At 43.2% G+C, this 57,671-nt stretch carries 64 protein-coding genes (2 of these 64 cut by a window edge); 51 read left to right on the top strand and 13 right to left on the bottom strand.

Annotated features, from left to right (window positions below):
• A protein-coding gene (locus tag L1028_RS06315) for a patatin-like phospholipase family protein (protein WP_234532372.1) crosses the window boundary here: on the top strand, positions 1-142 show its final stretch. The gene continues 788 nt to the left of window position 1, outside the view; 142 of the gene's 930 nt are visible here — the last part of the coding sequence; the start codon falls outside the window, past its left edge; it ends in the stop codon at positions 140-142.
• 78 nt (positions 143-220) lie between these two features.
• Here the strand turns inward: L1028_RS06315 and L1028_RS06310 are convergent, their stop codons facing one another.
• Positions 221-562, bottom strand: a complete 342-nt coding sequence (locus L1028_RS06310) for a hypothetical protein (RefSeq protein ID WP_234532371.1) — start codon at positions 560-562, stop codon at positions 221-223.
• Positions 563-569: 7 nt separating this feature from the next.
• Positions 570-1,517, bottom strand: a complete 948-nt coding sequence (locus L1028_RS06305) for a DUF1385 domain-containing protein (protein ID WP_373455847.1) — start codon at positions 1,515-1,517, stop codon at positions 570-572.
• Between the two features lie 207 nt (positions 1,518-1,724).
• Here L1028_RS06305 and L1028_RS06300 point away from each other — a divergent pair, with 207 nt between their 5' ends.
• The 4 genes from L1028_RS06300 (at position 1,725) to L1028_RS06285 (ending at position 5,513) form a co-directional block, all read left to right on the top strand.
• The gene (locus tag L1028_RS06300) at positions 1,725-2,216 is read left to right on the top strand and encodes a YqhR family membrane protein (RefSeq protein ID WP_234532370.1); all 492 of its coding nucleotides are present in this window, start codon (positions 1,725-1,727) and stop codon (positions 2,214-2,216) included.
• A gap of 74 nt (positions 2,217-2,290) precedes the next feature.
• Positions 2,291-3,361: a M24 family metallopeptidase gene (locus L1028_RS06295; RefSeq protein ID WP_234532369.1), complete on the top strand. Its 1,071-nt coding sequence runs from the start codon at positions 2,291-2,293 to the stop codon at positions 3,359-3,361.
• 44 nt (positions 3,362-3,405) lie between these two features.
• Positions 3,406-3,963: an elongation factor P gene (gene efp, locus L1028_RS06290; RefSeq protein ID WP_042129835.1), complete on the top strand. Its 558-nt coding sequence runs from the start codon at positions 3,406-3,408 to the stop codon at positions 3,961-3,963.
• Positions 3,964-4,259: 296 nt separating this feature from the next.
• On the top strand, positions 4,260-5,513 hold the full coding sequence (locus L1028_RS06285; RefSeq protein ID WP_234532368.1) for an aspartate kinase: 1,254 nt from the start codon (positions 4,260-4,262) through the stop codon (positions 5,511-5,513).
• 97 nt (positions 5,514-5,610) lie between these two features.
• Here L1028_RS06285 and L1028_RS06280 read toward each other — a convergent pair whose 3' ends face one another.
• Positions 5,611-6,477: a YitT family protein gene (locus L1028_RS06280; protein WP_234532367.1), complete on the bottom strand. Its 867-nt coding sequence runs from the start codon at positions 6,475-6,477 to the stop codon at positions 5,611-5,613.
• Positions 6,478-6,778: 301 nt separating this feature from the next.
• On the opposite strand from L1028_RS06280, the gene L1028_RS06275 reads away from it, so the two are divergent.
• The 32 genes from L1028_RS06275 (at position 6,779) to L1028_RS06120 (ending at position 33,478) form a co-directional block, all read left to right on the top strand.
• A complete protein-coding gene (locus L1028_RS06275) occupies positions 6,779-7,042 on the top strand; it encodes a YqhV family protein (protein WP_423803020.1) in 264 nt (87 codons plus the stop codon).
• An 82-nt stretch (positions 7,043-7,124) separates the two neighbouring features.
• On the top strand, positions 7,125-8,126 hold the full coding sequence (spoIIIAA, locus tag L1028_RS06270; RefSeq protein ID WP_234532366.1) for a stage III sporulation protein AA: 1,002 nt from the start codon (positions 7,125-7,127) through the stop codon (positions 8,124-8,126).
• Entirely contained in the window at positions 8,119-8,637 is a 519-nt protein-coding gene (gene spoIIIAB, locus L1028_RS06265) for a stage III sporulation protein SpoIIIAB (RefSeq protein WP_234532365.1), read from the top strand. Before spoIIIAA ends, spoIIIAB begins: the two co-directional genes overlap by 8 nt.
• A gap of 13 nt (positions 8,638-8,650) precedes the next feature.
• Positions 8,651-8,854 carry a stage III sporulation protein AC gene (gene spoIIIAC, locus L1028_RS06260; RefSeq protein WP_036682849.1) on the top strand — a complete coding sequence of 68 codons (204 nt, stop codon included), beginning with the start codon at positions 8,651-8,653 and terminating at the stop codon, positions 8,852-8,854.
• 7 nt (positions 8,855-8,861) lie between these two features.
• Entirely contained in the window at positions 8,862-9,251 is a 390-nt protein-coding gene (gene spoIIIAD / locus L1028_RS06255) for a stage III sporulation protein AD (protein ID WP_234532364.1), read from the top strand.
• A 42-nt stretch (positions 9,252-9,293) separates the two neighbouring features.
• Positions 9,294-10,529 carry a stage III sporulation protein AE gene (gene spoIIIAE / locus L1028_RS06250; protein ID WP_234532362.1) on the top strand — a complete coding sequence of 412 codons (1,236 nt, stop codon included), beginning with the start codon at positions 9,294-9,296 and terminating at the stop codon, positions 10,527-10,529.
• A gap of 104 nt (positions 10,530-10,633) precedes the next feature.
• Positions 10,634-11,395, top strand: coding sequence for a stage III sporulation protein AF (gene spoIIIAF, locus L1028_RS06245; RefSeq protein WP_234532360.1), 762 nt, complete (start codon positions 10,634-10,636; stop codon positions 11,393-11,395).
• A 40-nt stretch (positions 11,396-11,435) separates the two neighbouring features.
• Positions 11,436-12,077, top strand: coding sequence for a stage III sporulation protein AG (spoIIIAG, locus tag L1028_RS06240; RefSeq protein ID WP_234532358.1), 642 nt, complete (start codon positions 11,436-11,438; stop codon positions 12,075-12,077).
• 67 nt (positions 12,078-12,144) lie between these two features.
• Entirely contained in the window at positions 12,145-13,074 is a 930-nt protein-coding gene (locus tag L1028_RS06235) for a SpoIIIAH-like family protein (protein WP_234532356.1), read from the top strand.
• Between the two features lie 147 nt (positions 13,075-13,221).
• Positions 13,222-13,731: an acetyl-CoA carboxylase biotin carboxyl carrier protein gene (gene accB / locus L1028_RS06230; RefSeq protein WP_042190457.1), complete on the top strand. Its 510-nt coding sequence runs from the start codon at positions 13,222-13,224 to the stop codon at positions 13,729-13,731.
• A 54-nt stretch (positions 13,732-13,785) separates the two neighbouring features.
• Entirely contained in the window at positions 13,786-15,129 is a 1,344-nt protein-coding gene (gene accC / locus L1028_RS06225) for an acetyl-CoA carboxylase biotin carboxylase subunit (RefSeq protein ID WP_234532355.1), read from the top strand.
• Between the two features lie 114 nt (positions 15,130-15,243).
• Positions 15,244-15,660 (top strand): Asp23/Gls24 family envelope stress response protein, encoded by a 417-nt coding sequence (locus tag L1028_RS06220; RefSeq protein ID WP_042132343.1) that lies wholly within the window; start codon positions 15,244-15,246, stop codon positions 15,658-15,660.
• Between the two features lie 74 nt (positions 15,661-15,734).
• Positions 15,735-16,274 (top strand): alkaline shock response membrane anchor protein AmaP, encoded by a 540-nt coding sequence (gene amaP / locus L1028_RS06215; RefSeq protein WP_234532354.1) that lies wholly within the window; start codon positions 15,735-15,737, stop codon positions 16,272-16,274.
• A 15-nt stretch (positions 16,275-16,289) separates the two neighbouring features.
• The gene (locus L1028_RS06210; RefSeq protein WP_042190453.1) at positions 16,290-16,523 is read left to right on the top strand and encodes a DUF2273 domain-containing protein; all 234 of its coding nucleotides are present in this window, start codon (positions 16,290-16,292) and stop codon (positions 16,521-16,523) included.
• 299 nt (positions 16,524-16,822) lie between these two features.
• Positions 16,823-17,275 (top strand): transcription antitermination factor NusB, encoded by a 453-nt coding sequence (gene nusB / locus L1028_RS06205; RefSeq protein ID WP_042190451.1) that lies wholly within the window; start codon positions 16,823-16,825, stop codon positions 17,273-17,275.
• Between the two features lie 36 nt (positions 17,276-17,311).
• Entirely contained in the window at positions 17,312-18,169 is an 858-nt protein-coding gene (folD, locus tag L1028_RS06200; protein WP_234532353.1) for a bifunctional methylenetetrahydrofolate dehydrogenase/methenyltetrahydrofolate cyclohydrolase FolD, read from the top strand.
• Between the two features lie 12 nt (positions 18,170-18,181).
• Positions 18,182-19,561 (top strand): exodeoxyribonuclease VII large subunit, encoded by a 1,380-nt coding sequence (gene xseA, locus L1028_RS06195; protein ID WP_234532352.1) that lies wholly within the window; start codon positions 18,182-18,184, stop codon positions 19,559-19,561.
• On the top strand, positions 19,539-19,796 hold the full coding sequence (gene xseB, locus L1028_RS06190) for an exodeoxyribonuclease VII small subunit (protein WP_042129807.1): 258 nt from the start codon (positions 19,539-19,541) through the stop codon (positions 19,794-19,796). Before xseA ends, xseB begins: the two co-directional genes overlap by 23 nt.
• Positions 19,783-20,730, top strand: coding sequence for a polyprenyl synthetase family protein (locus L1028_RS06185; protein WP_234532351.1), 948 nt, complete (start codon positions 19,783-19,785; stop codon positions 20,728-20,730). The genes xseB and L1028_RS06185 overlap by 14 nt, the downstream gene beginning before the upstream one ends.
• Positions 20,731-20,829: 99 nt before the next feature.
• On the top strand, positions 20,830-22,734 hold the full coding sequence (gene dxs, locus L1028_RS06180) for a 1-deoxy-D-xylulose-5-phosphate synthase (RefSeq protein WP_234532350.1): 1,905 nt from the start codon (positions 20,830-20,832) through the stop codon (positions 22,732-22,734).
• A 46-nt stretch (positions 22,735-22,780) separates the two neighbouring features.
• A complete protein-coding gene (locus tag L1028_RS06175; RefSeq protein WP_234532348.1) occupies positions 22,781-23,683 on the top strand; it encodes a TlyA family RNA methyltransferase in 903 nt (300 codons plus the stop codon).
• Between the two features lie 227 nt (positions 23,684-23,910).
• Positions 23,911-24,276: a hypothetical protein gene (locus L1028_RS06170; protein WP_234532347.1), complete on the top strand. Its 366-nt coding sequence runs from the start codon at positions 23,911-23,913 to the stop codon at positions 24,274-24,276.
• Between the two features lie 88 nt (positions 24,277-24,364).
• Entirely contained in the window at positions 24,365-24,814 is a 450-nt protein-coding gene (gene ahrC, locus L1028_RS06165) for a transcriptional regulator AhrC/ArgR (protein ID WP_042190440.1), read from the top strand.
• 64 nt (positions 24,815-24,878) lie between these two features.
• Positions 24,879-26,606 carry a DNA repair protein RecN gene (gene recN / locus L1028_RS06160; protein ID WP_234532345.1) on the top strand — a complete coding sequence of 576 codons (1,728 nt, stop codon included), beginning with the start codon at positions 24,879-24,881 and terminating at the stop codon, positions 26,604-26,606.
• Positions 26,607-26,744: 138 nt separating this feature from the next.
• Entirely contained in the window at positions 26,745-27,857 is a 1,113-nt protein-coding gene (gene spoIVB, locus L1028_RS06155; protein WP_081382880.1) for a SpoIVB peptidase, read from the top strand.
• A gap of 199 nt (positions 27,858-28,056) precedes the next feature.
• On the top strand, positions 28,057-28,872 hold the full coding sequence (gene spo0A, locus L1028_RS06150) for a sporulation transcription factor Spo0A (protein WP_042129795.1): 816 nt from the start codon (positions 28,057-28,059) through the stop codon (positions 28,870-28,872).
• Between the two features lie 390 nt (positions 28,873-29,262).
• The gene (locus L1028_RS06145) at positions 29,263-29,409 is read left to right on the top strand and encodes a hypothetical protein (protein WP_234532344.1); all 147 of its coding nucleotides are present in this window, start codon (positions 29,263-29,265) and stop codon (positions 29,407-29,409) included.
• 46 nt (positions 29,410-29,455) lie between these two features.
• Positions 29,456-29,644, top strand: a complete 189-nt coding sequence (locus L1028_RS06140) for a hypothetical protein (protein WP_234532343.1) — start codon at positions 29,456-29,458, stop codon at positions 29,642-29,644.
• Between the two features lie 98 nt (positions 29,645-29,742).
• Positions 29,743-30,354: a hypothetical protein gene (locus tag L1028_RS06135; RefSeq protein ID WP_234532342.1), complete on the top strand. Its 612-nt coding sequence runs from the start codon at positions 29,743-29,745 to the stop codon at positions 30,352-30,354.
• Between the two features lie 292 nt (positions 30,355-30,646).
• On the top strand, positions 30,647-31,180 hold the full coding sequence (locus L1028_RS06130) for a hypothetical protein (RefSeq protein WP_234532341.1): 534 nt from the start codon (positions 30,647-30,649) through the stop codon (positions 31,178-31,180).
• 1,147 nt (positions 31,181-32,327) lie between these two features.
• Positions 32,328-32,726 (top strand): helix-turn-helix domain-containing protein, encoded by a 399-nt coding sequence (locus L1028_RS06125; protein ID WP_234532340.1) that lies wholly within the window; start codon positions 32,328-32,330, stop codon positions 32,724-32,726.
• Positions 32,642-33,478 carry an IS3 family transposase gene (locus L1028_RS06120; RefSeq protein ID WP_234532568.1) on the top strand — a complete coding sequence of 279 codons (837 nt, stop codon included), beginning with the start codon at positions 32,642-32,644 and terminating at the stop codon, positions 33,476-33,478. The genes L1028_RS06125 and L1028_RS06120 overlap by 85 nt, the downstream gene beginning before the upstream one ends.
• An 89-nt stretch (positions 33,479-33,567) precedes the next feature.
• Here L1028_RS06120 and L1028_RS06115 read toward each other — a convergent pair whose 3' ends face one another.
• The gene (locus tag L1028_RS06115) at positions 33,568-33,786 is read right to left on the bottom strand and encodes a helix-turn-helix domain-containing protein (RefSeq protein WP_234532339.1); all 219 of its coding nucleotides are present in this window, start codon (positions 33,784-33,786) and stop codon (positions 33,568-33,570) included.
• A 224-nt stretch (positions 33,787-34,010) separates the two neighbouring features.
• On the opposite strand from L1028_RS06115, the gene L1028_RS06110 reads away from it, so the two are divergent.
• Genes L1028_RS06110 through L1028_RS06105 form a run of 3 tightly spaced genes read left to right on the top strand, consistent with a single transcriptional unit; the run spans position 34,011 to position 35,049 of the window.
• Positions 34,011-34,382 (top strand): hypothetical protein, encoded by a 372-nt coding sequence (locus tag L1028_RS06110; protein ID WP_234532338.1) that lies wholly within the window; start codon positions 34,011-34,013, stop codon positions 34,380-34,382.
• A complete protein-coding gene (locus tag L1028_RS31635; protein WP_423803019.1) occupies positions 34,315-34,545 on the top strand; it encodes a YrpD family protein in 231 nt (76 codons plus the stop codon). The genes L1028_RS06110 and L1028_RS31635 overlap by 68 nt, the downstream gene beginning before the upstream one ends.
• Positions 34,546-34,605: 60 nt before the next feature.
• The gene (locus L1028_RS06105; RefSeq protein WP_234532337.1) at positions 34,606-35,049 is read left to right on the top strand and encodes a stalk domain-containing protein; all 444 of its coding nucleotides are present in this window, start codon (positions 34,606-34,608) and stop codon (positions 35,047-35,049) included.
• Between the two features lie 716 nt (positions 35,050-35,765).
• Here L1028_RS06105 and L1028_RS06100 read toward each other — a convergent pair.
• A complete protein-coding gene (locus tag L1028_RS06100) occupies positions 35,766-37,508 on the bottom strand; it encodes an ABC-F family ATP-binding cassette domain-containing protein (protein WP_234532335.1) in 1,743 nt (580 codons plus the stop codon).
• Positions 37,509-37,819: 311 nt separating this feature from the next.
• Here L1028_RS06100 and L1028_RS06095 point away from each other — a divergent pair, with 311 nt between their 5' ends.
• A complete protein-coding gene (locus tag L1028_RS06095) occupies positions 37,820-38,308 on the top strand; it encodes a hypothetical protein (RefSeq protein ID WP_234532334.1) in 489 nt (162 codons plus the stop codon).
• Positions 38,309-38,639: 331 nt separating this feature from the next.
• Positions 38,640-38,930, top strand: coding sequence for a MazG nucleotide pyrophosphohydrolase domain-containing protein (locus L1028_RS06090; protein WP_234532332.1), 291 nt, complete (start codon positions 38,640-38,642; stop codon positions 38,928-38,930).
• Positions 38,931-38,989: 59 nt separating this feature from the next.
• Here the strand turns inward: L1028_RS06090 and L1028_RS06085 are convergent, their stop codons facing one another.
• A complete protein-coding gene (locus tag L1028_RS06085) occupies positions 38,990-39,739 on the bottom strand; it encodes an SDR family NAD(P)-dependent oxidoreductase (protein WP_042190424.1) in 750 nt (249 codons plus the stop codon).
• A 163-nt stretch (positions 39,740-39,902) separates the two neighbouring features.
• Between L1028_RS06085 and L1028_RS06080 the strand changes: the two genes are divergently transcribed.
• From L1028_RS06080 to L1028_RS06065, 4 genes are all read left to right on the top strand, one after another.
• Positions 39,903-40,814, top strand: a complete 912-nt coding sequence (locus L1028_RS06080; protein WP_234532331.1) for a LysR family transcriptional regulator — start codon at positions 39,903-39,905, stop codon at positions 40,812-40,814.
• 117 nt (positions 40,815-40,931) lie between these two features.
• Positions 40,932-47,405 (top strand): phosphodiester glycosidase family protein, encoded by a 6,474-nt coding sequence (locus tag L1028_RS06075; RefSeq protein ID WP_234532330.1) that lies wholly within the window; start codon positions 40,932-40,934, stop codon positions 47,403-47,405.
• A 404-nt stretch (positions 47,406-47,809) separates the two neighbouring features.
• Positions 47,810-48,469 (top strand): helix-turn-helix domain-containing protein, encoded by a 660-nt coding sequence (locus tag L1028_RS06070; RefSeq protein WP_042190416.1) that lies wholly within the window; start codon positions 47,810-47,812, stop codon positions 48,467-48,469.
• Between the two features lie 119 nt (positions 48,470-48,588).
• Entirely contained in the window at positions 48,589-48,897 is a 309-nt protein-coding gene (locus L1028_RS06065; protein WP_042190413.1) for a hypothetical protein, read from the top strand.
• Positions 48,898-49,073: 176 nt separating this feature from the next.
• On the opposite strand, the gene sda is transcribed toward L1028_RS06065, so the two are convergent.
• From sda to L1028_RS06040, 5 genes are all read right to left on the bottom strand, one after another.
• The gene (gene sda / locus L1028_RS06060) at positions 49,074-49,247 is read right to left on the bottom strand and encodes a sporulation histidine kinase inhibitor Sda (protein ID WP_081382883.1); all 174 of its coding nucleotides are present in this window, start codon (positions 49,245-49,247) and stop codon (positions 49,074-49,076) included.
• A gap of 217 nt (positions 49,248-49,464) precedes the next feature.
• Positions 49,465-49,797 (bottom strand): LytTR family DNA-binding domain-containing protein, encoded by a 333-nt coding sequence (locus L1028_RS06055; protein WP_094873620.1) that lies wholly within the window; start codon positions 49,795-49,797, stop codon positions 49,465-49,467.
• 21 nt (positions 49,798-49,818) lie between these two features.
• On the bottom strand, positions 49,819-49,938 hold the full coding sequence (locus tag L1028_RS06050; RefSeq protein ID WP_234532329.1) for a cyclic lactone autoinducer peptide: 120 nt from the start codon (positions 49,936-49,938) through the stop codon (positions 49,819-49,821).
• Positions 49,935-50,387 (bottom strand): accessory gene regulator B family protein, encoded by a 453-nt coding sequence (locus tag L1028_RS31630; protein ID WP_423803024.1) that lies wholly within the window; start codon positions 50,385-50,387, stop codon positions 49,935-49,937. Before L1028_RS31630 ends, L1028_RS06050 begins: the two co-directional genes overlap by 4 nt.
• Before the next feature lie 55 nt (positions 50,388-50,442).
• Complete coding sequence (locus L1028_RS06040) at positions 50,443-51,108, bottom strand: hypothetical protein (RefSeq protein WP_234532327.1); 666 nt, start codon at positions 51,106-51,108, stop codon at positions 50,443-50,445.
• A gap of 136 nt (positions 51,109-51,244) precedes the next feature.
• On the opposite strand from L1028_RS06040, the gene L1028_RS06035 reads away from it, so the two are divergent.
• Positions 51,245-51,760, top strand: a complete 516-nt coding sequence (locus tag L1028_RS06035) for a DinB family protein (RefSeq protein ID WP_234532326.1) — start codon at positions 51,245-51,247, stop codon at positions 51,758-51,760.
• A 139-nt stretch (positions 51,761-51,899) separates the two neighbouring features.
• Here L1028_RS06035 and L1028_RS06030 read toward each other — a convergent pair whose 3' ends face one another.
• A complete protein-coding gene (locus tag L1028_RS06030; protein ID WP_042129772.1) occupies positions 51,900-52,469 on the bottom strand; it encodes a thymidine kinase in 570 nt (189 codons plus the stop codon).
• Between the two features lie 158 nt (positions 52,470-52,627).
• On the opposite strand from L1028_RS06030, the gene L1028_RS06025 reads away from it, so the two are divergent.
• The 3 genes from L1028_RS06025 to L1028_RS06015 are packed head-to-tail and all read left to right on the top strand — an operon-like array spanning position 52,628 to position 56,428.
• The gene (locus L1028_RS06025; protein ID WP_234532325.1) at positions 52,628-52,837 is read left to right on the top strand and encodes a hypothetical protein; all 210 of its coding nucleotides are present in this window, start codon (positions 52,628-52,630) and stop codon (positions 52,835-52,837) included.
• A 17-nt stretch (positions 52,838-52,854) separates the two neighbouring features.
• Positions 52,855-54,588 carry an ABC transporter ATP-binding protein gene (locus tag L1028_RS06020; protein WP_234532323.1) on the top strand — a complete coding sequence of 578 codons (1,734 nt, stop codon included), beginning with the start codon at positions 52,855-52,857 and terminating at the stop codon, positions 54,586-54,588.
• Complete coding sequence (locus L1028_RS06015; RefSeq protein WP_234532322.1) at positions 54,569-56,428, top strand: ABC transporter ATP-binding protein; 1,860 nt, start codon at positions 54,569-54,571, stop codon at positions 56,426-56,428. The genes L1028_RS06020 and L1028_RS06015 overlap by 20 nt, the downstream gene beginning before the upstream one ends.
• 171 nt (positions 56,429-56,599) lie before the next feature.
• Here L1028_RS06015 and L1028_RS06010 read toward each other — a convergent pair whose 3' ends face one another.
• Positions 56,600-56,905, bottom strand: a complete 306-nt coding sequence (locus tag L1028_RS06010) for a DUF2627 domain-containing protein (protein WP_234532321.1) — start codon at positions 56,903-56,905, stop codon at positions 56,600-56,602.
• Between the two features lie 167 nt (positions 56,906-57,072).
• Here L1028_RS06010 and lpdA point away from each other — a divergent pair, with 167 nt between their 5' ends.
• Positions 57,073-57,671, top strand: partial view of a dihydrolipoyl dehydrogenase gene (gene lpdA / locus L1028_RS06005; protein ID WP_234532320.1) — the beginning only. 823 nt of this gene lie beyond the right edge of the window; only the first 599 of its 1,422 coding nucleotides appear in the window; the start codon lies at positions 57,073-57,075; its stop codon lies off the right edge, out of view.

Raw genomic sequence — 57,671 nt, 5'->3', positions numbered from 1 at the left:
TAAATTTGTTCGCACGGTAAAAATTCCTACGCTTGGGATTGGAACGACTCAGTTTGAAATTACAAAAGCGCAAAGCGATGAATTGTATGGTGCTGGACTTAAAGCAGGAGAAGATTTTTTTAAGGAGTGGCGACCAAGATAACGGGCGGGGTATCCAAATGAGAAAAGCATCCCGCACGTTACTTAAAACGTGGAGATGCTTTTTGGAGTTTTTATGAAGTTAGTGATACTTTGGAAGCTGATCGTCATTTTTCCCTTTACTTCCTTCGATCACTTGGAAAGGATAGCTTTTGCGTTTGCCTGGTGCAGCTTGAGTCTTGCGAATTCCTGCTACCTTTGACATGGTCTTCTGGGAAGGCTTTACTTTAACCTTAGACCCATTGCTGCTACGAGCATATTTGCCTGGCCCCATTTTTTTGTAAGCATAATAAATGATTGCTAACAGTACTAAGGGGAGAATCAGCTTCGACAGCGTAAAGAAGGGCTCAGTTAAGACTCCAATCACAAAACCGAATATCGCAAGCGTAACCGTAATCCAAAAAATTAAAGCATGCCTGATCATAGATCACTCATCCTTTCGCAGGATCCAAAATGCCGCCTGAGACACTTGCCTCCGAATATCCTCTTGCTTCAATCGCAGCATCAAGCTCACGCATACGGTTAAAAGAGGCAATAGATACTTCTACCTGATCGTCTTTTGGCTCTTTGGTTGTAAGAAGTTGCAGCCACAATCCAGGGTAACCCAGATATTTAAGGCCTGGTACTTCCCTTACCGCATTGGTTCCCTTTAGAACTTCGAACGATACACCAATTACGACTGGCAACAAGATAATCCGCTGAATCACTCGTTCCCAAAGATTATCCCATGGGACTACGGAGTAAATGATCACACCGAGGATAATCGTCAGCATCATAAAGCTACTTCCACAGCGGTAATGCAGACGGCTGTATTTCTGAACGTTCTGAACAGTCAGTTCTTCACCTGCTTCAAATGCGCTGATGACTTTATGTTCGGCGCCGTGATACTGGAACAGTCGCTTGATCACAGGAGTTTGAGAAATCGCCCATAAATAGACCAGCAAGAGAATCATTTTGATGCCGCCTTCTATGAGGTTGTGCAGTACGTAGTTATCAAATACATTTTTAAATAAAAAATCCTCTACAAATACCGGAACAAGCGTAAAAATGAGCTTTCCGAACAAGAAGGAGAGAATACCCATTACAGCAACGCCAAAAATCATTCCAAGGCTCCAGCCCTCATCCTTTTTCTTTGGCTTCGCTTTTTCCTTCTCAAGATCTTCCGGTTCCAATTCATCTTCAGCGTAGGATTCGGCTGAATAGTTCAAGTGCTTAGAGCCTTTAGCGCTGGCATCTATAATACTGACAAGGCCGCGAAGCAGCGGAATCTTGCGCAGTTTCGTGACCCAGCTCTTATCGCTTTTGGGTACTTCTAAAAATGTGATCTCCTGATTCTTGCGTCGTACGGCTGTTACATTGATATGCTTACCGCCGAACATGACACCTTCAATGACGGCTTGGCCGCCGTAACTGGGAGTTTCCTGGGACAACCAATTCACCTTCTCGTATTTAATATGATTTATATAATACATTGTAACTAATTTTTGAAGACATTACTAGTTGGATCGCCTTTTGCTGTACATACTATCTTATAGAGAGAGCGAGAGAAAAATCGGCATTGAAAATAAAGAAAGCGAGGCAATTTCATGAGTAAATCTCATCAACAAAAATCGGGACTTACAAATATTTGGCTTTTTGCACTTGAGTTAGGTTTTTTTTCAGGATTGATTTGGGGAGGGCTTCATTGGCTTGCCTATTGGTTCCGTTTTACCAAAGTCAGCCCTGGCTTTATCGCAGAGCCTTTTTTCAGACATGAGTTTTTGACAACTGCGTTCGGACATTTCGTGGGTTATATGATGTTTATTGTGTTTTCGGTGATCGCCTCCATACTGTATGTATTGCTTCTGCGCAAGCTGAAGGGACCTTGGCCAGGGCTGGTATACGGCGTTTTATGGTGGTCGGTTATATTTATTCCTGGTTCTCAGATGTTTCTTATGCAGCCCCCATTCAAGCTGCCGTGGAACACGGTCATTAGTGAGTTCTGTATTTTTTTACTATGGGGAATGTTCATTGGATATACAGCAGCGATCGAGTATACGGACGAACGGAAGCGTGAGCAAAGTACAGCGCTTGCCTAACGGCGCGAAAAAACTTCTCAAGGGGATATCCCTATGTTAAAATACAATGTGGCTATTTCGAGAGGAGAATGAAAATGGGTAACAAGCGTGTCTCCAAGCTGCGTAAGGTTTTGCAGGATCAAGGATTGGATGCAATGTTGATAACTAGCGGTTATAACCGCCGCTATTTAAGTGGATTTACCGGATCGTCCGGTTATGTACTGGTGACAAGTGATGATTGTTATCTGCTGACTGACTTCAGGTATATGACACAGGCCGCGAACCAAGCAATGGGGGTTAATGTTGTAGAACATGCAACTAAGTTCATTGATACAGTTCGCGAGCTTCTGCCTTCTGGTAAAGAGGTACGAATCGGTTTCGAACAGGATGATGTTTCATTCAGCGCGTACACCTCATATGCAGAAGCACTTAAGCCGGCAGTGTTAGTTCCAATTTCCAAAGCTGTGGAAGACCTTCGTATGTTCAAGGATGAGGAAGAGCTTGCCGTAATGCAACGTGCAGCAGATCTGGCCGATGCTACATTCAGTCATATTCTGAACGTGATCAAGCCGGGCATGACTGAGCGCGATGTTGATTTGGAAATGGAATTTTATATGCGTACCCATGGTGCAACTTCTTCATCGTTTGATACGATTGTTGCTTCAGGCGAACGTTCGTCCATGCCACACGGCGTAGCAAGCAGCCGTGTAATTCTAGGCAATGAATTCATTACCCTTGATTTCGGTGCATTACTTGATGGCTATTGCTCAGATGTGACAAGAACCATCGCACTCGGAGCACCGGATCCGAAGCTGAAAGAGATCTATGATATTGTGCTGGAAGCTCAGCTACATACTTTAGCACATATCAAGCCGGGTATGACGGGACGGGAATGTGATGCCTTGGCACGTGATATCATTGCTAGCTACGGATATGGTGAACAATTTGGACACAGCACAGGCCATGGACTTGGAATGGAAGTTCATGAGTGGCCGCGTTTGTCCAAACTTAGTGACGATATTATGCAGCCGGGGATGGTCGTAACTGTGGAGCCGGGTATCTATTTGCCGGGAATTGGCGGAGTACGTATTGAAGACGACATTGTGATCACGGAGAGCGGAATATCGTTGCTGACCCATTCGTCTAAAGAATATACAGTACTGTAAGTAAGCGGGATTATTAGAGTAATTATAAATTTGGAGGGATTTTAGTGATTTCAGTAAATGATTTTAAAACAGGTTTGACCGTAGAGGTAGAAGGAGATATTTTTACCGTTATTGATTTCCAACACGTTAAGCCAGGTAAAGGCGCAGCATTTGTTCGTTCCAAGCTTAAGAACTTGCGTAATGGTAATACAGTAGAGCGTACATTCCGTGCAGGTGAAACGATTGGCCGTGCTATTATCGAAAACCGTGGTGTACAATATCTGTATGCAAGCGGATCGGACCATGTATTCATGGATAACGAAACTTATGACCAATTCGAATTGTCCGAGAAGCAATTGGAATGGGAATTGAATTTCCTTAAAGAGAACATGACTGTAAACATCGTTAGTTACAAAGGGGAGATTCTTGGGATCAACCTTCCTACCAGCGTAGAGTTGAAGGTTGTTGAAACTGAGCCTGGCGTTAAAGGAAACACGGCTCAAGGTGCTACGAAATCGGCCAAGCTTGAAACCGGGCATAGTGTTCAGGTTCCATTGTTCATCAACGAAGAAGACATCTTGCTCATTGATACTCGTGAAGGTAAATATATCTCCCGCGCGTAGGAAACAATAACCTGGATATTACCAGAACAGCCTCCCCGTTTATACGGTGGAGGTTTTTTTATGAACAGTAACGGATAAAGATGTTATGGAAACCCACATTAAAATACTGGAAGTTGAGTAAAATAAGCACAGTTGAAGGGTAGATGCTGACCTTATCTTTATTTTTACAGCGGGGAAATTTAATGATTTTTTTATGAAACCATTAACGCAAGGCACTGTTTTCGTATTATACTGATTTAAAGCGGGAAACCGATTAGAAGCAACTACATAGACCGATATGGGGAGTGAATGGAACTTTGTCACTTTATGTTATGAAATTCGGAGGCAGCTCCGTCGGCGACACTGAACGAATGAAACGCGTCGCGGGGCGCATCGCAGACAAGCAAGATGAGGGACATCGCTGCGTTGTGGTTGTATCTGCAATGGGGGATACAACAGATGATTTGATCGATACGGCGAAGCAACTAAACGGGCAGCCGCCCGCACGTGAAATGGATATGTTGATGACGACTGGAGAACAAATCTCTGTCGCTCTATTGTCCATTGCCCTGCATGGGATCGGGCGGAATGCAGTTTCTTATACAGGATGGCAGGCTGGATTCCGAACGGACGAAACTCACGGCAGAGCCCGTATCAATGAAATTGACCCGCGTCGTGTATTAGCGTCTTTGGAGCGTGAACAGATCGTGATCGTTGCAGGCTTTCAGGGAATGACTGTGGATGGTGAGATCACCACATTAGGTCGCGGTGGTTCGGACACTACAGCCGTAGCATTGGCTGCTGCTATTCAAGCAGACGTATGTGAGATCTATACCGATGTAGATGGTATCTACTCCACAGACCCGCGTATCGTGAAGACGGCACGTAAATTGAAGGAAATCTCTTACGATGAAATGCTAGAGCTTGCCAATCTGGGAGCAGCTGTATTACATCCACGTGCAGTGGAGTACGCTAAGCGTCATCAAGTTAAGCTGGTCGTTAGATCGAGCTTTAATCATAATGAAGGTACTGTTGTGAAGGAGGAGACAAGCATGGAGCAGGGAATCGTAGTTAGTGGTATTGCATTTGATAAGAATGTAGCACGTGTCAGTATTCTTGGAGTTCCTGATGTACCAGGTGTACTCGCTCAGGTCTTCGGCAAGCTCGCTGAAGAAGGCGTTAACGTAGATATCATCGTACAAAGCGGTGTACAGAATGAGCAGGCTGACTTCTCATTTACTGTTTCTCTTGATGAGCTGGATCGGGCGAAGGAAGTGATTAAAGAAATTCATAAAACTTTGCCTTACCGTGAAGTTACCTCCGAGGATAACCTGGTGAAGGTATCCATCGTTGGTGCTGGTATGGTCAGCCATCCAGGGGTAGCGGCTCAAATGTTTGATGTACTCTCCAAAGAGGGTGTAAGCATCAAGATGGTCAGCACTTCTGAGATCAAAGTATCTTGCGTCATTGAATCAGGCAATTTGCCATCCATCATACAGGCGCTTCATACCGCCTACAATCTCGATACAACAGAGCAGGCTTTCGTCGGAGGTCCTAAAGATCGCCGATAAGAGTTGCTGAGTAAACAAAGAGGGATGCCTTACAGCCAAGTGGCTGAGGGGCATCCCTCTTTGTTTATATAACTGCATGGGAGGTAAGTCTCTGAATTTATCCTAATCGTTTGAACCGGCCCTGAATCTCTACAGTCTCCACAACATTGACGAAGGAGCTGGGGTCTGCCTCAAGAATAGTTCTCCGCAGATTTGCAAGTTCATATCGAGTCGTTACCGTCATTAGCATGGTATTTCCCTCATGACTGTATCCACCCTCTGCATTGACGACAGTGATGCCATGAGGTAACTCTCTGAGACGGGTTAGCATCATCTCCCGTTCTTTGGTAACGATAAAGCAGGTCAGCTTCACATGGCGAATATGGATCATATCGACTACTCTACTCTTTACAAAAATACAGAGCATAGCGTATAAGGCGGAATCCCAGCTTTTAAAGAAGCCTAAACTCAGAATAACTAATCCATCCATTAAGAACATGATATTCCCCATGGGAATATCCCGTTTACGTGAAATAATCGAGCCTAATATATCAAATCCCCCAGAAGAGCCCCCAGTACGGAGAGAAAAACCAACGCCGCCAGCAATAATTACTCCGCCGAAAATACTTGCAAGAATGGGGTCCTTGGTCAATTGCACCTCAGGAATAATGGTTATGAACCAGGTGGTAGCCACGACGGAAAGCAAGCTTAGTAAGATGTATTTTTTGCCCAATGCAATAAATCCCCAGACAATTAAAGGAAGGTTTATTACAAAATAAAGCTTAGAAATGTACTTCGGATCCGTTAAATATCCGACGACCGAAGCCACCCCTGCTACCCCACCGCTCAGAAGCTGATGAGGAATTAGAAACAATCGCATCCCACTTGCAATTAAAAAGGCTGAAAAAATAATGATAGCTGCTTCCTTGAGTGGTCTGACTACGGTCCGCATGTTTTGCGGTAAACCGTAACTTCGAACTTGCATGACACAAATCCCCTCTTTTTCTTATGTCTTTATAGTCTGCTCTTTTTGAAAATATAAACCCACTATATTTCCAATTAACAAGGATACCACAGATGGAAGTGTTCGTAAAAAATAATTTTATCGTACTGATTATATTTATTTATATAGGTGTGTACTATGAACTCTTTCACAGTTGGACTTGCAATTCTGTCATTTCTCCTTGTCTAAAGTGAGTAATGATCGCATATCCATGGATAAGAGAAGGACAAACAAGCCCTGAATATCATTCTGTGGAAATAGTAAAAGTTAGGAGTGGAGTGGATTGGACAAGTATGTAAGCTGGATGGCGACTCTTCGGCTGTTCTCGGGTAGTGCGGAGATTATAGCTGCACTGATTATGCTGCGGTTGAATCAGGTAGACAAGGCGCTCGCAGTCAATTCTGGACTAGCTTTGGTAGGCCCGACGATCTTGTTATTGACGACAGCGATCGGACTTACAGGGATGGCTCAGCAGTTGTCCTGGAGCAAACTGGGCTGGGTCGGCTGCGGTGTAGCCTTTCTCTTAATCGGGATTCTAAAAAAATGATAGATGATAGGCATATTGAGCGCGTACAAGCATAAATATGGAATAAAGCAATTAGATAGAGGACAACTTGGGGGTACTTTGTATGGCAGATGATTGGTTGCAATTGTTTCCTGAAAAAGTAAGAGCACTATTAAAGTGCCTTCCCCTTCCACTGCTTGGAATGGTGGAAGAAATTCGGGTCCGTGAAGGTCGTCCGCTGGAGATTAACTATTCAGGTAAATATCACTTTCTTAGAGCAAATGGCAGTGTAACGCAAAGGCCGGAAGAAGCCTATAGGCCGGATCGGGAGGACACTCATAGACTGCTAGATCTGATCAGCAACCATTCACTATATACGATGGAAGAAGAGCTGAGAAAGGGATTTATTACGATTCCTGGCGGCCATCGAATAGGACTTGCTGGTCGGACGGTGCTGAGTGGTGGTGGTGTGGAGCATCTACGGGACATTACAAGCTTCAATGTTCGCATAGCCCGTGAGGTTCCCGGAGTCGCGGATAAAGTGCTACCTTATCTGCTGGACAAGGGGAGGCAGCGAATGATGCACACCTTGATCCTCTCGCCTCCACAGCACGGGAAGACAACACTTCTTCGCGATATCGCAAGACAAATCTCCTTAGGAGATTTGGGGAAGCGTGAAGGCGGAAGACCCGGTTTGAAGGTGGGGATAGTCGATGAACGTTCTGAGATTGCCGGAAGCAGACGCGGGATTCCCGCCTTTGATGTTGGTCCGCGCACAGATATCCTCGACGGCTGTCCCAAAGCTGAAGGCATGATGATGATGATTCGTTCCTTATCACCAGATGTATTGATCGCTGATGAGATTGGTCGTCCTGAAGACGCTGAAGCAGTCACCGAAGCGCTGCATGCTGGAATATCAGTCATTGCTTCGGCTCACGGTAAAGAAGTAATAGAACTGGCTCGTAGGCCCGGGCTAGGCGGGCTATTGGAACAAAAGATGTTCGAAAGATACGTCATTCTGCATCGCTCAGAAGCAGGACTCTCCTTTCGTGTTCTGGATGGACAGAAACGCGGATTGCTTCTTATCTCACCCGGAGATCGATTAGGTGGTGATTTACATGCTTAAGCTATTCGGTGCCGTTCTGATTGTGCTGGCCGGTACGCTAGCAGGGCTCCAATTTGCAAAACAATATGCAGACAGGCCAAGACATATCAGAGGCTTAATAGCAGCGCTACAGCGGCTGGAAACAGAAATTATGTACGGCTTTACCCCATTGCCTGAAGCTATGCGGCGTATTGGGATCCAGTCTAAGGAACCGCTCAAAACGTTGTTTATTAAAACAGCTGAGGAGATGAGCCCACCCCATGACCGAAGCGCCCAGGATGCCATTCAGAGGGCTATGGAGTCGCATTGGAAGTCTACCGCATTGAAGGGGACAGAAAAAGAGATTCTCCGCCAGCTCAGTTGCACTCTCGGTACAAGCGATAGGTCCAATCAGAGCACTCATATCGCGTTAGCATTGCAGCAATTGAAGCAGGAGGAGTCGGTGGCCAGAGAGGATCAAGGCAAATATGAAAAATTGAGTAAAAGCCTGGGTCTGCTGCTTGGAGCATTGATCGTCATTTTGATCTTTTAGCGAGGTGCCAGGAATGAATATTGAAGTCAATGCGATTTTTCAAATTGCCGGCATTGGCATAATTATCGCCATGATACACACGGTGCTTAAACAAATGGGAAAAGAAGATTTCGCACATTGGGTTACCGTGATCGGGTTCGTCGTCGTCCTTTTTATGGTTATTCGAATGCTGGACGGACTGTTACAGGAAATAAAAACGATCTTTCTTTTTCAATAGGCGTGCTATGGAGATCATTCAAGTTGTTGGAATAGGGCTGATATCGACCATATTGATTCTCGTGCTGAAGGAACAAAAACCGATGTTTGCCTTTCTCCTCGCTACTGCCACAGGGATTCTGATCTTCCTGTTTCTAATCGGCAAGATTGGAATGATACTTTCCACACTGGAGCGGGTGGCAGAGTCATCGGGGATGGAAATGATCTATTTGAAGACCGTGTTCAAAATCATCGGAATTTCATATATCGCTGAATTTGGAGCACAGATCGTACGTGATGCAGGGCAGGAATCGATTGCTTCCAAAATAGAGCTCGCCGGAAAAGTACTCATTATGGTACTAGCTGTACCCATTATCACCATCATTATTGAAACGGTCATGAAGCTGCTGCCTGCTTAAAGCAATTGAAGGAAGCTAAGCAACGATTAGGGAGGAGAAGTTATGCAAGAGTCCAGTGTTTTTCGTCCTCCAAAATTAAAAATAATACTGTTGCTGCTCCCATGCTTCTTCATTCTATGGTTTGCAGGTACAGCTCAGGTGGCCATAGCTTCTCCAGCGTCAGGATCGGGTGGTAATGCCTCCCCAGTAGACCAGTGGGTCAAGGGTCAGGTGAACAATCTGCCAACAGATAAGGTGGAGTCGTACTGGGATCAACTGATGAAGGATTACGGAGGTTTTTTTCCAGACGGGGCAACACCATCACTTATGGACATGCTGCTTCCTGGGGATAAGGGACTCAGCTTGCAAGGTGTATTATCTGGGCTTCTTGGTTTTATGTGGCATGAGGTGCTGTACAACGGAAGGCTGCTGGTCACGATTGTCATGGTCAGTGTGCTCAGCATGATACTGGAGACGCTACAAACCGCTTTTGAGCGAAAAACGGTCAGCAAGGTGGCTTATACGCTCTGTTATATGGTAGTGCTCGTTATTGCCGTGAACAGCTTCAATATCGCTATAGGTTATGCGAAGGATGCTATCGACCGGATGATTGATTTTATGATGGCCATGATTCCGCTATTGTTCGCGTTACTAGCTTCCATGGGGAACATTTTTACCGTCTCGGTCACACATCCGCTAATTGTTTTTATGATTCATACAGTTGGCACACTGATCCACACCGTTGTCTTTCCACTATTATTTTTCTCGGCGGTGCTACATCTCGTAAGTGCATTGTCGGAGAAATACAAGCTGACCCAGTTGGCGAATCTGCTAAGAAATATCGGGGCTGGATTACTAGGCGTACTGCTCACTGTGTTCCTCGGTGTGATTTCAGTCAGGGGGATTACGAGTTCAGTGACAGATGGTGTTACGATCCGGGCCGCTAAATATATTACAGGCAACTTTGTTCCAGTCATCGGAAAAATGTTCGCAGATGCAACAGACACAGTGATCTCAGCTTCACTCTTGGTGAAGAACGCTATTGGGCTATCCGGAGTAATCATCATTTTGTTCCTTTGCGCTTTTCCAGCAATCAAAATTCTGGTGCTTGCTCTGATCTACAATGTAGCTGCTGCTGTAATGCAGCCATTAGGAGAGACGCCGATTGTGGTCTGCCTCCAGACGATCGGAAAAAGCATGGTGTACGTATTCGCTGCTTTGGCAGCTGTATCGTTAATGTTTTTTATGGCCGTCACGATCATGCTAACCGCGGGCAATTTAACCGTCATGATGAGGTAAACTTGATGGCTATGCTAACAAAACTTAGCGGGTGCTTACGAAGCTAGTTTTGTACGAAGAAATTCTCTGAAGGCTATGCTAACAAAACTTTTAGGAGGGAAACGATGAGCTGGTTGGGCGATTGGCTACGAGAGATCATACTTGTCGTGCTGCTAGCATCATTCGTTGAATTACTGCTCCCAAGCAAATCCATGGAGCGTTATGCAAGGCTGGTGCTGAGCCTCCTGATCTTACTTACCATGCTTAGCCCAATCGTTTCTCTCCTTAAAGGTGATGCAATAACCGAGCTGAGTATAGCCATGGGTCGGCAGGAGAAAGAGGGGGGCTTGTTCACAGAAGGGGGAAGTGGAGATCCCTCTTTGGAAAAGATTCTGGCAGATGGTCAAAAGCTTGCACAAGGGCGCCAGGATCAAATCCTAAAGGTGGCTGCAGAAGAGGTTGCTGAGCAAATGAGGGAGCAGATCATCAGCGAGACCGGCAAACGCGGGGTGAATGTCACTGTAACGCTCGGCATGGGGAAATCCGGCGGCTCTGGTAATGAAGATATTCCTGTCATTTCCGCAGTGAAGGTCTCAATGTCCCCAGCAACAGCTAATTCCATAGGGGCTTCCGGTACTTCCAGCGCAGCGGCTGCTCCGCCGATTGCAATCGCTCCTGTAGAGCCTGTAGAAGTAAAGATCGGTGCGAATCCAGAGAATGGATCAGCATCTGCAGATGAGCCCAAAGCAGTAAACGGAAATGTAACAGAAGACAACACATCTTCAAATGAAACGGAGTCCATCGTAAAGCTGTTGGAACAAAAATGGGATTTGGATCCCAAAGTAATCCAAGTGGATGGCGGCGTTGTGAATAACGTCAAGCTATGAGTCTGTAGCTTCTAAACTATCAATGTTAGGAGGGATAGGAGTGGGCAATTGGCTGAAAAAGCTGGAGCAATGGGCTGGGGGTGGGGCTGGCAGTCCGAAGAGAAGGCATACCTTTCGCTGGCTAATCATTCTGGGTCTGCTGGGTGCAGCGATTATGCTGTTTAATTCCTTCGTCAATGTGAAGAAGATTGATAACGAGAATACGGGGCGTGAGCCGCCGCTGAATCAGTCCTCCCAAACGGCGCTGGTACAGAGTGATCAAGCAACAAGCAATTCATTCGAGGGCATTGAACTGGCGATGGAGAACCGAATGAAGGAGATTTTGGAGAAAATCGTTGGCGTCGGTACCGTCGATATTATGGTTACCGTGGAGTCAACAGAAGAAATTGTCGTGGTGCGCAATATGAACGACTCCCAGCAGCTTAGTGAAGAGACGGATGCCAGTGGTGGTAAACGTCACACGACGCAATATACAAGGGATGGCGAAATCGTAACTTACTCGCAATCGGGCGATGAGACACCTATTGTGACGAAGCGGATTAAGCCACAGGTTCGTGGTGTACTGGTAGTTGCCAAAGGGGCAGAGAACAAAGTTGTCCGTGGACTCATAGAGCAGGCTATCGAAAAAGGCTTGTATGTTCCGATTCAGCGCATTTCAGTAGTACCACGCAAACAAGAGTAGCAGGAGAAAGTCAAGAAGTGAGTGCTTCCGAAGCAGCCACTAGATTAAATTTTAGGAGGAATAAGGAATGAACGGCAAAAGACAAACAATATGGTTGGTTTCTATGCTCAGTTTGATGGTTGTACTCTCGGCATACTATTTATTTACTGAAGATTCAGGTGCATCGGTTCCAAAAGACACAGCAGGAACTATGCAGGTAGACTCCTTGAAAAAAGATACAGCAAACGCAAAATTACCAACGGTTGGCGACAAAGGTATTGTTGTAAACGAAGTGGTCAATCAAGGAGATGTTGTTGCTGATGGAGGCGTTGTAGATAACGCTAGCGGCAATACTACCACTGACGATAGTGCAGCTACTGCAACTACTGATGACAGTGCAACTACAGCGGTTAAGGATGATAGCTGGAAAGCTGCAGCAGACAGCGGTAACTCTGAGAAAGCTTCGACAGACACTGCTGCAAAAGGCTCGAGTAAAACTTCTGAAACAGCAGCTAAGGATACGGCAGTTAAGGATACGGCAGTTAAGGATACAGCAGTTAAGGATACAGCGGCTAAAGATACTGCAGCTACTACAACATCAAAAACCCCTGCTAAGAATGATAAAGAAATCTTGGATGAAGTAGCTTCACAAAGTGTATCGGCGAGCAGCATGTTCACTAACTACCTGTATGAACGTGAGCAAAAGAATCTAAAGAGCCAACAAGACTTACTCGCTTTGATTAACGACATGGAGAAGACGCCTGCTGATAACGCAGTTGCTCAAGAACAGCTCCTTAACCTTGAAGAAAAAGAATCTAAAATTACGGGCATCGAAGAACAGCTTCAACAAAAATATGGGGAAGCCATCGTGAAGGAAGAAGCTGGGGACAGCTATAAAGTAGTCGTACTGAGTGATAAGCTGGATGTAAAACAAGCAGTTAGTATTGTTGATCTCGTAATGAAAGAACTGAGTGTGTCTCAGGATAAAATTAGTGTTCAATACGTTTCCGAGAAATAATAAGACGTGAAATTATAGGGAAAATGACGAAAGAGCTCGGGTTCTCCCGGGCTCTTTCCATTTCTAGCGTTTATGATATAATACATAAAGTTATCTTGTCCGCTTAAGAAGTGGCTTCGAGAGAAAGCTGAAGGAGTGAACTAATGTATGTTCAAGTTGAGCGAAATTAAGGAATTAATTAAATTGCTGGACCAGACCTCCTCTGTACATGAGTTGGAGATCGAAAGCGAAGGAATGAAGCTTGCAATTCGCAAACCGGATCGCCCTGAAGCTGATGGAACAGCAGTACAGGCGACTCCTTATAATGCCTATCCCTTTACGCCTGCCCCGCAGCCGCAGAGCGTGCAGCAAGTGTCCTATCCAGTAATCAGTGAAGTTCCTCCAGCGCAGCAGCCACAAGCCGTTGCAGAAGGTAAACTACATAAAATTGTATCTCCAATGGTGGGAACATTTTATAGTGCCGCTTCTCCGGAAATGCCATCGTTCGTTAATGTTGGAGACCGTGTTGGTGAGAAAACAACGGTATGCATTATCGAAGCGATGAAGCTGATGAATGAGCTGGAAGCGGAGATTAAAGGTGAAATCGTGTCCGTACTGGCCGAGAATGGTCAGCTTGTAGAATACGGTCAACCACTATTCCTGGTTAAACCGGAATAAATACCGCAGATTACTTATGGAGCGGAAGCTTCGCAAAACTTTGGGAGGAAACGCATGAACATTCAAAAAGTGTTGATTGCCAACCGCGGCGAAATCGCGGTCCGCATTATTAGGGCCTGCCGAGAACTGGGCATTTCCACCGTCGCGGTCTATTCGGAACCCGACCGGGATTCACTGCATGTCCGGTTGGCTGATGAAGCTTACTGCATCGGTCCGATGCCGTCCAAGGACAGCTATCTGAACTTTACAAATATTATGAGTGTAGCCACCTTAACAGAATGTGATGCCATCCATCCTGGTTATGGATTTTTAGCTGAGAATGCAGATTTTGCAGAGATTTGTGAATCTTGCAATATAATCTTCATTGGGCCATCTCCAGATGCAATCAACCGTATGGGTGATAAAGCTGTGGCGAAGGAAACCATGAAGCTGGCTGGAGTTCCGATCATCCCGGGCTCAGATGGCCTTGTAGGTGATGTTGAGGAAGCCATCATGCTGGGTCGTGATATCGGATACCCGATTATCGTTAAGGCTACCGCAGGTGGCGGGGGAAAGGGCATTCGGATTGCTGAGGACGAGGAATCATTGGTGAAGCAGATCACTGCTGCACAACAGGAAGCGCAGAAGGCGTTCGGTAACGCTGGTGTATATTTGGAAAAGTACCTTACAGGTATGAAACACGTAGAAATTCAAATTATTGCAGATAAGCATGGGAATGTAGTGCATTTAGGTGAACGCGACTGTTCCGTACAGCGTCGTCGCCAAAAGCTGATTGAAGAGGCACCTTGTTCTGTACTTACACCGGATATCCGTGAAGCGATGGGTAATGCAGCAGTTCGTGCAGCACTCGCTGTGAATTATTCGGGAGCGGGAACGCTTGAATTCTTGCTTGGACCGGATGGACAGTTCTACTTCATGGAAATGAATACTCGTATTCAGGTAGAGCATCCGGTAACTGAAATGGTTACGGGCGTGGATTTGATCAAAGAAATGATTTCGGTTGCAGAAGGAAATTCTTTGTCATTTACACAGGAAGATATCGTGATTAATGGCTGGTCGATTGAATGCCGTATCAATGCGGAAGATCCAGAGCGTAATTTTATGCCTTCACCAGGTAAAATCGGCTTTTATTTGCCGCCTGGAGGTCTCGGTGTTCGTGTAGACAGCGCGGCGTATCCTGGTTATACGATTTCCCCTTTCTATGATTCTATGATTGCAAAGCTGATTGTATGGGCACCCACACGTCAGGAAGCGATTGCAAAGATGAAGCGCGCCTTGGCTGAATTTGCCGTGGAGGGAATTCATACTACGATCCCTTTCCATCAGAAACTGCTGGAGCATCCTGTATTTCTGGATGGCAATTTTGACATCAAGTTTCTGGAAGAGTATGAAATTTAGGACGACTTCGCTTTGTTTGTCATAAAGTTCGTCAAATGATATAGTATGTTTAATAAGAGACGTGCTTTACGCTTGAATTTATGAGAATCTTTGTTGAAAGGTGTGAAGTCTAAAATGAGTACATTGCCGACAGAATACGAACGGACAGAAATCGGTGAGATCCAGATTGCTCCTGAAGTGATCGAGGTGATCGCAGGTTTAGCGACCGTTGAGGTTAAAGGTGTAGCTGGCATGAGCGGTGGTTTCGCCGGTGGTATTGTTGAGCTTCTCGGACGTAAGAACTTGTCCAAAGGAGTTAAAGTAGAGGTTGGACAACGCGAAGCTGCAGTGGATGTTTCTGTAATCATTGAATATGGTAACCGTCTTCCTGAAGTGGCTGCTGAAATTCAGCGTAATGTTAAGCGTTCCATCGAGACTATGACTGGTCTGACTGTTGTGGAAGTGAATGTGCATATTCATGATGTACAATTCAAGAACAACAACACAGTAGACAAGAACGAGGAAGCTGAAACGGTTCTTCGCGTGAAATAACAGTCGTCGTTCTTCCATAAACCCCCGACAGCAAAGTCGAGGGTTTACTCTAATTTAAGGAGGTTATGAGACTCGTGGCAAAAATTTTGGACAGACTTTTGCTGTTTGTCTACAGCTTAAGTATCGGAATATTATCTGTTATTGCCATCCTCCTCTTGAGCGGTGCTATTCCTAAAACTTTAGAGATTGAGAATGTACCAGCAGCTTATATTACTGCAATTGTAGTAGCAGTTGTCTTGTTCCTTCTGAGCATCCGATTTTTCTACATCTCTTTGCGTCGTGATCGCGCTTCTTTACCTTCTGTTGATCAGCGTACAGAGTATGGGGATATCCAGATTTCAGTGGAGACCATTGAGAATCTGAGTCTGAAGGCTGCCGGTAAAGTGAAGGGAATCAGAGATCTCAAATCGCGTATTCGCGTTTCTCAGGCGGGCCTTGAAATTACAATTCGCGCAGTGGTGGATGGTGAACATTCATTGCCGCTACTAACCACAGAAGTGCAACGTCAGGTGCATGATTTTGTGCAGGAGACAACCGGTATTCCGGTTGCGGATGTGTCTGTATATATTGCTAATCTTACGCAGTCTCCAAGCTTCAAAAGTCGAGTGGAATAGAGGTGAATTTCCCTTATGTCTTGGAAAGAAGTATGGGAAAGTCACGGGGGTAGAATCGCCGGAGTGACTTTCGGCATTGGTCTAGGTTTGATATATTTAATTTGCGGTTTTTGGGATATGTTGTTCTTTGCACTGGTAGTGTTCATCGGATATACGTTCGGCAAAAGAAAGGATAACGCAGAGGCTCCCCTGTTTCAGTGGCAGGAGCTGATTACGCGTCTATCCGGACGCTGGCGTCCCTTCAAGTGAACCGCGATAGTCTTTTTCCCGGAGCAGGAAGCCGTAAGTTTGTGTTGTCCAATGCCCCTGGAAGAAAGGCTTTGCGGTTTTTTTTAATTGCGAAAGTTATCTTTAACGGACATCGGACAATAATCCTTTAGGGATTAGGGATAGAATTCGAAGGATTTGGGCTTAAAATAATTATAGGCGATGCAATTAAAGTCTGAATTATTATCACACTAGAGGTATGAAGTTATATTTATGGTTGCCCGACGTTATAGAAGTTTGAGTAAAGATGTTAATGCGATATAAGATTTTAGGAGGAACACATGAAGAGACGTATAGCGAGAGAGATTATTGTCCAAAGCCTGTATCAGATGGAAATGAACGATGTTGAAAGCGCGGAAGCCGTAGAAATGCTGCTGGAGGAAGCTTCAGAGGAGAATGAAACCGAACGTGTAATTACGGACGAGATTCAGCTCAAGCACTATGTGGTGGAGCATGTAAACGGTGTGTGGGAGCACAAGGTAGCAATTGACGATATGCTTGAGCATTACTTGAAGGGCTGGCAAATGAGCCGTCTGTCACGTGTGGATCGTCAGATTTTACGTCTTGCGGCGTATGAAATGGTGTTCGCGAATGATGTTCCGGCTAAGGTTGCTGTGAATGAGGCTATAGATTTGGCCAAGCATTTTGGAACGGATGATTCCGGTAAGTTTGTAAACGGTGTGCTTGGTAAGATGATCCAGGAGATAGATACAATTAAAGCTGACCATTCTTAATTTTTTATACAAGTTTATAAAAGGGGAGAGGCTATCATGACAGCAGCAATCATCAGTGGTAAACAAGTATCTGAGGAAATTCGTATTGGTATTGCACAGGAGGTTGCTGAACTGGCGAAACGTGGCGTGAAGCCCGGTCTGGCAGTAATTCTAGTAGGTGAAGATCCAGGATCACAAGTTTATGTTCGCAACAAGGAAAAATCTTGTATCAGCCTTGGTTTCCATTCGGAAGTGCATAAACTGGATGAGTCTACTACTCAAGAAGAATTGCTGGCTCTCGTAGCGCAGCTTAATGTACGCGATGATATTGACGGGATTCTAGTTCAACTTCCATTGCCTAAGCATATTGAGGAAAAAGCTGTTATTGATGCGATCTCCGTGGAGAAAGACGTTGACGGCTTCCACCCTGTAAATGTAGGTAACCTAGTGATTGGTGCTGACAGTCTGCTTCCTTGTACACCTGCAGGTGTAATTGAACTAATCAAACGTACAGGAACAGGAATGGCTGGTAAACATGCTGTGGTCATTGGCCGCAGTAATATTGTAGGTAAGCCAGTATCTTTGTTATTACAACGTGAGAATGCTACTGTGACGATGTGCCATTCCCGTACAGCTAATATGCAAGAAATTAGCCGTCAAGCAGATATTCTAGTTGTTGCGATCGGACGCGCGAATTTCATTGACGCTTCGTACGTGAAACCGGGTGCTGTTGTCATTGATGTGGGTATGAACCGTTTGGATAACGGTAAGCTTGCGGGTGACGTTGATTATGATAGTGCAAAAGAAGTTGCCGGATACATCACACCTGTTCCGGGTGGGGTTGGACCGATGACGATTACAATGCTGATGAGCAACACGCTGATTGCGGCTAAACGCCGTCACGGCTTGGAATAGGGGTAGGAATTCATGGCGGCAGAGCGGCAGGTCTATTCGATAAAAGAACTCAACCGTTACATCCGCATGAAGCTGGACTCGGATAATTTACTTTCGGATGTATGGATTCGCGGAGAGATTTCCAACTTTACGCATCATGGTAGCGGTCATATGTATTTCACGCTAAAGGATGAGAGCAGTCGGATCAAGGCGATTATGTTTGCTTCTCATAACCAGCGCCTACCCTTTATTCCGAAGGAAGGTGCTCGGGTAATTGCTAGAGGTAATGTGACCGTATATGAACGGGATGGGCAGTACCAGTTCTATGCCACACACATGCAGCCTGATGGAATTGGTAGTCTTTATTTAGCCTATGAGCAGCTGAAGAGCAAGCTTGAGCAAGAGGGGCTGTTTGCTGAAGCGCGTAAACGCCCTTTGCCTCGCTTTCCAAAGTGTATCTGCGTGATTACTTCGCCAACGGGGGCAGCTGTGCGGGATATCGTGATTACACTCCAGCGGCGGTTTCCGCAGGTGGCTATTGTAATCTATCCCGTACTGGTGCAAGGCAAAGGCGCCGCGCCTTCGATCGTGAAGGCGATTGGAGCGCTGAACCGCATGGGTGAGGCCGACGTGCTTATCGTCGGCCGCGGCGGGGGTTCGCTCGAGGAGCTGTGGGCGTTCAACGAGGAGGAAGTCGCGCGAGCGATATCGGCATCAAGGATTCCGGTCATCTCGGCCGTTGGCCACGAGACCGATTTCACGATTGCCGATTTCGCCGCCGACCTCCGCGCGGCTACGCCCACAGCGGCCGCGGAGCTGGCCGTGCCACACGCCGGCGAGCTAGCTGCGCAGCTTCGCCAGCAACAGCAGCGGCTGCGCCAAGCGCTGCAAAGACGCGCCCAGCGCGGACGCGAGCGTCACGCGGGGCTGGAACGCTCGCTGGCGCTGGCAGGCCCGCGCCGCTCGCTGATGCAGCACACGCAGCGGCTGGACCAGCTGCGTGAGCGGCTCCAGCGCTCAGCGGCTGCACGGCTTAGCCGTTCCCGCGAGCGCACAGCTGTGCTGCATCATAGTCTGCAGCGGTTCCATCCGCACGGCAGTGTTGCCGCTGCGCGTCAGCGCACCGAAAGCATACGCCGTGAGCTAATGGGTGCTATGCAGGCCCGCCTGCAGGAGAAGCGAGCTCGCTATGTAGCGGAGATTCGTCATCTGGATGCACTGAGCCCTCTTAAAGTTATGTCGAGAGGCTACAGCTTAGTCTATGACGAAGCAGAAGAACATTTAATCAAATCGCTGACCGAAGTACAGCTTGGCGATCTTGTAGTGATAAAGATGAATGACGGACAGCTGAACTGCCAGGTATGGGGAATGAAGGAGGATGGCAAAGACGATGACGAAGGAAGCGGAACTTGATTTTGAAGGCGCCATGGACCGGCTGGAGGAAATCGTACGTGAGCTTGAACACGGCGACGTTCCCCTGGAGAAGGCCATCGATTTATTTCAGCAAGGTATGAAGTTATCTCAGCTTTGCGGCAGCAAGCTTGAGCAGGTAGAGCGTAAGATCGAAATGATTACCCTAGAGGACGGAGAACTGCGTAAAAAGCCGTTTGGTGCACGTCTGGAAGGGGACGCCGATGACTCGCTTTGAGCATGAGCTTGAGAGAAACTCTGAAGGAGAAACACTGCGTCAGCCGCTGGAGGATTACATCAAGTCCTTAGGCGATCTAGTCTCACATGAACTAGAGGTTATTCTCCCCACGCAATGGATGGTTCCAGAGAATTTGCAGCAAGCCATGAAGTATTCACTTATGGCTGGGGGCAAACGCCTCCGGCCACTGCTGGTGATTATCGCATGTGAAGCACTGGGAGGAAGTCGAGAGGCTGCCCTGCCTGTCGCTGCTGCTATAGAGATGGTACATACCTACTCGTTAATTCATGATGATTTGCCTGCCATGGATAATGATGATTATCGGCGCGGGAAGCTGACGAATCATAAAGTCTTTGGGGAAGCGACCGCTATTCTTGCTGGTGATGCCCTTCTGACCCATGCTTTCTACAGTGTGGTACAAGCCTCGCGTAAATTTGGCATCCCTGCGGAGAGTGTACTATCCATCGTGGAGGATTTGGCGGAAATGGCAGGTCCCCGTGGTATGGTTGGCGGTCAGATTGCAGATATGGAAGGCGAGCAGGGTTTAACCGATCTTGCCCAGCTAAAGTACATTCATCTGCATAAGACAGGAGATTTGATTATCTTTTCGCTACTAGCTGGCGGTCGTATTGCAGGTGCTAACGAGCAGCAGCTTGAGGCTTTGCATAAATTTGGAACAGCCATTGGACTCGCTTTTCAAATCCAGGATGACATTCTAGATTTGGTTGGAGACGAAGGTAAACTTGGCAAAAAAACAGGCAGTGATGTTAAGCAGCAAAAAGTAACCTATCCTTATTTTATTGGCCTTGAAGCATCGCGAGAAGAAGTGAAGCAGCTTACAGAAACAGCCCGTAATGCTGTTCTGAACGGTGGCTTTCATGACAGCCAGCGCCTGCTGGAAATCGCAGATTACTTAATGGCACGTGATCACTAATTATGAACTTTCGAAACGGCTGTATTTCGACAGCCGTTTCGTTTGTGTTATAATGGGTTTTATATAATTTACAACATCTAGGAAAGCGGGGAACTATACGTGCTGCTTCCACAAATAAATGATCCTGAGCAACTAAAATCATTGTCAGTCGATGAATTAACTACCCTAGCGGAGGAAATTCGTCGATTTCTGATTGAGAAGCTTACAGCAACTGGGGGGCACCTCGGATCCAATCTAGGAGTCGTAGAGCTCACTTTGGCTTTGCATTATTGTTATAACAGCCCTCGTGACAAAATGATTTACGACGTTGGGCACCAGGCTTATGTCCACAAGATACTAACCGGTCGTCAAGACCGCTTCGATACCCTGCGTAAACATCAGGGCTTGTGCGGCTTCGTTAAGCGCTCCGAAAGCGAGCATGATGTGTGGGAAGCTGGACATAGCAGTACCTCATTATCGGCAGCAATGGGGATGGCGATGGCTCGCGATCTCAAGGGTGAAGACAATAAGGTTATTGCCGTGATTGGTGACGGTGCGCTTACTGGTGGAATGGCGTTTGAAGCACTTAATCATATTGGCCATGAGAAGCGTAAGCTGATGGTTATTTTGAACGATAATGAAATGTCAATTGCTCCTAATGTAGGGGCGATGCACAATTATCTAAGTAAAATACGTTCAGATCGCCACTATTTGCGTGCCAAAGACGAGGTTGAAGGGCTGCTTAAGAAGATTCCGGCCATCGGAGGACGATTAGCGAAGACTGCTGAACAGTTAAAGAATAGTCTCAAATATATGATGGTACCTGGAGTATTGTTTGAAGAGCTCGGCTTTACGTATCTCGGTCCGGTAGATGGACATGATCTGGAGAAGATGATTGATACCTTCCACCAAGCAGATAACGTGGCTGGACCTGTGTTGGTACATGTACTAACAACTAAAGGTAAGGGCTACAAACCGGCTGAGACCGATTTCTATAAATCACATGCCATTTCACCATACAAAATTGAGTCGGGTCAGGCGCTTAAAGCTGTGGGACCTCCAATGTACACGGAAGTATTTGGCGAGACGCTGATCGAACTGGGTCGGGAAGATTCCCGTCTGATTGCTGTTACACCTGCGATGCCAGGAGGCTCGGGTTTATTTCCTTTTGCTAAGGAATTTCCCGATCGTATGATTGATGTCGGGATTGCCGAGCAACATGCGGCTACGCTTTGTGCAGCTTTGGCTATGGAAGGGATGAAGCCGGTATATGCGGTGTATTCTACCTTCATGCAGCGTGCCTATGATCAGATCGTCCATGATATTTGCCGACATAACGCGAATGTTATGTTCGCCATTGACCGCGCGGGGTTTGTAGGTGCGGATGGTGAGACTCATCAGGGTGTGTACGATGTTGCTTTTATGCGCCATATTCCGAATATGGTGATGATGATGCCAAAAGACGAAAATGAGCTGCGTCATATGATGAAGACGGCGCTTGAATATAATGACGGTCCGATTGCTTATCGCTATCCGCGTATTAACGGTACAGGTGTAGCAATGGATCCTGAGCTGCGTACTATTCCAATCGGATCATGGGAACGACTGCGTACAGGCGAAGGTTATGCTGTTGTAGCCTGCGGACCTATGGTTCAAGTGGCTGAAGAAGCCGCTGATTTACTGAAGCGGGAAGGGATTCAGGTAGGCGTCGTAAATGCGCGGTTCCTGAAGCCACTCGATAACTCCATGCTGCTTGATTTGGCTCACGCTGGAACCAACATGGTTGTTATTGAAGAGGCTTGCCAAGCGGGAAGTCTCGGCAGCTCGGTATTAGAATTCTACGCAGAGAATGAAATTTATGACGCTCGTGTACATCTGATGGGTGTACCTGACATCTTTGTGGAGCACGGCTCTATTAAAGAACAGCGCCAGGAAACAGGTCTTACTGTAGAAGCGCTATGTGCACGTATCAAGTCCATGATGGCTTTGAGTGCTTATAACTACAAAACAACTTCGTCTTCCTAAATGGAAGCCGGAAATTAGCAACCCTTTGAACGATCGGGAGATGACCATGGAACACCGTAAAGAACGGATAGATGTACTACTTGTTGAGCAAGGTTTTTATGAAAGCCGTGAGAAGGCTAAAGCAGCCATTATGGCAGGACTGGTGCTCGCGGATGAAGAACGCATTGAAAAGGCTGGTATGAAGGTGTCACGAGAGGCTACCCTTAAGGTTAAAGGCTCTGTGCATCCATATGTAAGTCGTGGGGGCCTAAAGCTGGAGAAGGCTCTACGCCAATTTAATATTGATCTTACGGGACGGACCATGCTGGACATTGGTGCTTCTACTGGAGGCTTTACGGATTGTGCACTTCAGAATGGGGTAAGCCATGTGTACGCGATTGATGTCGGCTATAATCAGCTGGATTGGTCGCTGCGTAATGATGAACGCGTTAGTGTGATGGAACGAACGAATTTCCGATATATGACGCCTCCAGATTTGGTGGGTCCGATTCCAGATTTTGCGAGTATTGATGTTTCATTTATCTCCTTAAAAATAATTCTTCCACCTCTCAAAGCTTTGCTTAAACGCCCGGCGGATATTGCTGCGCTGATCAAACCACAGTTTGAGGCAGGACGGGAGAAGGTTGGTAAATCAGGTGTAATTCGTGATTCTGCTGTTCATAAAGAGGTATTAATTAATGTACTGACTATGGCGGCAGAGCTAGGTTACCAGCTGCAGGGATTAACTTTTTCGCCGATTACAGGCGGGGAAGGCAATATTGAGTTTCTTGCTCACTGGAGACTAACGCCTGAATTGGCGGAAGCTGAAGAAGGTTTATTACAGCCTTCAGATGCTTTATCATCAGTCATCCCAGTGGAGGATTTCCCATCCCTAGCGGATGAAGTGATTAAGCAGGCTACGGGTACTTTTAATGTAAATTCGACTCATGGAAACTCATCGCGCCGGTGAGTTTCTTTTTCCGTATGGGCAAATTAATAAGATCAATTATTCGGAAAGCTTCTAAAAAGGAAGCTTAGAAGAAGGAATTGGCATGGCTTCACGCGAATAAATCACCGAGGTGATTGATAGTGGCGGGTAGCTCTGACAAGGTCGTCATGGCGTTTATTGGAGTAGCATTATCGATTTTTATAATTTATCGGATATATATATGGCTGCAAAGTTCTCCGCGTTCTTTCATGAAGGATCAGATCCCGTTTAATAAAGTGATTATTCCTCACCCATCTATAGACATACTAGAGGATGAAGGTTACGAGGTCGTTGGAGGGAAACTCAAAATCCCGTTGTCCTTCAACGTAAACGGGGCGCAGATGTATAGCCGGTTATTTATAGATTATGTGGCGACTAAAGAGGAAGGATCAATATATTTGGTTATCCTTTCTAGACCACGCAAACCTTTGGATTTCACAGGCAGTGGCTTACGAGATACTTTGCTTCCGTACTTACTGATTTATCCGGAATGTAACGGAGTATTGTATGTTAATGTTGCTACGGGATCTATTCAAGTGATTAAGCTCGGCAGGGATGACGGAGAATCAAACTGAGTCCATATTTAACTAGGTGTATGCTTCCGAAGTAGTTTTGCCGAAGCATTTCAGGAAGCATTGCTTACAAAAATTTTAGGAGGCAACAATGAAGGGACAACGACATATTAAGATACGCGAGATTATTACGCAGAAGGATATCGAGACACAGGACGAGCTGGTGGAAGCCTTGCGAGAATCTGGTTTCCAGGTTACTCAAGCTACAGTATCTCGAGATATTAAAGAGCTATTACTCATTAAGGTTCCTATGGATGATGGAAGATACAAATATTCGCTTCCAACGGATCAACGGTACAATCCAATACAGAAGCTAAAGCGCGTTTTGGTGGATAATTTTGTGCAAATCGATTCATCGGCTAATCTTGTGGTGATGAAATGCTTACCGGGGACGGCTAACTCAGTCGCTGCTTTGATTGATAATATTGACTGGCCACAAATTATGGGGACCATCTCAGGAGATGATACCATTCTTATTATTTGCCGCCAGCCTGAGGACAGTAAGACTGTAATTTCACAAATCATGGGTTACATTTCTTAAATTATAAGAAAGTATTAATTTCATTCTATCAAATTCTTATCATCTTCTCGGAGGTGCTCTATTAGTGTTAGAAACCTTGTCTATCCGCAATCTAGCCGTCGTTGAGGCGGTAGATGTGCATTTTTATCCTGGCTTCCATGTACTCACAGGGGAGACCGGAGCAGGTAAATCCATTATTATTGATGCGCTTGGACTGATTGCCGGAGGTCGCGGCTCCGCGGATTCTATTCGTTACGGTTGTGAAAAAGCAGAGATGGAAGCGCTTTTCAGCCTCCCAAGCGGTCATCCCGTCTGGGATACTTTAGAGCGTCTTGGCATTGAGGCTCAGCGTGAGGAGCATCTTATAATACGCCGTGAGCTCACCTCTCAGGGTAAAAGTACATCACGTGTAAACGGACAGATGGTCAATCTTACTATGCTACGTGAAATTGGCGAGCAGCTGGTTAATATTCATGGACAGCATGAACACCAAAACTTATTGAAGGCCGAACGACATTTGGGACTGTTAGATACATACGGAGAACCCATTATCGGGCCGCTAAAAGCGGTATATCAGGAAAAGTATTCAGCCTTTGCGAAAGTGGAGAAAGAGCTCCGAGAGCTGCAGGAATCCAGCCAAAAAGCTTATCAAATGCTTGATTTATACCGTTTTCAGTTAGAAGAAATTTCATCTGCCGCATTAAAACCGGGAGAAGATGAATTACTTGCTGAAGAACGGGTCAAACTATCCCACAGTGAGAAAATGATGGATTCCGTATCCGGTGCATATGAACTCCTTTACGATAGACAAGGCTTAGAATCCATAGGTAATGTCATTTCCAGACTCGAGGATGCGGTTCGTTATGATGAAAAGGGTCTTAAATCCGTGCTTGAGCAGCTGCAATCTTCTTATTATCAACTAGAGGATGCTGCATTTCAGCTTCGTGATTACCGAGAAGAGATCGAATTCAACCCACAGCGACTCGAGGAAATCGAGAATCGTCTGGATTTAATTACCGGACTCCGCCGTAAATACGGAGATAGTGTAGAACAGATTCTGGCTTATTATGAACAAATCCATCGGGAAACCGATCTGCTTGAGAATAAAGATGAATATCTGGAGAAGCTAACGACCAAACGCGATGCATTGCTTTCTGTATTGATGGAAGCAGCTGCTGAATTAAGTGAAGCACGGAAGCTTTGTGCGTCTGATTTGGCCACGCAAGTGGAAAGTGAGCTTAAAGATCTTCAGATGGAAAGAACCTCGCTACAGGTTAAATTAGATACGCTGGAGGACCCACGTGGCGTTGAATATAAGGGTCGGCGTATTCGTCTTACAAGACAAGGGATCGACAGTGCGGAATTTATGATTTCCCCTAACCCTGGCGAGCCGCTAAGACCTCTTGGCAAAATTGCCTCGGGTGGTGAGTTGTCGCGAATTATGTTGGCAATGAAGAGTATTTTTGCGCGTCATGATGCGATTCCAGTTCTGATTTTTGATGAGGTAGATACCGGTGTGAGTGGACGGGCTGCTCAATCGATCGCAGATAAACTGTATAAGCTATCCTCCACTTGTCAGGTGTTCTCCATTACGCACTTACCGCAGGTGGCTTGTATGGCTGATCATCAGTACTTAATCCGCAAAAAGGTTGAGGACGGAAGAACCATGACAGAAGTGGAATCACTCTCGAATGATGGACGTGTAATGGAGCTGGCCCGAATGCTGGGTGGAGTGGAAATTACCGAAAAAACATTGCACCACTCGCAGGAAATGCTTAATTTGGCCGAGGCAAGTAAGGCTGCAACAAGCTAAGCGGGACAATGATTGACAGTAATAAAAGCCTGGGGGCAAGGTTATCTTATAGGTACGCAATTGGCGACCACCTTTTTCGTCAAGCGAAAGAAGCAAAAGGGAGCGTGACAGCCATTGAAGCCTAACCTCAGGAAGTTAATGCCAGGCCTTTTATTTGCCTTCTTTCTTAGTTTATCGGGCATAACGGGAACCCACCAAAGTTTTGCCGCACCACTGAACAGTGAACCTGCCAAGGTGACTGCGCATGGAATGAAACCGGAACTGAAGGTGATCCCGGGAGGTCAAACGATCGGAGTAAAGGTGAAATCAGCAGGTGTTCTGGTTGTTGGACATCATCTGATTGAAGTATCCGAGAAATCCAAGCTTTCCCCAGGTGAGGTCAGCGGTTTGGTGCCAGGTGATTTGATGATCTCCATTGATGGAGAGAAGTTGGACGAGTTATCTAAGGTGGCCAAGCTTGTAGATCGTGCTGGAAAAGCGAATAATTCTCTGACGATTGTCTTTAAACGCGCTGGGAAAGAGCATACAGCCAAGCTGAAACCCGCGTATGATATTAATGACAAAGTCTGGAGGTTAGGCCTGTACATTCGAGATTCTGCAGCGGGTGTCGGCACGTTAACTTTTTATGCCCCGAAACAGGGGGTTTATGGAGCTTTAGGACATGTGATTACGGACATGAATACAGGAACACCAATTGTTGTTGGCAGCGGTCATATTGTTCAGTCCAGTGTAACTTCGATTTCTAAAAGCCAGGATGGCGACCCGGGTGAGAAACGAGCCCATTTCTTGAAAGAAAGCCAAGTACTTGGTAATGTGGAGAGTAACACAGATTTTGGCATCTTCGGTAAAATGAGTCGTAATCCCGAGCATAGTCTTTATAAAGAACCTATTCCTGTGGCAATGAGCAATCAAGTCAAGGAAGGTCCAGCTGAAATTCTTACCGTTGTAGATGGGCAGCAGGTGGAGCGATTTAAGGTTGAGATCATTCATGTGGCACATCAGCAGACGCCGGCGACAAAGGGTATGGTCATTCGTATCACAGATCCGCGACTGATCGATAAGACAGGTGGTATCGTTCAAGGGATGAGCGGAAGTCCAATCGTTCAAAATGGAAGGCTCATAGGTGCTGTAACTCATGTGTTTGTAAATGATCCTAAGTCCGGCTACGGTTGCTTCATCGAATGGATGCTTAAGGATTCTGGTGTAACCCTACAGGAGAATAGGTATCCATTAAATCTTAAGGCGGTTTAGCCTTAAGATTTTTTTGTCGAAGGATTACGAAGATCATCGAACTTTGAAATAAAATATTTAATTATAATCCATGCCAGAAAAAAAATAAAGAAAAATAATTTTCGACAGAAGGGAATTCAATCTCCATGTCGAAAATGTTAAGAGACAAGAAAAAAATGTTATTTTCGAATAGCAGATATAATTAAGTAGGAAGCAGCCAGTGCAGAATATTGAAGTGTTGTTGGCCGATGATAACAGGGAGTTTACGAATTTGCTTTCCGAATACATTTCTGAACAAGAAGATATGACGGTAACGGGTATCGCCTACAATGGTGAAGAAGTGCTTCAAATGCTAAGCGAAGCACGCAAAGTTCCCGATGTCCTTATTCTTGATATCATCATGCCACATTTAGACGGTCTGGGTGTCTTGGAACGTCTGCGTGATATGGATCTGAATCCTCAACCGAAGATCATCATGCTGACCGCTTTTGGTCAGGAGAACATCACTCAAAGAGCTGTACAGCTTGGTGCATCCTATTATATTTTGAAACCGTTCGATATGGAGGTCCTGGCAAATCGTGTACGTCAGCTTGTAGGGGTCCAAGGCAGCATGAGCTCATCCTCTAACATGTACAACTATTCGTCGACGTCCAGATCGAATGTAGTGCCGCTTACGAAGGGCAAGAACCTTGATGCTAACATTACCTCGATCATCCATGAAATCGGTGTTCCAGCACATATCAAGGGCTATCAGTACCTGCGCGAAGCGATCACCATGGTATATAACAATATCGAGATCCTTGGTGCGATTACAAAAACACTCTATCCAGCCATTGCAGAGAAATTCAAGACCACGCCTTCACGCGTAGAACGCGCGATTCGCCATGCAATTGAAGTGGCTTGGACCCGTGGCAACATCGACTCCATCAGCCATTTATTCGGCTATACGATTAATATCTCCAAATCTAAGCCTACTAACTCGGAATTTATTGCCATGGTAGCCGACAAGCTGCGGATTGAGCATAAGGTTAGTTGAAAGGGTTAGGGGCTTTGTGGGGTAAGGGATTATGGATGCTGGAAGGTGTTTAGGCTAAAACAATTTTGCCTATAAATATCTTTTTGGGCTGTTTTAGACCAATAAATACTTTCTTGGGTATCGTATAAATTCATTCCTTTATTGGGTGCGGAAATAATCCAATGGAGGAATGATTTTTTATGACTGATTTTGAATTCAAAAAGACAGCTAACTCTATTGTTTAGAATTAGCTGTCTTTTTGTTGTTTTATATTCCATCTGAAACCAAACTTACATACTCTCGTACTATTCATGTGGTAAAATAATGAAAATATTCTATAATAAAACGATTATTTACTCAAAATAATAGATAAATCTTAATGGCTTCTTACCAAAATTGGAGGGTGTAAACGTGAATCGATATGTAGTTGGTGAAAATGTTACAACGCCAGATGGTAAAGGAAAGGTTTATGCCTATAGTAATAACTGGTATACAGTAAAGTTAGAAAAGCATGGTGAAATTAAATATTACACAGAACTGCAATTAAGCAAAGTATAATAACACTGCTAATTAAAAAAAAGAATCCGAAGGAGATTACATAAAATTGGGACTATTTAAAGCGAACCCAGAAAAGCAAGCCAAGAAAAAAGAAGCAAAAGAGCTGCGTAAGGCGCTTGAAGCCGCTGGGCGAACCAATTACGTTATGATTCATCACTTATCTGGGTTCCCAAAGTCTGAAGAAAATGTAGTAATGGGGATTGGTAGGGAGTCGAAAAGAACACACATAGAATAAACGGTGAGACTGTAACTGTCACAGGTTTGGAGTGGGGAGAAAGCTCAAGACGTTCAGCAAGTTCCGCAGCCGATGTGGTTAACATGGAGTATAACTATATGAAAAAAGAATTGACCAGAGATGTCATACGGTATTCTTTTATTCCAATTAGTATTATTGTTTTCGGTCTCGTTATTTATCCTGGTCTTTACAAGTATGATAAATTAGATCAGAGCTTACCTGTTAAAATAAATCGAATAACAGGGAATACTAAAATTCTTACGCTTAATGGATGGCAAGATGCAAATGACTATGATTATGCATCAAATCTATTCTATGAGTATAAACGGCAAGTTATTGATGCTATGGAAGAACAGAATGATTCTATTAAGAATAGTGTAATGGATAGCGTTCTAATTGAATTAGAAAATGCTAAAAACCAAATCATAAATACAGCTAATTCGGAGGAGATAAATCCCACTTATGCAGATGGAACGTCTGTTTTTAATTCGGTGAGAGATAGAAGCGACAAGAACAAATTAAATAGCGATAGTGAATTATTGAACTTTGGATTAGGAGACACAAAAGAGACTGTAAAGAAATCAATGGGAACACCGAGTAGCATAATAAACAGTGGAGATACTTGGTTTTATGGATCTTCGATGGTAAATTTTAAAGAAGGTGTCGTTGAAGGATGGAATGACCCATTGAATGAGTTACACCTCAGATGAAAAAGAGATGCTTCTGATAGTGTATATCCCTTCGTGGAGCGCAGGAACCTTTCTATTTCTATATTAGCTTATAAAGGAGCAGTCATGTGAGCATTTTTGAATGAATAGAGATGGATGTTTTTAAAAGCATATTCGGTTTTAGTATATTGAGCGGCATTTACTTCTTGCATGTGTGGGACGCCGTGTTCGTTTTTCTTAATCAAATTCTTGTTTTACCATCATGTAAGACTTATTGCCTATTACCTTTATTTGGATTAAGATATCTGTACTACTAGAATAAAGGGGAATACATATGAAAAAAGTTGTTTTACTGTTGATGATGTTCATTATCTTACTTCCATCACAAGCATTTGCTTCAGTAACGATGTCAACAAGTGAGATCGAAAGACTTTATTTTGAGAATTATAAAACACAGGTTAAGGAAGTAAAAGAAGCTCAAAAAAATCTTAATAATATCTTAGGTAAGGAAGTACGAGAATTAACTGAGAAGGTAAAACAATCAACGGCGAAATATAATAGTGTTGTTAAAAGTAAAGCAAATAAGACTATAATTGAACAAACCAAAGTACAACGAGATAAGGACAAAAAGTCATTAGCAGCAGCAAAATCTAAATTAACTAAGGAAATAAATGAGCGTAAAAAAGAAACAAATCAAGGATTAAAGTACATAGCTGACCAAAAAGCTTCATTAATTAAATATATAAAAGATTACAATGCTGGCAAAACAAAAGATAACCAGCAACAGTTTAACGCTAATACTCTAAGCTCTTTAAATTCAATAGAACATTCATTTATTGAGTTGATTGATTATTTAACCAAACTATAACTTTTAAAAGGCAGCGGGACAATTTGCTGCCTTTTTTCTGTAAAATGCTTATTTCATTTTCCAAAATAGTGGTCAAACATAATACAATAGAACTATCATTTAGAAAATGGTAACATATTGATATATTAATTTATTGAAAATGATTATCTTTAAAATTGAGGTGAAGTATTAATGAAAAAGGATAAATGGACAATATTCTTGTGGGCAGTAGTGGGATTGGAATTTTTACAAATCATCTATGACTTATTTAAAGAACACACTATCAGATGGTTTTCTCTGATCATAATGATTTTACTTCTAGTTTCTATTATGAGCACTAAGATAAGTAAAAACAAAAATTAATTATTTATACATATATTGAGTGAATGTTAAACAGTAATTTGATAAATCCCGTCTTTCATCATCTGCGATCACAATACGCAGTCACAATACGCCTTACTTACGCGATTTTCAGCGATGTGTTACTGATGGAATTACATGGTATTTCAAATCGTAAGTGGTATTAATGGAAGCTAAATCTAAAACTAAAGAGTAATATTAAAGCCCTTGAGGATTATCTCAGGGGCTTTAATATATGTGTCTTATTCATACTTTATTGATTAGTTCTCATTAATCACCACAGTTTAGATTTTAATCTCCTGACTATAATTGTTATATACAATTACGAGGGAGAACGTTTCATATGACTAAAAAAACCAACAAGAACGAATATAAACTTGTTATTCACTATACAAGTGAGGAAGATTCTATTTCTAAAGAGCAGTTAGAACAAGAGGTTTGTGATTGAATTGAAAAAATGTAAAAATTCATTCCTCAAAAGTTCCACCTGAAGTACATTCTAAAGAGATTGGTAAAAAATCAGATGAGTAATGGGAAGAATAAAAATGAATTTGAGTTAGTCATTCACTATGCCAGCGAGGAAGAATCTAAGTCTAGAGATATCTTGAAGAAGAGTTGATAAAGTGGTTCGAGCTTGTATTAAAGGAATATTCCCCAAAGGCTGATTCTGAAAAAGGTGAAAAGCTTGAACAAGACACTGATAATGAAACTAAAAAGAAGCCCAAGTGATAATTGAAGTGCACCCCTTAGAATAGACATTGGATAAAACCCCTGGTTTGTCCGATGAAATTCTAGGGGGTGCATTTTTATGGCGATTAAAGGACAGAAGTTTAAAACATACTCGGATGAGATCAAAAAAGAGGCCATTCGTTTACATGTGGAGGAAAGATGGACTTACCGGAAAATTACGGAGCATTTTGAGATTCACGACCAAGGGCGAGTAAAGAAATGGATGAAGAAATACCGAGAGCTAGGGGAATTTGGGCTACTAGATCAACGGGGGCGTCGTAAAGAATATATCGATCAGGATAGGTATGTTCAAAAACTCAAACGTGAAAATGAAATGCTAAAAAAGTGTTTGGAAATCTGGATGCAGGAGGTGAAACACACAAATTTAGCGTCATTGAGAGTGCCGCAAAAGAGTATGCCGTCAGAGACCTATGTAAACTCTTTAGGGTCTCCAGAAGTGGATACTACGCTTTCTTGAAGCGCAAAGGAACAGATCGGGATCAGAAAGCAAAAGCGCTCATTCAAAAGGTGTATGAACGGTATAACGGAATCTACGGTTATCGCCAAATTCAATTGTTCCTGCTACAAGACCATGGGGTTTGGATGAATCATAAGAAGGTACTCAGAATTATGCAGGATTTAGGCATTCGTTCGAGGATCCGCCGAAAACATCGTTGTAATTATACTACTTCCGAAGGAAATCGTATGGCGAAAAATATACTGAAACGGGATTTCAAAGCAGATGCTCCCAACCAAAAATGGGTGACAGACATTACGCAATATCGAGTAGGCGAAAAGTGGCTCTATCTCTCTGCGATTAAAGATTTGTTCAATAACGAAATTATCGCTTATCGAATGAGCGCTAGGAATGACAATGAACTGGTTCTCCGAACCTTTCGGCAAGCGTGGACTCAGCAAAAAGACGTGACTGGGCTGATCGTTCACAGCGATCAGGGATTCCAATACACGTCTCATGCATACCATGACATGCTGCCAAAGGTTGGCGCCCGAATCAGCATGTCTCGCCGAGGCAATTGTTATGACAACGCCTCTATGGAGAGCTTCTTCTCGCATCTCAAAACGGAAGGACTCTATCCTTATGATATCCGAAATATAGATGAGGCACAAAGGAAAATTGAAGATTACATTCGATTTTACAACCAACATCGGCCACAACGAAAGCTGAATAAGCTACCCCCGGTTCAGTACCGGAAGCAGCTTATTGGCTAGGGCTTTTTTTCAGTGTCTATAAAATGGGGTCTTGACCAAATTTCACTGGGCTTTTTTTAGTTTATATGTATTAGACATCCGATGATGTATCAGTTAGTTGTTTCATCTTCAAACTGCATAAGTATTGATATGTCAGTTATGTTAAGAGCTGAGGCTATTCTTGTGATCATTGCTAAATTGACTTCTTCTCTAGCATTTCTACAGAGTTCGGATATTGCTGCTTGACGAACATCCGCCAGTTCAGCCAATTGCATTTGTGTAACCCCTTTTTCTTTGAGAACTTCTCTAAGTTTAATCACTAATTTCATATACATTACTCCTTTGGATTTCATAGAAAATAAGAGTTGACTATATACGTTTAAACGGTTATTATTGTCCTAAGAAATTAAACGCTTAGACGTATATTTACTAATTGAGTATATCACCGATCTAAAGGAATGTAAATAACATTACCTTTCTTTCCCAATGTGTATTTTTAAGCGGAAAATTTCCGGTGGTTCCATCCAAAATATGAGTTAAAGGGGATATTAAAATGACAAACACTAACAATCAAGTAACAATCGAGGAAATCTTAACCCATTGCGATATCAGCAAAAAAGCAATTGAAGTTATTAATTGCTTTAAATTTTTCCTACGGACTAATGAGGATAAAGCAACATTTATTAATGAGTTTGAAGGTCGTTTGGTTTGGAAGCAGCGTAATCCAGTTTTTGAGGCTGAACGTCTTGCAAAAGAGATTGGCTCATACCACTATACATATGATAGTTACACAACGCTTGAGCAAATGGATATGAATACCGCTCTGGAAACCTTGTTTTTGGAACCTTTGAATATTTGTGAAATACTTCAATTTGAATATTGCCTCTATAAGCAGATGGAAACTGTTATCAACTGTTTGGTCTAAAACTGATACAGGAATAAATAGAACGACTTTTTCAAATATCAAAGTTGACGGAACACCTATTTCTAGCGGTGCATTATCAGGCCCACTGAACGATCATTCGAATGTTACTGTCAGTGGAAGTAATGTAATTACAATTGTTGTAAATAGTTACATTTACAATTAAAATAATGGACAGTAGAAACTTTTGTGTCTATTGTCCATTATTGTTTTAAGGAGGAAACGTATGAAGGTAGTTTTTAAAGTAATCTTACTTACATCAGTTATTACGTTAATACTAGGAGGGACTGGCGTACACGCTTCACGCAGCAAGCCAGACATTTACGTTAATGATGAAAAGTTAGACATTTATGCAAATGTCACTTTTCTTGGAACAACTCTTGTCCCTATGCGACCCATTTTTGAAAAGTATGGAATGTCGATTGAATGGGATAATAACACAAAAACTGTGACAGCATCAAAAGATAATAAAGTTATAGTGCTAACAAATAATTCTTATGATGCATTATTAAATGGAGAAAAAGTTGTATTAAATCAAGCACCATCACTTGAACCTACGAGTAATATCTTTTATGTAAATCTGAGATTTATTTCTGAAGCATTGGGGGCAAAAGTGAATTGGGAAAAAACAGAGAATGATGCAAAGATTCACATTGATTTTGTAAAGTAGTTTTTATTAATTATGATAAATATCAAATAATAAACGCCTACCGTTGATATGGAATGGTGTTTATTATTTACGTTGTATTATAAATTTGGTAGTAATTCAAAATGAATAGTTAGAAAATACCTCTTGCTTAAAGAACGTATGTTCGGTATTTAATGCATATCAATAAAGGGGGGATGTCGGCATGTTGAATAAACAACAAAGAATGGTGATGTTGCTTGAATTGAAAAGTTTTATGCGAGTGTGGAAAAATTATAATATTTAGTGAACTTTTGAATATAAACATCACGAAGTAGGATAAATGAGGATATAATGTGAGGTTCATAATTAAAGCTCTTTGGTCAATATTTAAAGCAGCAGTTCAAGATTGAGGAATTTACAAAGGTCCAGTCAATACATTAAATACTTAAGGGAACGTGGCAAGTACACTGTCGTAAGTGTTGATGCTTCTAAAAAGATTAATTATGGATTTGCTCACCCAAAGAGATCCCCAACAAATTTCTATGGCAAAAAATGTGTTGGGAAAGATTTTTAATGATAAGTGAACCACTGTCCGCGGCAAGAGCTATCAACAAATCAATGCAGTAAAAAGGCACTGAGATCTGATATGCTCCCATCATAGTAGACAGTAGAAAAAAATTCTACTGCTACAATGATGGGAGTTTTTCATTCCTCAGTGTCTTCTTTGTTTATACTTTTCCACCAGAGAATTGTAATTTTTAAAGCAGCTTAATCAGCTCTTCTAGCTCGTCAACTATACCTTTTGCAAGTTCAAAATTATTGTCTTTTAAAGCTAATTCTATTTTCATTTCAACTGCTTTTTTATTTTGTTCATTTTCTAAATAATCTTTATCAAAATGACTGGCATAAATCATCTTTCTGAATTTTCGCATACTCATTTTTCTAATCGTCTTATCGTCAATGATTAATACATAATCCATACCATTTACTACAGAATAGAAATCATGAGAAATCATGAGAATCGCACCTTTATAGTCTTCAATGGCTTTCTCCAGTGCGATTTGTGTATAGGTATCTAAATGGCTTGTCGGTTCATCAAGAAGCAATAAGTTTGCTTTACTTGCAGAAACTTTTGCCAATTGCAGTATATTTTTTTCGCCACCAGATAAAGATTCTATCTTTTGATTAAGAATTTCTCCTTCAAAGCCATAGTTTGAAAGATGTGCTCTAATCTCGTCATAAGTTGCAAACCCAGCATCGATGAAGTCTTCTAGTATAGTATTAGAATCCTTTAGCACTTCGTCTTGAAGCTGAGAAAGATAAGCTACTTTAATATCAGCATTTATTTCAATTGAATCATGATTATTTTTAAAGATATCTCGGAGTAAAGTCGTTTTCCCGGTACCGTTTGGACCGATAAGGGCTATTTTATCTGTAGGTTTCATCTCAAAGTTAACATTTTCTAAAATCAACTCATCAAAGGAAACACTATAATTATTCACATTTAAAACAGTGATGTCTTCTTCAATTTCATTGTCCACACCAAAACTGATTTTCGGTTGCTTAATATCAACGAATGGCGCTTTAATTTTTCGCGCTTCCAATCGTTCTTGAAACTTAACCCTAGCTTTTAACGCTCTCCCTCTAGATGCTTCTGAATTATAGGTTGCGATCGCTCTAAGATTATCAATAATGTTATCGTATCTCTCAATTTCTTCTTGTTCAGCGACTGCGATTTCTTGTAACTCAATTTTCGTCTGAAGTAATGAGAAGTTATACTCAATATATCGCCCATCGAACTCTTGGATCTCCATGTTTTCGAGGTGTAAAATTTTGTTAAAACAATGATTCAATAGATAACGGTTATGCGTAACAACTAGCAATATTCCTTTGTGAGCATTAATAAGATTTTTAAGTGCATTTAGGTTTTCAAAATCTAAAAATACATCGGGCTCATCCATAATCATTAAGTCTGGACTAGTCAGCATTTCCTTCATCACTTGAATAAGCTTGAATTCCCCACCACTTAGGTCGGATACCCTAGCATCTTTTAGCTTCAAGAGGTTGGCTAAATTTAGTTTCTTATTAATATTGCTTTCAAAATCATTTCCATCCATTAAATCAAAGGCATCTAGAGCTAATTGATACTTTTCGAGTAATGAATCAATATCTGATGATGTTTCCATTTCAGTGAGAATAGCTGTTATTTCATTTTGTATCTTAATAAATTCTTCTCCTATATATTCAAAAACGGTTGTTTCTTTAGATTTGTCTAGTTGCGAAAACTGACTTACATACCCAATTTTGCAGGTTGGGTCCATCTCTAGCTTGCCTTCGAACAAATATTTTTCTGGATCCATCAGTATATCGATCAGTGTACTTTTACCACTGCCACTTGTTCCTATAAAAGCGCAATGTTGTGCTTCTTCTAACGTAAATGAAATGTTTTTATATAGTTCTTTTTGCGGAAATGCGAAGGATAAGTTATCAACTTTTATCATAGTATTACCTTTCTTTATAACTAAATTAGTGAATATGAATAGAAGGATTGAAGATCATAAATTTTGAGTTTACCGTTGATAGAGTAACACTGTTTACAGCTAACATCAATCGTTTCGAATTAAAGTTGTTCGTGAAATCGAAAAATCCAACTTAGAACAATAGGATCAAGCTTACTCAGATGGCTTCTTATAGCTAGATTACATATGGCCAGTAGTTGAGTTGGCTGTGGCAGAGTCTCTTAATATATCTTTCATGTTACGAATTTATTGGGTATAATTGGAAGAATAATAAATTCAGGAGGTTCGTAGACATGAAGAAGAAAATAGTAGGGATTGTAGCATCGGCGTTGTTACTTGGTAGTTCAATAGGATTCGCAGCAAGCTCGTCTTTAATTGGCGCTAAAGTTTCCGGAATTTATACGATAAAACAAGACGGAAAGAAGATTGCAGATGCGATCGTAGTAAATAACTCGGCTTACGTACCTGTGCGCACGATGTCTGAAGCGACCGGAGCAGGTTTGACGGTAGAAGGGAAGACGATAATATTGGAGAGTAAGGAGACTGAGAAGGCAGCGCTAAAGGCAAGTATTGCAGCGGCTAAACTCCGGGAAAGATTAGCAGGGGCAGAATCAAGCGTTCAAGTTCTCAAGGAAGCCATCCAACTGGTGGAAACTACTGCGGCCGACCTAACAAGCGCAGCAGACCAAGAGGCTCGAAGAAACTATATCGCGGAGTTGAATAAACGTGTTGAGTTCATGGAAACAGAAATTGCGCAGCTCAAGGAGCAGCTCGGCGAATAATAAATGAATAGATAGTCGCAATATTGAAGTTTGTTGTTCCGATTTAACAGAAAGTCAACGCTATGATTATATGCAAACGTAGAAGTTAATGACTGGAACGTCCGGATGTCCGTCATTTCCAGAATCGTAGAGTGGCTGAAACAGTAACAAATAAATAAATTTTCTTAGCGATTCTTTAATGATTTGAAGAATCGTTTTTTTTTTTGTAATGACGAGAGAGTTTGTTTTCTTCGAACAAATGGATGATAATGAAGGAATGATCCGGGCAAATCGCATGACATCGTTTCTATAAATTACATAACTTTATACCCTAAAAGCGAGGCGTAACGAAATGAATACATCTGAGTTTCAACAGTATGTGAAGAAGTTCAGTGAAACCAAAGGTTTTGACACGAGCTCCATTGAGCAGAGAATGCTGTACTTAATGACTGAAGTAGGGGAATTGTCCAAAGAGGTGCTATCCGTATCCTTCGACCCCGGTTCAGAGAAGAAAGAGAACTTGGGATTTGAGATGTACGACGTGGTGTGGAATATTTTTGATCTGGCCAATAAGCTGGATATTGATCTAGAGCAGGCATTTAAACGTAAGCTGGAAATCAATGAACAGAGATCATGGGAGTAACACAAAAAAATCCAAGGACATCCCGCTCGGGAAGCCTTGGATTTTTTGATCTAAATTTTTTATTTAAATGAAGCATAACCTTCATCAGCCATTACAACACTACCGTTAATTGCACTAGCTTCTGGTAAGGAGAGCAAGTATACAGTGTCTGCAACTTGTTCAGGCAATGTTAATTTGTTACCCATTACTTTGCTCTTCATCTGGTCGACCATTCCTTGATCTTTATATCCTTGGATAATTGGCGTATCTACAGCGCCTGGAGCAACGGCAAGCACGCGGATGCCATGAACGGACATTTCAAGTGCTGCAGATTTAGTCATCATAATGACCGCACCTTTGGAAGCGTGATATGCGAATGTACCTGGGGAAGCTAGGAATCCAAATACAGAAGCTGTATTGATGATGACCCCTTTGATGCCGAGCTCACGCATTTTTTTACCTGCTGCGATAATACCGTGGGCAACACCATGCTGATTGACATTAATAACACTATGATAATCCTTAAGGTCTTGGTCTAGTACAGGAGTGACGCGGCCGATCCCGGCATTGTTGAACATAACGTCAATTCTTCCATATGTGGCAACGGTTTTCTCAACCAGTGCTTCTACCTCTTCGTATTTTGAAACATCCGTTTTGACGAAAATAGCTTCGCCACCATCCTTGATAATCTGTGCGACCGTTTCTTCACCTAATTGTTGATTGAAATCGGCAACGACCACTTGATCGCCTTTACTTGCAAATTTAATTGCGGTTTGTTTCCCGATTCCACTGGCTCCACCTGTAATTACGGCTACTCTTTTGTCTGTCATTTGGGACTCCTCCTCGAGAAATATAGTTATACTAGAAATATAGGTTCATAAGGTGAAAAGGTTATTTACTAACTTATTTACATTCTAGCACTTGTCTAAATTAATTAAAATTTAAGTAAATTTAATAGGTGTTAAGTAAATATTAACTTAGGGAGTGATTCAAATGAATTTAGAGCAATGCGAGAATATCGTAGAAGTCGCAAAGATTGGTTCACTAACCAAAGCTGCTCAGAATCGTCATATCACCCTGTCTGCCATAAGCCAGTCCATAACACTGCTGGAAGCGGAGCTTGGAGTTACTTTGTTCATTCGTTCGCGAGGCCAACGAGCAGTTCCCACAGCAGAGGGACAAGCTATTATCAGCAAAGCAAATGAAGTCTTGATGAAAGTAAATGAATTAAAAGCTGAAGCACAGATCTACAGCGATGCGCTTAGTGGTCATTTGAAGATTGCTACGATTCCGGGACCCATGCATCTAATCGTGAAGGTCATATCCGGTTTTAAGGCGGATTTTCCAAATGTGAAAATAGAGATTTTTGAAAAGGGACCTAAAGAAATTCTGGATAATGTGCTTCAGGATGAAATGGATATCGGACTGATGGTCTCACCAGAGGGCTTATCAGAGAAACATAAAGGGGTCGTATTCGAGGAATTAATGGAAGGTAAGATTGTTGTAGGCTTACATCCTCAATCACCACTAGCTTTAAATACAATAATTACGCCCGAACAGTTAGTAGGCCAGACGTTGGTTTTATACGATGATCATTACATACAGGACTTTGTGGAGCGTTATTTACTGAAAGTTGGGCCGATGAATATTCTTTTTACAAGCAATAACACCCGTGCCATTGATAATGCAGTTGCGTCAGGACTCGCGATCACGATTGGGATGGATTATTCTTTTCTAAAAACATTTGAGGGTTCTCAGAAGATCATGAAGACGATCGAGCTACGATCACCAGATCATAATACTCCGGGGTCCATTGTTTCAGCTTCTAAACAAGGATCGAAAACAGTCAGAAGATTCATCAACAGGCTGAAACATGAATTTGAGGAGGGGATTAGAAGAAGTTAACAGTTTGCCTTGGTATATTTTATCTAACCTTTACGCTTCCTAGTTAATATAAACCCTATGATGTTGTCCAAGCTCAGATCGTTATTAGGACAGCCAAGTGGGGAGGATGTCAACACAGTGAGAAGGTATCTAAGGCAAATTAATGTGGCAGTTATTTTTGTTTTGTTGATTTCGTTGTTGCAGCCGGGAGTATTTGTTCACGCTTCCATTTCTGATTTACCAGCAACAAACTACGGAACCGTTATTGATGTACGGCAAACAGAGCTTGCACCTGGGGCGATGTACACCTGGATGGATCTTCAGAATGAACGTGGTTTACAAAAGATACATGCAGTGGAGTTCAACCCAGGGCAAGGCCATTTAGAACTGCGGGCAGGTACGAAGGATGGAAAGGTATACGGTATGAAGGGTGTTACTGAAATGGCCGCTTATGCGGATTCGCCTGGAAACCGGGTGATCGCAGGGATTAACGGTGATTTTTATGAAATCTCCGGTTTTGCTACGGGTGTTCCGAATGGATTATTTATGGATGATGGTGTAATCCTGAATAGTTCGATTTCAGCTTTTACTTTCGGTTTAAAAGAAGATGGCAGCTCGATTTATGGGGTGCCGAAGCTGTCCAAGAACGTAACGATTAATGGAAAAACAACTAATTTAACCAGCATCAACCGTTATCGGAATACGAATGAGCTGGTTCTTTATACGGAAGATTATAATACAACTACAAAGTCGACCAATGAGGGTGACGAGGTTGTTCTAGATATTGTCGAGGGAGAAGTGAAGAGCGGTCAGACCTTGAAGCTGAAGGTATCTGAGATTCGCAACAATCAAGGTAATACGCCGCTTACCCAAGGAAAAGTAGTTTTGTCAGCTAACGGAACGTCTCGTGCTGTTCTGCAGGGGTTATCGGTTGGCGATAACGTTACTGCGAGCTTTGCGCTTAGCGGAGAATGGAATGATGTGAAGGTAGCGATTGGCGGCGAGGGGCCGCTGGTAAAAGACGGAGTAGTTCAACAAGGTGTAGGGCCTTTAGGAATTCATCCACGTACAGCCATTGGGACAAAAGCGGACGGAAGTCTCGTTCTATTCGAAGTGGATGGAAGATCGCCAGGTTTTAGCGAAGGTGTAGATACCGATGAGCTTGGCTACATTCTGAAGGATATGGGCGTAGTGAACGCCATGAATCTGGATGGTGGCGGCTCTTCTACTTTTGTGGCCAGAATGCCGGGTGCATCTGGTGTCAAAATGATGAATCAGGGCTCTGATGGCTATGAACGTAAAACCGGCAACGGTTTGCTGGTCGTCAACACAGCCCCAGAGCAATCTACAGCTTCTAAGCTGGTTGTGCAGCCGAATGCGGAACGTATTTTGCAGGGCTCCAGCTTTATGTTCAAAGCAGCAGGAGTGGACGAGAACGGCCATCCGGCACCTTATTCGGGTACGCTGAATTGGCAGGTGGACGCTGACCTTGGTACTGTCGATGCGAACGGAGTCTTCACCGCAGGAACCACTGCCGGCACAGGAACGGTAAATGTAGAGGCTGGGGCAGACAAAGGCAGTGGGGAAATCGAAGTCGTGGATAAGCTCACAGACCTTAGGTTTCCTGATGAGATCAAAACTTATTCTTCAGGTGCTGCTGCGCAATTAACTGTGAAGGCGCTGCGTAATGGACAGGTAATTCAAGCTGACAACCATAGTTTTGAATGGCGTGTTGAGGGCGAGATCGGAAGTGTGGACGAGAAGGGTTTGTTTCAAGCGACGAGTGAAAACGGGAAGAACGGGAAGATTTATGCTAAGTACGGGGACGCCCAGACTTCTTTCGAAGTAAATGTGGGGTTGCCGCCTGTAATGCTGGAGGATTTTGAGAATGGCATTGATAAATATATTGCCTCCAGTGCAGCAGCTAACAGTGTGGCGATTCAGGAAGTGACGGATCAGGATTTTGTCCGGGGTGGGGATAAAGCCTTAAAGCTGGAATATGATTTTGTCAATAAAACAGGCACATCGGGTGCTTATTTAGCAGCAAGTTCAACTGCCAATCGGATTCAGATTCCGGGGTATCCTGAGAAGATCAGTATGTGGATCTACGGAGATGGCAAAAAGCACTGGCTGCGGGGACAAATTCGTGATGGCAATAATGCGGCAGTGCCCGTGGATTTTACCGATCAGGTAAATGGTGTGAACTGGACGGGTTGGAAATACGTCGAAGTATCCGTGCCTAAGGGGAAAGCCACCCCGTTAACGATGGATATGCCTGTCCGCTATATGGAGACAAGCAATCTGAACAAGAGCGCAGGTGCAATTTACGTTGATAATATTCGAGCCATTTATGGTCCGATAGAGGAGGATAGAACACCTCCTGTGCTTAAAGATGCCTATCCTGGCGTGAACGAAATTGTCAAAACAGCTACGCCGACCCTTTCCGTCAATGGTGAGGATGATGGTTATGATCCTGTGGTGCATCCGGGAACGACCTTAATCGATCCGGACAAAACACGAGTGTATGTGGATGATCAATTAGTGGAGCATGGCTTTTATCCTCCAAAAGGTCAAATCACCTATAAACCAAAGGTTCCGCTTACAGAAGGCCGTCATAAAGTAAAAGTTGCCATTCGCGATTTGAGCGGTAACCAGACGATAAAAGAATGGTATTTCACAGTGAATTTGGGCTCTCCATTCTATGTGTACAAGACGCCAGAAGTCGTTTATGCCGGGAACACTTACACTTTGGATCTAACGGCAGAGAAAGCGTGCAAGCTGAAGGAAGGAAATCTTACGTTTGCTTTTAATCCGGCTGCAGTTAAAGATCTGCAGGTAATTCGGGGGAATAAGGTATTAGATACGCAAATGGAGTCGATCATTGATCCGGCTTTAGGGACTGTGCGTCTTAACCTAACGAATATTAATTCCTCCAATCTGGGAGATACGGATCTCATCGGGCAAATTCAATATACGGTTCGAAATGATTTTGTGGGTCCCTACACTCAGGAGCAGTTGGCTGGGGATATAAGCAAACCATTTGTAATTGAAAATACTTCCGGATCTGTAACCTCTACTGAAGGTGCCGGGGTTCCTATTTCTTTTATTGGAGCGGCTGTTGAATCTGTTGTGAAGACACAGTTGGTGCTCACTTGGAACCATTATGATATTGCGAAGGGCTTTGATTCGTCTTTTGCGGTAAAAGATCTGAATGGAAGTGTCGTTGAAGGAGCGAAGCTGCTGTTCAATGGAGTGGAGGTACACGGTGCTGCTACAGGGGCAAATGGAACACTTACTACTGATTTCGTTACTTCAGCAGAAGGGACTTTTAAATTACAGGCGGTAAAAGGAAATACTTATAGTCCTGTAATGACGTTCAAGGTTGCTCCATATGACGGTACTGCTGCCCCGCGTAATGTTAATGTTACGATGAGCCAAGATGCAGCGACTTCTCGCCAATTCACTTGGCAGACAGAACCGATAACCGTGAATACTGTAGTAGAACTTGTGAAAAAAGCAGAGTTCACAAGCTTTCAAGCCGCGAATGTAACAAAAATTACTGGCAGAAGTTCAATCTACAACACCAATAATGATGGAACGATGCGAGTTCATAAAGCGGAGGCAATAGGGCTTATCCCTGGAATCGAATATGTATATCGTGTGGGGGATGGCGAGTTAAATGTAAGTGAGCAAGGAACCTTCGTTACAAGCGGGGGGGAAAGCACTTCTACAAAATTCCTGTTTATCGGAGATTCTCAAGCAGATTCTAAAGTGGGATTTGGTCTTTGGGGCAATACGATTGAGGCTGCTTTTGCCTATATGCCGGATGCTGAAATGCTGGTCCACGCTGGAGATATGGTGGATAAAGGCTTTGAACAAGAGCAGTGGAACTGGTGGTTCGATGCAGCCCAAAAGCAGCTGATGAATACCACGCTTGTTCCGATTATTGGGAACCATGAAGTGATGGGAACCAATGGCGATGGGGATTACCTGGCGCAATTCAATAACCCGCAAAACGGTGCGGCGAGCGTAAAAGGTACGAATTATTCTTTTGACATTCAGGATACACATTTTGTGGTTATGAATACAGAGCATTCAGGTGCTCCGTTCACTGAACAGGCAGAGTGGCTGGATCAGGATCTATCCGCTACAGATAAAAAGTGGAAGGTGATTTTCTTCCATCAAGGACCCTACGGCAGCATCTATTCGAATGAGCAGGTGCAAGCAAAGTGGGTGCCGGTGTTCGATAAGCATAATGTGGATCTTGTGATGAACGGTCATGATCATATTTACTTGCGAACTTTTCCTATGAAGGATGGTAAGCAGGTAGCAGAAGGCGAAGGCACTAGATATGTTATCGGCGGTTCTTCGGGTCCTAAGTTCTATGCGCTGACGCCACGTTTTTGGCAGGAAAAAATATATGACGAAGATGAGCAAATCTATACGGCAGTTGAGATTGGGAAGAACGAGATTACGGTTACGGCAAGAACGGTAGATGGTGTTGAAATTGACCGGTTAGTGATCGGAAATTTAGTTCCGAAATCCATTACGCTGGATCAAACTGCTATTGAACTTGAGCCTAGGGCTAGCCTGCAATTGCAAGCTAAGGTAATGCCGGATGAGGCTAATCATCTGACAAAACTTTGGTCCATCGTTTCTGATAGAGCAGAATCAGTAGTTACCGTAGATGAAAATGGCTTGGTTACAGCGCTAAAACCAGGGACAGCTAAGGTAAGAGTCACAGTGGCAGGTTACCCGAATATTTTTGCGGAAAGCACGATAACTGTAGACGCACTGCAAGCGATTAAGCTTCAGGGGAAAGGACAACTTAAACCAGCAGAGGTCAACCAGACAGTCACCGAAGCTGTCTATGCATCCGGTAAACGTATCCCAATATTGGATGGACTTCATTATTCCAGCTCGAATGAGCATATTGCTACAATCAATGAACAGGGCTTGGTCCAGGCTCATCAGGAAGGCTCTACTGTGATCTCAGTAACCTACAGGGAGTTCGCCTCGGAGTATAGTCTCGTCGTAACAAATAATAAGGCTCCTATTCTTACAGAAATAACTATAGATGGACCGGACTCGCTGGAACATGGAAGTAAAGGCTCCGTTGTTGTTCAGGCGGTATATAGCGACGGAAGCAAGCAAGAATTGGCCGAGGGCGTAAGGTACGATACAGCTGATCATTCCATTGCAATGATTAGTGAGAATGGGGAGCTTCATGCATTGAGTGCTGGTACAACAAAAGTCAGCGCTGTTTATGACGGGTTCAGCACTGAATATATTTTGACAGTGAGGGAGAGCACGCCAGGTACGACTCCGACACCAAGCCCAGAGCCAACACCGACACCAGAACCAACACCAAGTCCGGAGCCAACATCAACGCCGGGTGCTTGGGTGCCGGGACCTGCGGTGACACCAACACCAACCGCTACACCAACACCAACCGCTACACCAACACCAACTCCGTCGGCATCAGCACAAGCGGGCTTAGTCACCATAACAGTCTCTCAACTGTCAGAGAACAAGAATCCTCAAGGTGAAGTTGTGATCTCTGTTGACGGATCGGTTACGGAAGTGCTTTTGCCAGGCAATGTGGTTGAACTGCTTGGACATGCACCACTCAGAGTAGTCATGGAGGATTTAACAGTTACAATTCCTGCGGAAGTGCTGGCTGAATTAAGCAAGTTAGTCTCAACTGAAGCCATTGCAAAGAGTACGATTTCGCTACGGTTGAACACTATAGCTAATAATACAGCAGTGGATCTGTTGGAGCGTGCAGGTACACTAGCTGGTGCACAATTACGGGTGAAAAGTGAGCTGCGAGAATGGTCGCTCAGCATTATTACAGAAAACGGCCAGTCCTTCTCATTAAGACAGTTTGCAGTGCCGATCACGATCTCATATAAGGTCGGTGCGACTGTAGAGCGAAGCTTGCTTGGTATTTATTTTTTGGATGATGCTGGCAAGTTGGAGTATATGAGCAATACTTGGATGAATGGTTATCTATCTGCTGCCGTCAGTCATTTTAGTAAATACGTTGTATTAGAAGTTGATAAAACATTCAATGACCTGAAGTCCGATCACTGGGCGTACCTTGCTGTAAAGCAGCTTGCGGCAAAACAGCTTGTACAGGGTGTAGCTATGGATCGTTTTGTTCCAAACCGTGCGGTTACACGTGCGGAGTTTACAGCGATGTTAGTCCGTGCGCTTGGCTTAAAAGGTCAAGCAGAAGCTGGTTTCGCTGATGTACCTGCTGATAAATGGTATGCAGAAGCAGTAGGGTTAGCAAAACAAGCTGGAATTGTTAACGGTCAGACCGCTTTACTGTTTGAGCCGGATGCCAAGATCTCCCGCCAAGAGATGGCAGTGATGCTGGCTCGTGCATATGCATACGCCAAGAACAGCGTATCTGTAGCTAGTCTTAACGTTTCAGCATTTAATGATATTGGCGCTGCACCACAATGGGCTCAAGAGGCTATCAGCGAGGTGTACAGACTTGGATTGATGCAGGGACGTGCTGTAGAACAATTTGCTCCGAAGCAAAACGGCACACGTGCCGAAAGTGCACAGATGATCCTCAACCTGATGAGTGTTATGGAGTAACGATTATGGCCAGTTCCAGGTTGTTGGGACTGGCTGTTTTTATCAATAAAGGGCTGTTGTAATTGGCCACAATTGATGGTTAGGGATCGTTACGGACTGTTTTACAGCTCTTTCATTTTATCGGTCCATTTTTCCAAGTTTTTGGACTCCATAGCTTTTATTGTCATACTTTTGCTGGGAATCGTAATATATTTTAATGAATAGCTGTATCTGAGTCCGATAGGCGAGCGAAACAGAGCATGGCAGATAGGCATCAAGTATTTTCCGATCTTCTGGAAATATAGTATTATATTGGGTCTATTGTGCTGAGAATTAGCCTCCAGAGGCAAGTAATTACTAGTATTAATTGTTATAAGCCAACACAAATTGTTATGTTGTGTTATGATAGTAGGGAGGTGACTCCCATGAATGATTTTGAGAACTATCCCGATGAGCTGGGTAATTTCATTCGGCACATCAGAAAGACGAGAGGGTTAACCTTAAGAGGACTTGAAGAAAAGAGCGGCATAAGTTACTCACAGCTTAGCAAGATCGAACGTGGAGAGAGCATTCCGCTAAAAGACAATCTGGACAAGATCATCGAAGCACTTGGAACAGATCTGAAGAATCGGATGTATCATTTGGCAGACTATATGCCGGATATTGAATATATCAAGACCTTAAAGCATGGTTATGAGCTGCCACAGCTTAAACAGTCTCAGGATTACATTTATGAGACGGCCTTTAACAAGCTTAAGGAATTCAGGGCAAAGGAAGGTAAAGAAACATCTTACGTTTCCTTTGATTCTAATGAAGTCATAGTTTATGAAACGGAATATGGGGCAGGAATGGTAATAGAGAAGATTGAGAAATACAATCTTACCGACGTCCTGAACGATAAGTTTGAGGGTTGCCTCGACTCCTTAAGAAAGAGCCCTCGGAAAGGGCGTCAAGCCTTTCTATTTGGCGAGTGGTTACGGGAGTGCGTTTATGAGCTGAAGGAAGAAGAACAGGATCAGGTCATACAAGCGCTCAAAGAATTTACGCAGTTTAAAGTACAACAGATAAAGGGTGCTTATAAATAATGTGTGTTTCATAAATGATCTCAAAAATGAATAATGTTGCCCTTTCTTGCAGCCATCTATTCATCTTGATCCATAAACTAACAACTAAAAATGGTTTGACAGAAAAGGGGATATTAATAATGAAAATTAACATGAAGTTTACCAGCAAGGGAAAAGTCGCTATAGAGAATTTTAATAACGAGGAATTGCTGGAGATCTTCGCACGATACATCAAGACATTATCCAAAAAATATGATATCGAAGTTGATGTTCCTCTTGAAGAGAATCAAAATATTGTTGGTGATGGTGCTGTAATTGCGACTGCACAAAATGTGAAATGCGATGTAGAAACATTTTTCAAAGAGCTGGGTAGAGATATTAAAGTTCCTTTGAAGAAAAGACTTGGCGGAAAATTGGAAAATGTATTTAAAACGGAAATTACGGAGTAGAAAATCCCTCTATTTCAGTCCTTGCTGCACATAAAGAAGGTAGGGCCGTCAGGAGGCTCTACCTTCTTTATGTTGATGATGTTAACATGAAGACAATCCAGAGAATACTCGCAGTGAAGCCATAGGAAGTTATATAATTATGTCATAATTAGCGAATTAATTTGTGTACGGGGATGTTATGATTTTTCAGTTTGTATGAGATCTCTACTGTCTAAAATCTCTCTAACAATCTCTATGAAATCTGGTAAAGCTTGTGCCTCAAGCGCTAATTTATAGATGTTAAGTAATTCTTCATCAGATATCGATTCAAGAGATGAGGGGCGTGGTGAGGGATGAAAATAGTAATTCATTTGGTTCCTCCATCATATATTTGTTTTTATTACACATATATGTATATGGTATCATTTGGAATACAATCCGTCTCCTGTCATTCATCCTACGAATTTGTCTTTACATCTTAGGGGAATTATGGCATAATGACTATTTTTGTGTGATAATAGATTGATTTACTTTGAATTTTAATAAATAAAAACAATCCCGACATGTACTATACATGTCGGGATTGTTTTACTCAGAGTCTTTCTTATGAGTAGATAAGTACTTCTTTAGGCGAGGTTCATTGGATTCCGAAACGGTAGTGAACTGCTTACCTTGATTAAAGCATACAATCTTGCGTCCGGGATCATAGCCTTCTATGTTGTTGATATTAACGACGTTGCTGCGGTCAAGGCGTTCGAATCCCTTACCCTCATACGCTACGGAAAGATCGGAAAGCGTGGTGGGGAGAATAAATTCGCCTTCTTTCGTATGGACGAATATTGTATTCTTATAATTCGAGAAATACAATATATCTTCCTCTAGAATATCGCTAGAGGAACCGTCTTTCTGTAAGACACGCATCTTTTCCCCATCCTTGTTTAATTACTTGCGCAGTTCTTTTGGAATCTCAGGGCTGTGCAGTAATGGTTTTAAAAATGTTGCAAAAACATTAGCGGAAGTAGCAAGTGTGTTAGAGGCATAACGTGCCAGAGTTTTCTTCATTTGAGTGACCTCCTTTGTAAAGGGATTATTACTGTAAAGGACTGAAATAAAAATGCCAATCCAATGACAGGCGAATGGATCCAAAAATTTAAAGCCACCAAAGTTATGGAAATTATTTTTAAACCCAGATACCATTCTTTAGGAACTTGCGCATTAGCATCAGGATTTGGAGCAAATAAGATCATTACAAGCAAAGAAAAAAGATTAATCCAAATGAAATGGTTATGTATTAGATAAGTTATATGAGGGATCAGTGAACATATAAATATAGATACAATATTGCAGGACCTTGCGGATTTTAAATGCACACCGCCAGAAGACACTCTTAGGAGTATGAAGCTGAATAAGGCTAAGAATGTTTCTTTTAGCTGCCCAGTGAGCCCGCCAATGCATAACGATGTTATAATAACTAATAGAGTATTCAGAATAATGCTAAGAGCATAATGCATTATTTCAATGGAATGCGTTTGCTCTGGGTTACTTTTCTTAATAGCTTCAACAATTTTAAACGCTAAAAGATTCATAGTTATTTCTATCCTTTTTGTAAGATAAATAAAGATATCCCCATAATATTATTCCATAGAAAATTGGAATCAAGAAAAAGAAAAAGGATTCAACAAAATAGGAAAGAAAAGTAATGACAATTAATGCAGGAAGATTAAGAATGAACAATATTTTTTCGTTAGTCGTTGTTTTAATTTTTACATCGGGTTTATCAGGTACAAAGTCAAATCCAATACGTTTATGGCCCACATACAAACCAATGCAAATTACTGTTAAAGCTGATAAAAGTTGAAGTACAAAAACTTTGGCTGAAAAATAGTTCATTAAGGTTAAAGGCAACTTGGCAATAAATTTTAATAAATAATAAAGACTGGTTTGAATCACCGAGTAGGATTGATAGGCCATCCCGGTTAATATGGAAGCGTAGAAGGGGTGAATCCGGAACAATAGCCACATAAAACAAAACATTAGCGCATATTGTGAGAAAATATCTAACTGAAATAAATCATAGTTAGTTCTAAGTGAATAAGAAAAAAATCCCATTATAAAACTTGCAAACACCATCTCTTTATGATAAAGGTCTATTTTGAAAATTTTAAAAGCTAAAAAGAAAATGGCATAGGTTTCTAGTCCTGAAAATATTATAAACAGAATAAAATCTATCATGCCGACACTCCCGATGTCTTCAAGTATAACTAACCCTATTAATGCAAGTATCGTATATAATGGACTAAAATACAACAACTAGAACACAATTTTTCTCCTAATATTCAAAAAAATTCAAAAAGAGAGGGTTTTAGACATGGGTCGGCCGGAAAGTAATGAGTATTTGAGTGAACTATCAAAGTATGTCGATTTAGTGCCAGCTCAAGGGGACATTTGTACTATTTTTAGAGAGCAGACGGATGAGATTTGCAGCTTTATTTCGAACCTTACGGAAGAACAAGGAGACCATCGTTACGCTCCTGATAAATGGAGTATTAAGCAAATGGTTGGCCATCTAGCGGATACTGGAAGAATTATGTCTTATCGTTTGTTGCGCATTGCAAGAGGAGATACGACTCCGCTGGCGGGCTTTGATGAAAAGGACTATGTCCCTACCGCAAATTTTGAAGCATACACTCTAGAAAAACTACTGGCTCATTACAAGCTTGTCCGAGAGTCGACGGAAGCTCTTTTGGATACTTTGCCAGAAGAGGCATGGACTCGTAAGGGAACGGTTAACAATGGAACCATCTCCGCGAGAGCAGTGGCGTGCGTAATGATTGGGCATGATCATCATCATTTGAATATTCTTAAAGAAAGATATCTGGTTTAATCGAGTTTTATTTTAAAAAAAGCATTCCTGAGGCCATCGCGGCTTCGGAATGCTTTTTTAACTTAAAGTATATATTTGGGGGCCCCCCGCAAAGTACCTGAGTACGCATCAAAGCAAAGCCTCACTTTGTGGGGATGTTTTATAGTGGAGGATTCTTGTGACATTTACGGCACACAGGATAGTAGGCTTCATTGCCGCCAATTTGGATTTGCTTGCCGCTGTATACAGGCTTACCATTTTCTACTCTTAAAGCCATCGTTGCTTTGCGCTCGCAGAACCAGCAAATGGTCTTCATTTCCTCGATTTTATCAGCGTAAATCAGCATGTATTTGCTGCCTTCAAATAGCTGGTTCTGGAAATCATTTTTAAGTCCAAACGCCATAACGGGAATGCCTAGTTCATCCACAATCCGTACTAGCTGAAGAATGCAGTCCTTGCTTAGAAATTGACATTCATCAATTAGTACACAGTGGGGTTTAGGCTGGTTACTGCTGACGATATTATAAATATCGGTATTCTCGTCGACGGGTATGGCCTGTTTCCGCAGCCCAATACGGGAGGAGATAAAACCAACTTCGTCCCGATCGTCTATGGATGGAGTGAAAATGAGCACCGATTTCCCTTGCTCTTCATAATTATGCGCAACCTTGAGTATCTCAATAGATTTACCGCTGTTCATTGCTCCGTATTTGAAAAACAATTGTGCCACTTCCATCTATCCTTTCGTATAAGCCAATTATCTAATCTTAAAAATGCGACCTTATTAGAGTATCATATTCGTGTCAGCTGTATCCAGTGAAAACATTACGATAGAATTGAATGTGGTATGATAAAAGGAATTATGTGATTGGAAAGGAAGTAATAAGTGTGACTGAAAAAATAGACGGATACAAGGAGCGGTTAGCTCTGATTCAGCAGAATGGAAATCTTTCTATCGAGGCTGAGGCTTTGCTGGAAGAGATGATGGCAGATTTGGTGGAATTGAATCGAAGCAATAAAGCGCTGCGGCGGGCAATAATGAAAACTGGGCAGGCCTCCACAATGTCGACTCGTTTAAGGGATGCACTGTACGAATAGAAAAAGAGGGTATGCGAATGGGTTTGATTTTCTCTTTTCTCAAAAAATATAAAGTCGCTGCAATAGCTGCCCTAGTGATGATGCTTATTGAACTAGCGGTGGAATTGTCACAGCCTTTACTCATTTCCAAAATTATTGACCAGGGCATTAAAGAACAGAATTCCTCAGTAGTATGGCTATGGGGCGGTGTATTGATCGGCAGCGCGGTAGTCGCTTTTATAGCTGGGGTATTAAGTTCTTTTTTTGCTGCCCATGCGAGTCAGAGCTTTGCGTTTGATCTTAGGGACAAGTTATATGAAAAGATACAATCCTTTACATATGAAGTATTCAATCGGTTTGCTACATCGTCGCTGATCACGCGTCTCACCGGTGATGTATCTCAACTGCAGGACACTATATTTATGAGCCTCCGCTTTATGACACGGGTGCCACTGGTGGTGGTGGGCAGTGTGATTATGGCATTGGTTGTTCATGTGAAGCTGGGATTATTTCTCACTATAGCTCTACCTTTGTTGCTTCTCTTCCTTTACTTCATCATGAGAAAAGCTTCTTTGTTATTTCGCAACGTACAAAATCGGCTAGACGGTGTGAATGGCGTAATTCAGGAGAATTTAACGGGAATTCGCTTAATCCGTGTGTTTGTGCGCATGGGGCATGAGATTGGACGTTTCACGGTCTTTAGCGGAAACTTGATGAAATCCACGGTATCCGCGCTACGCTTGACGGAGACAACGATGCCATTTGTTATGCTTATTGTGAATGCAGCGATTATGTCGATCTTATGGTTTGGACGGATTGAGATTGCAAATGGGGATGCTACTTTAGGGGAAACTGTTGCAGTTATTAACTACTCTTTACGAACCATTGGAGCGTTGTCAGCTATATCTGGGTTAGTCGTTATAATTTCCCGAGCACGTGCCTCCTCACAGCGTATTACAGAAGTGATGTCAGCAGGCGCTGGAGTTAAGGAAGGCGGAGCCGCAAAGGGCGAACCGATACAGGGTCATATCCAATTTGAAGGCATCAGCTTCAAGTATCCTGAGAGTGATATTTCGGTGCTAGAGGATATTACTTTTGAAGTTGCTGCTGGTGAGCGAGTAGCGATTATGGGAGCCACCGGATCAGGAAAGTCTTCTCTTGTCGGTCTAATCCCACGTTTATATGAAGAGACTGACGGTATCATTCGCATTGATGGGCAAAAGAGCGCCGATATCGATATTTCAAGATTGCGGCGATCGATCGGTTACGTTCCTCAAGAACTGCAGCTCTTCAGCGGATCGATTCGCGATAATATCGCTTGGGGCAATGAACATGCCACACAGGAACAAATCGAACACGCAGCGGCTGCCGCACAAATTCACGCAACAGTGATGGATCTGCCCAATGGTTATGACACAATGCTGGGTCAGCGAGGGGTAAATCTGTCTGGTGGGCAAAAGCAACGGTTGACCATTGCTCGGGCGCTTGTGAGGAAACCTGCTATTTTGATCCTCGATGACAGTACGAGTGCGCTGGATGCTGTGACAGAAGGACTTTTGCTGGAGGCGCTAAAAGAGATTTCATGTACAACCTTCCTGATTACTCAAAAGATCAGTTCTACTGCATCTGCAGATTTGATTCTGCTGTTGGACGAAGGGCGCTTAATCGGTAAGGGAACACATGACGAGCTTATGACAAGCTCTGCGCTGTACCGCAAGATTTATGAATCACAGGTAGAGGAGGCGAAGCAGCATGTTCAAAGCAATTCTTGAACCCTTTCGTCACCCAAAACCCGTCATTGAGCTTGGAGCAGGAAGAAGCCTTGGTTCAGCTGCAGGAGGGAAGCCAAAAGCAAAGGCGAAGGATTGGGGCGGCACGCTCATGCGGATTTGGAGCTACCTAGCCGAGCGTAAAGCTAAGCTTTTTCTCGTTCTCTTAATGGTTGTCTTCAGCTCGGCTTTAGCACTGCTCGGGCCTTATATGATTGGTAAAACCGTGGATGATTATTTGGAAGGCACAGGCGGACGATCGTGGACGATTTTTCTGATCAGTCTAGCTAGTGTTTATATCTTCTATTCATTAACTTCTTGGCTGCAAAATATATGGATGATTGAAATTGCCCAGGAGACTGTATTTCGGATGCGAACGGAGTTATTTTCCCATCTTCATCGGTTGCCAATCTCATTTTTTAATCGGAGACAGCAGGGCGAAATTATGAGTCGCCTCACCAACGATATTGAGAACGTCAGCTCTACGCTGAATAGCTCAGCTATTCAGATCTTTTCCAGTGTTTTGACATTGCTCGGAACGGTGGGTGTAATGCTCTGGCTCAGTCCTCTACTGACGCTGCTCACGTTCCTGGTTGTGCCGTTGATGTTATTAGGCATGCGCTGGATTACTCGGCGTACGGGTCCGCTTTTTAAAGAACGTCAGCGCAATGTGGGTGAGTTAAACGGTTATATAGAAGAGACATTATCCGGTCAACGGATTATCAAGGCTTTTTCACAAGAGGAACGGGTCATCGCTGGTTTTCATGAACGCAATAAGCGAATTATGCTCTCTGGATACTGGGCACAGTCGAATTCTGGCTTCATTCCTAAGCTGATGAATGGACTTAATAATTTGAGCTTCGCTATTGTGGCCGGAGTCGGTGGTTTGTTAGCGATTCGCGGAGCGATTACGGTCGGTGTGATTATTGTTTTTGTAGAATATACGCGTCAATTTACTCGCCCTCTTAATGACTTAGCGAATCAGTGGAATACACTACTGTCAGCGGTTGCGGGAGCGGAAAGAGTGTTTGAAGTGCTGGACGAAGAGACGGAAGCTAAAGATGAAGGTGCAGCTATTTCGCTGGTTAGAGTTGAGGGTGCAGTGAAGTTCGAAAATGTATCTTTTTCATATGACGGAAGTTCTAACACGCTGCATGATATTAGCTTTGAAGCGAAGCCTGGCGAGATGATCGCCTTAGTAGGACCTACCGGTGCCGGCAAAACAACACTTATCGGGCTGTTATCTCGTTTCTATGATCCTAATCAGGGTAAGATTACGCTGGATGGCTTAGATGTCACTTCGATTCGGCGTGAAAGCCTGAGGAGCCATATGGCGTTTGTATTACAGGATTCCTTTTTATTCAAGGGCAGCATCCGCGATAATATTCGTTACGGTAGACTGGATGCTTCCAATGAAGAGGTCGAGGCAGCGGCCAAGCTGGCTAACGCTCATTCTTTTATTATCCGGATGCCGGAAGGTTATGATCGAATGCTCTCTGCAGATGGTAGCGGCATAAGCCAAGGACAGAAGCAATTGCTATCCATTGCAAGAGCCATTCTTGCCAATCCTTCGATGCTTGTTCTTGATGAAGCCACTAGCAGTATCGATACGGTGACCGAAATCAAGATTCAGGAAGGACTTCAGGCGCTGATGAAGGGTCGGACCAGCTTCGTTATTGCCCATAGACTGGGCACTATCCGCGCAGCTGATCGAATTCTTGTTCTTCAAGGGGGAAGATTGCTGCAGCAGGGCTCCCATGAGGAGTTGTTGAAGCAAGGTGGCTTGTATAGCGAGTTGGTCCAAGGCGGTCGTAGAGAAGTACTTGATAAGGCTAGGCATTAAACTATGCATAAAAAGGCGGGAGTTTTCAAGGAAGCGTAGGTCGCGTCCGTGAAACTCCCGCCTTTATGTAATGTGTAGATATTCATTATACATTTGAAGTGAGTTGTCGATGGTTTAATTGCAGAATGTGCAATAGATTTCGATTGTACAATGAGGGGATGATTATGCTGCTTATGAGATCGTATCTTGCGCTGCAGCTTGTTTCGCTTTTTGTTTCTCCTTGAACCGAGGGCCAACATAATTACGTTTGCGGTCTCTTGCCAGAATCCAGCCGCCAAGGAAAGTCATACCTGCCGCAAACAGCAGAAACCCTCCGCCGAAATGCAGCCAGGCGAAATCTGGAACAACGGCGTCATCGCCATGCATAGAGATATAATCAAAAATATCGTCCTTCATCATTAAGAAGCCCTTCATTGCAATTAAACCAGGAAACACTAGAATAAGGATGGCAATGAAGCGTGAAATTAATAGTTTCATAAGTGTCTCCTACCCCTCTTAGCCCATTAGATTCAACCATATGATAACGCTTTAGTAAGAAAAAGTCCATTTGGATATGACGTTTATAAGTTTTGTAATACGCTAAAAAGAGAGTACAATATACAATGTAAAATGAACTTACGTGTAATGACTGGAGGATACATATCATGACAATTTCATGTGACGTGGCCATACTTGGCGGAGGAACCGGGGGATATGTGGCAGCCATTCGCGCTGCACAGCTTGGAAAGTCCGTCGTCGTCATCGAAATGGACAAACTGGGAGGAACCTGCCTGCACCGTGGCTGCATTCCTAGCAAATCGCTGCTCAGAAGTGCAGAAGTATATGCTGAAATCAATGAGAGCGAGAGCTATGGCATTGAGACAAGCGGTGTACAGCTTGTATTCCCAAAAGTACAAAAGCGCAAGGAAGCTGTAGTTGAACAACTTCATCAGGGCGTACAATATTTGATGCGCAAAAATAAAATACAAGTTATTAAAGGCAAGGGGCGCGTAACGGGTCCCTCTATTTTTTCCCCGCGTAGTGGTGCTGTTGCTGTGGAACTAGAAGATGGTGAAATGGAAACAGTAGTCTCTAGCCATCTTATTATTGCTACAGGATCTCGTCCGCGTGTATTACCTGGTCTGGAACCAGACGGGAAAGTTATTCTTAGCAGTGACGAAGCGCTCACCCTCGACGAGTTACCCTCTTCCATCATTATTGTTGGAGGCGGAGTAATTGGGGTGGAATGGGCCTCTATGCTGGT

Source organism: Paenibacillus pseudetheri (genome assembly GCF_924513355.1).
GTDB lineage: Bacteria > Bacillota > Bacilli > Paenibacillales > Paenibacillaceae > Paenibacillus_AQ > Paenibacillus_AQ pseudetheri.
This window is presented reverse-complemented; position numbering and strand designations above follow the sequence as displayed.

Bases quoted from the DNA above. Each gene is read 5' to 3' on its own strand.
- L1028_RS06310 (WP_234532371.1), bottom strand. From the start codon at position 562: ATGATCAGGCATGCTTTAATTTTTTGGATTACGGTTACGCTTGCGATA.
- L1028_RS06305 (WP_373455847.1), bottom strand. From the start codon at position 1,517: ATGTTCGGCGGTAAGCATATCAATGTAACAGCCGTACGACGCAAGAAT.
- L1028_RS06300 (WP_234532370.1), top strand. From the start codon at position 1,725: ATGAGTAAATCTCATCAACAAAAATCGGGACTTACAAATATTTGGCTT.
- L1028_RS06295 (WP_234532369.1), top strand. From the start codon at position 2,291: ATGGGTAACAAGCGTGTCTCCAAGCTGCGTAAGGTTTTGCAGGATCAA.
- L1028_RS06280 (WP_234532367.1), bottom strand. From the start codon at position 6,477: ATGCAAGTTCGAAGTTACGGTTTACCGCAAAACATGCGGACCGTAGTC.
- spoIIIAA (WP_234532366.1), top strand. From the start codon at position 7,125: ATGGCAGATGATTGGTTGCAATTGTTTCCTGAAAAAGTAAGAGCACTA.
- spoIIIAB (WP_234532365.1), top strand. From the start codon at position 8,119: ATGCTTAAGCTATTCGGTGCCGTTCTGATTGTGCTGGCCGGTACGCTA.
- spoIIIAC (WP_036682849.1), top strand. From the start codon at position 8,651: ATGAATATTGAAGTCAATGCGATTTTTCAAATTGCCGGCATTGGCATA.
- spoIIIAD (WP_234532364.1), top strand. From the start codon at position 8,862: ATGGAGATCATTCAAGTTGTTGGAATAGGGCTGATATCGACCATATTG.
- spoIIIAE (WP_234532362.1), top strand. From the start codon at position 9,294: ATGCAAGAGTCCAGTGTTTTTCGTCCTCCAAAATTAAAAATAATACTG.
- spoIIIAF (WP_234532360.1), top strand. From the start codon at position 10,634: ATGAGCTGGTTGGGCGATTGGCTACGAGAGATCATACTTGTCGTGCTG.
- L1028_RS06235 (WP_234532356.1), top strand. From the start codon at position 12,145: ATGAACGGCAAAAGACAAACAATATGGTTGGTTTCTATGCTCAGTTTG.
- accB (WP_042190457.1), top strand. From the start codon at position 13,222: ATGTTCAAGTTGAGCGAAATTAAGGAATTAATTAAATTGCTGGACCAG.
- accC (WP_234532355.1), top strand. From the start codon at position 13,786: ATGAACATTCAAAAAGTGTTGATTGCCAACCGCGGCGAAATCGCGGTC.
- L1028_RS06220 (WP_042132343.1), top strand. From the start codon at position 15,244: ATGAGTACATTGCCGACAGAATACGAACGGACAGAAATCGGTGAGATC.
- L1028_RS06210 (WP_042190453.1), top strand. From the start codon at position 16,290: ATGTCTTGGAAAGAAGTATGGGAAAGTCACGGGGGTAGAATCGCCGGA.
- nusB (WP_042190451.1), top strand. From the start codon at position 16,823: ATGAAGAGACGTATAGCGAGAGAGATTATTGTCCAAAGCCTGTATCAG.
- folD (WP_234532353.1), top strand. From the start codon at position 17,312: ATGACAGCAGCAATCATCAGTGGTAAACAAGTATCTGAGGAAATTCGT.
- xseA (WP_234532352.1), top strand. From the start codon at position 18,182: ATGGCGGCAGAGCGGCAGGTCTATTCGATAAAAGAACTCAACCGTTAC.
- xseB (WP_042129807.1), top strand. From the start codon at position 19,539: ATGACGAAGGAAGCGGAACTTGATTTTGAAGGCGCCATGGACCGGCTG.
- L1028_RS06185 (WP_234532351.1), top strand. From the start codon at position 19,783: ATGACTCGCTTTGAGCATGAGCTTGAGAGAAACTCTGAAGGAGAAACA.
- L1028_RS06175 (WP_234532348.1), top strand. From the start codon at position 22,781: ATGGAACACCGTAAAGAACGGATAGATGTACTACTTGTTGAGCAAGGT.
- L1028_RS06170 (WP_234532347.1), top strand. From the start codon at position 23,911: ATGAAGGATCAGATCCCGTTTAATAAAGTGATTATTCCTCACCCATCT.
- ahrC (WP_042190440.1), top strand. From the start codon at position 24,365: ATGAAGGGACAACGACATATTAAGATACGCGAGATTATTACGCAGAAG.
- spoIVB (WP_081382880.1), top strand. From the start codon at position 26,745: ATGCCAGGCCTTTTATTTGCCTTCTTTCTTAGTTTATCGGGCATAACG.
- L1028_RS06135 (WP_234532342.1), top strand. From the start codon at position 29,743: ATGAAAAAAGAATTGACCAGAGATGTCATACGGTATTCTTTTATTCCA.
- L1028_RS06130 (WP_234532341.1), top strand. From the start codon at position 30,647: ATGAAAAAAGTTGTTTTACTGTTGATGATGTTCATTATCTTACTTCCA.
- L1028_RS06125 (WP_234532340.1), top strand. From the start codon at position 32,328: ATGGCGATTAAAGGACAGAAGTTTAAAACATACTCGGATGAGATCAAA.
- L1028_RS06115 (WP_234532339.1), bottom strand. From the start codon at position 33,786: ATGAAATTAGTGATTAAACTTAGAGAAGTTCTCAAAGAAAAAGGGGTT.
- L1028_RS06110 (WP_234532338.1), top strand. From the start codon at position 34,011: ATGACAAACACTAACAATCAAGTAACAATCGAGGAAATCTTAACCCAT.
- L1028_RS06105 (WP_234532337.1), top strand. From the start codon at position 34,606: ATGAAGGTAGTTTTTAAAGTAATCTTACTTACATCAGTTATTACGTTA.
- L1028_RS06100 (WP_234532335.1), bottom strand. From the start codon at position 37,508: ATGATAAAAGTTGATAACTTATCCTTCGCATTTCCGCAAAAAGAACTA.
- L1028_RS06095 (WP_234532334.1), top strand. From the start codon at position 37,820: ATGAAGAAGAAAATAGTAGGGATTGTAGCATCGGCGTTGTTACTTGGT.
- L1028_RS06090 (WP_234532332.1), top strand. From the start codon at position 38,640: ATGAATACATCTGAGTTTCAACAGTATGTGAAGAAGTTCAGTGAAACC.
- L1028_RS06085 (WP_042190424.1), bottom strand. From the start codon at position 39,739: ATGACAGACAAAAGAGTAGCCGTAATTACAGGTGGAGCCAGTGGAATC.
- L1028_RS06080 (WP_234532331.1), top strand. From the start codon at position 39,903: ATGAATTTAGAGCAATGCGAGAATATCGTAGAAGTCGCAAAGATTGGT.
- L1028_RS06070 (WP_042190416.1), top strand. From the start codon at position 47,810: ATGAATGATTTTGAGAACTATCCCGATGAGCTGGGTAATTTCATTCGG.
- L1028_RS06065 (WP_042190413.1), top strand. From the start codon at position 48,589: ATGAAAATTAACATGAAGTTTACCAGCAAGGGAAAAGTCGCTATAGAG.
- sda (WP_081382883.1), bottom strand. From the start codon at position 49,247: ATGAATTACTATTTTCATCCCTCACCACGCCCCTCATCTCTTGAATCG.
- L1028_RS06055 (WP_094873620.1), bottom strand. From the start codon at position 49,797: ATGCGTGTCTTACAGAAAGACGGTTCCTCTAGCGATATTCTAGAGGAA.
- L1028_RS06050 (WP_234532329.1), bottom strand. From the start codon at position 49,938: ATGAAGAAAACTCTGGCACGTTATGCCTCTAACACACTTGCTACTTCC.
- L1028_RS31630 (WP_423803024.1), bottom strand. From the start codon at position 50,387: ATGCATTATGCTCTTAGCATTATTCTGAATACTCTATTAGTTATTATA.
- L1028_RS06040 (WP_234532327.1), bottom strand. From the start codon at position 51,108: ATGATAGATTTTATTCTGTTTATAATATTTTCAGGACTAGAAACCTAT.
- L1028_RS06035 (WP_234532326.1), top strand. From the start codon at position 51,245: ATGGGTCGGCCGGAAAGTAATGAGTATTTGAGTGAACTATCAAAGTAT.
- L1028_RS06020 (WP_234532323.1), top strand. From the start codon at position 52,855: ATGGGTTTGATTTTCTCTTTTCTCAAAAAATATAAAGTCGCTGCAATA.
- L1028_RS06015 (WP_234532322.1), top strand. From the start codon at position 54,569: ATGTTCAAAGCAATTCTTGAACCCTTTCGTCACCCAAAACCCGTCATT.
- L1028_RS06010 (WP_234532321.1), bottom strand. From the start codon at position 56,905: ATGAAACTATTAATTTCACGCTTCATTGCCATCCTTATTCTAGTGTTT.